The 54,003-nt window shown below is 73.0% G+C and carries 59 protein-coding genes and 1 pseudogene (2 of these 60 running past the window's edge); 32 read left to right on the top strand and 28 right to left on the bottom strand.

What is annotated here, in order from left to right; all coding sequences use genetic code 11:
• Together ABC270_RS14425 and ald are read left to right on the top strand one after the other, a co-directional pair.
• Positions 1 to 1,100, top strand: partial view of an FAD-binding oxidoreductase gene (locus ABC270_RS14425; protein ID WP_412881419.1) — the 3' portion only. It extends 301 nt beyond the left edge of the window; 1,100 of the gene's 1,401 nt are visible here — the last part of the coding sequence; the start codon falls outside the window, past its left edge; its stop codon occupies positions 1,098 to 1,100.
• A gap of 119 nt (positions 1,101 to 1,219) precedes the next feature.
• The gene (gene ald, locus ABC270_RS14420; protein WP_412881418.1) at positions 1,220 to 2,320 is read left to right on the top strand and encodes an alanine dehydrogenase; all 1,101 of its coding nucleotides are present in this window, start codon (positions 1,220 to 1,222) and stop codon (positions 2,318 to 2,320) included.
• 191 nt (positions 2,321 to 2,511) lie between these two features.
• On the opposite strand, the gene ABC270_RS14415 is transcribed toward ald, so the two are convergent.
• Complete coding sequence (locus ABC270_RS14415; RefSeq protein WP_412881417.1) at positions 2,512 to 3,312, bottom strand: TspO/MBR family protein; 801 nt, start codon at positions 3,310 to 3,312, stop codon at positions 2,512 to 2,514.
• A 77-nt stretch (positions 3,313 to 3,389) separates the two neighbouring features.
• Here ABC270_RS14415 and ABC270_RS14410 point away from each other — a divergent pair, with 77 nt between their 5' ends.
• The 6 genes from ABC270_RS14410 to sufU all read left to right on the top strand — a co-directional run bounded on the left by ABC270_RS14410 (position 3,390) and on the right by sufU (position 10,287).
• Entirely contained in the window at positions 3,390 to 4,373 is a 984-nt protein-coding gene (locus ABC270_RS14410) for a magnesium and cobalt transport protein CorA (protein WP_412881416.1), read from the top strand.
• Between the two features lie 136 nt (positions 4,374 to 4,509).
• Positions 4,510 to 6,618, top strand: coding sequence for an alpha-galactosidase (locus ABC270_RS14405; RefSeq protein ID WP_412881415.1), 2,109 nt, complete (start codon positions 4,510 to 4,512; stop codon positions 6,616 to 6,618).
• A 122-nt stretch (positions 6,619 to 6,740) separates the two neighbouring features.
• The gene (locus ABC270_RS14400; protein WP_412881414.1) at positions 6,741 to 8,096 is read left to right on the top strand and encodes a chloride channel protein; all 1,356 of its coding nucleotides are present in this window, start codon (positions 6,741 to 6,743) and stop codon (positions 8,094 to 8,096) included.
• Between the two features lie 126 nt (positions 8,097 to 8,222).
• Positions 8,223 to 8,435 carry an Rv0909 family putative TA system antitoxin gene (locus ABC270_RS14395; RefSeq protein ID WP_412881413.1) on the top strand — a complete coding sequence of 71 codons (213 nt, stop codon included), beginning with the start codon at positions 8,223 to 8,225 and terminating at the stop codon, positions 8,433 to 8,435.
• A 101-nt stretch (positions 8,436 to 8,536) separates the two neighbouring features.
• Positions 8,537 to 9,841 carry an aminotransferase class V-fold PLP-dependent enzyme gene (locus tag ABC270_RS14390; RefSeq protein WP_412882103.1) on the top strand — a complete coding sequence of 435 codons (1,305 nt, stop codon included), beginning with the start codon at positions 8,537 to 8,539 and terminating at the stop codon, positions 9,839 to 9,841.
• Complete coding sequence (gene sufU / locus ABC270_RS14385) at positions 9,838 to 10,287, top strand: Fe-S cluster assembly sulfur transfer protein SufU (RefSeq protein ID WP_412881412.1); 450 nt, start codon at positions 9,838 to 9,840, stop codon at positions 10,285 to 10,287. The genes ABC270_RS14390 and sufU overlap by 4 nt, the downstream gene beginning before the upstream one ends.
• Positions 10,288 to 10,300: 13 nt before the next feature.
• Here the strand turns inward: sufU and ABC270_RS14380 are convergent, their stop codons facing one another.
• The gene (locus ABC270_RS14380; protein ID WP_412881411.1) at positions 10,301 to 11,257 is read right to left on the bottom strand and encodes an AraC family transcriptional regulator; all 957 of its coding nucleotides are present in this window, start codon (positions 11,255 to 11,257) and stop codon (positions 10,301 to 10,303) included.
• Positions 11,258 to 11,500: 243 nt separating this feature from the next.
• Here ABC270_RS14380 and ABC270_RS14375 point away from each other — a divergent pair, with 243 nt between their 5' ends.
• Both ABC270_RS14375 and ABC270_RS14370 read left to right on the top strand, forming a co-directional pair.
• On the top strand, positions 11,501 to 12,904 hold the full coding sequence (locus tag ABC270_RS14375; RefSeq protein WP_412881410.1) for an LLM class flavin-dependent oxidoreductase: 1,404 nt from the start codon (positions 11,501 to 11,503) through the stop codon (positions 12,902 to 12,904).
• Positions 12,905 to 12,908: 4 nt separating this feature from the next.
• Complete coding sequence (locus ABC270_RS14370; protein ID WP_412881409.1) at positions 12,909 to 13,400, top strand: GNAT family N-acetyltransferase; 492 nt, start codon at positions 12,909 to 12,911, stop codon at positions 13,398 to 13,400.
• Here ABC270_RS14370 and ABC270_RS14365 read toward each other — a convergent pair.
• Positions 13,360 to 14,097, bottom strand: coding sequence for a VOC family protein (locus ABC270_RS14365; RefSeq protein WP_412881408.1), 738 nt, complete (start codon positions 14,095 to 14,097; stop codon positions 13,360 to 13,362). The two genes, ABC270_RS14370 and ABC270_RS14365, sit on opposite strands and share 41 nt — an antisense overlap.
• Before the next feature lie 183 nt (positions 14,098 to 14,280).
• On the opposite strand from ABC270_RS14365, the gene ABC270_RS14360 reads away from it, so the two are divergent.
• The gene (locus tag ABC270_RS14360; RefSeq protein ID WP_412881407.1) at positions 14,281 to 15,000 is read left to right on the top strand and encodes a VIT1/CCC1 transporter family protein; all 720 of its coding nucleotides are present in this window, start codon (positions 14,281 to 14,283) and stop codon (positions 14,998 to 15,000) included.
• 63 nt (positions 15,001 to 15,063) lie between these two features.
• On the opposite strand, the gene ABC270_RS14355 is transcribed toward ABC270_RS14360, so the two are convergent.
• Positions 15,064 to 15,525, bottom strand: coding sequence for an SRPBCC family protein (locus ABC270_RS14355; protein WP_412881406.1), 462 nt, complete (start codon positions 15,523 to 15,525; stop codon positions 15,064 to 15,066).
• Positions 15,522 to 16,115: a GNAT family N-acetyltransferase gene (locus ABC270_RS14350; protein ID WP_412881405.1), complete on the bottom strand. Its 594-nt coding sequence runs from the start codon at positions 16,113 to 16,115 to the stop codon at positions 15,522 to 15,524. The genes ABC270_RS14355 and ABC270_RS14350 overlap by 4 nt, the downstream gene beginning before the upstream one ends.
• Before the next feature lie 42 nt (positions 16,116 to 16,157).
• On the opposite strand from ABC270_RS14350, the gene ABC270_RS14345 reads away from it, so the two are divergent.
• The 3 genes from ABC270_RS14345 to epsC all read left to right on the top strand — a co-directional run bounded on the left by ABC270_RS14345 (position 16,158) and on the right by epsC (position 19,019).
• Positions 16,158 to 17,183 carry a dipeptidase gene (locus tag ABC270_RS14345; RefSeq protein ID WP_412881404.1) on the top strand — a complete coding sequence of 342 codons (1,026 nt, stop codon included), beginning with the start codon at positions 16,158 to 16,160 and terminating at the stop codon, positions 17,181 to 17,183.
• A 316-nt stretch (positions 17,184 to 17,499) separates the two neighbouring features.
• A complete protein-coding gene (gene cysK / locus ABC270_RS14340) occupies positions 17,500 to 18,438 on the top strand; it encodes a cysteine synthase A (protein WP_290131111.1) in 939 nt (312 codons plus the stop codon).
• Positions 18,435 to 19,019, top strand: a complete 585-nt coding sequence (gene epsC, locus ABC270_RS14335) for a serine O-acetyltransferase EpsC (RefSeq protein ID WP_412881403.1) — start codon at positions 18,435 to 18,437, stop codon at positions 19,017 to 19,019. The genes cysK and epsC overlap by 4 nt, the downstream gene beginning before the upstream one ends.
• A gap of 93 nt (positions 19,020 to 19,112) precedes the next feature.
• On the opposite strand, the gene ABC270_RS14330 is transcribed toward epsC, so the two are convergent.
• Positions 19,113 to 19,412 carry an excalibur calcium-binding domain-containing protein gene (locus tag ABC270_RS14330; protein ID WP_412881402.1) on the bottom strand — a complete coding sequence of 100 codons (300 nt, stop codon included), beginning with the start codon at positions 19,410 to 19,412 and terminating at the stop codon, positions 19,113 to 19,115.
• A gap of 73 nt (positions 19,413 to 19,485) precedes the next feature.
• On the opposite strand from ABC270_RS14330, the gene ABC270_RS14325 reads away from it, so the two are divergent.
• Positions 19,486 to 19,869 carry an MmcQ/YjbR family DNA-binding protein gene (locus tag ABC270_RS14325; RefSeq protein ID WP_412881401.1) on the top strand — a complete coding sequence of 128 codons (384 nt, stop codon included), beginning with the start codon at positions 19,486 to 19,488 and terminating at the stop codon, positions 19,867 to 19,869.
• Here ABC270_RS14325 and ABC270_RS14320 read toward each other — a convergent pair.
• Positions 19,819 to 20,088, bottom strand: a pseudogene (locus tag ABC270_RS14320) (MOSC domain-containing protein); the annotation flags it as partial. The gene ABC270_RS14325 and the pseudogene ABC270_RS14320 overlap by 51 nt on opposite strands.
• A 249-nt stretch (positions 20,089 to 20,337) precedes the next feature.
• Between ABC270_RS14320 and ABC270_RS14315 the strand changes: the two are divergent.
• From ABC270_RS14315 to ABC270_RS14300, 4 genes are read left to right on the top strand one after another with little or no spacing between them, the layout of a single operon-like run.
• Positions 20,338 to 20,490, top strand: a complete 153-nt coding sequence (locus tag ABC270_RS14315; RefSeq protein WP_412881400.1) for a hypothetical protein — start codon at positions 20,338 to 20,340, stop codon at positions 20,488 to 20,490.
• A gap of 56 nt (positions 20,491 to 20,546) precedes the next feature.
• Positions 20,547 to 21,101 (top strand): RNA polymerase sigma factor, encoded by a 555-nt coding sequence (locus tag ABC270_RS14310; protein WP_412881399.1) that lies wholly within the window; start codon positions 20,547 to 20,549, stop codon positions 21,099 to 21,101.
• The gene (locus tag ABC270_RS14305; RefSeq protein WP_412881398.1) at positions 21,092 to 21,733 is read left to right on the top strand and encodes a hypothetical protein; all 642 of its coding nucleotides are present in this window, start codon (positions 21,092 to 21,094) and stop codon (positions 21,731 to 21,733) included. Before ABC270_RS14310 ends, ABC270_RS14305 begins: the two co-directional genes overlap by 10 nt.
• The gene (locus tag ABC270_RS14300; RefSeq protein ID WP_412881397.1) at positions 21,730 to 22,038 is read left to right on the top strand and encodes a hypothetical protein; all 309 of its coding nucleotides are present in this window, start codon (positions 21,730 to 21,732) and stop codon (positions 22,036 to 22,038) included. The genes ABC270_RS14305 and ABC270_RS14300 overlap by 4 nt, the downstream gene beginning before the upstream one ends.
• Before the next feature lie 49 nt (positions 22,039 to 22,087).
• Here ABC270_RS14300 and ABC270_RS14295 read toward each other — a convergent pair whose 3' ends face one another.
• The 8 genes from ABC270_RS14295 to coaBC form a co-directional block, all read right to left on the bottom strand.
• On the bottom strand, positions 22,088 to 23,233 hold the full coding sequence (locus ABC270_RS14295; RefSeq protein ID WP_412881396.1) for a low temperature requirement protein A: 1,146 nt from the start codon (positions 23,231 to 23,233) through the stop codon (positions 22,088 to 22,090).
• A 94-nt stretch (positions 23,234 to 23,327) separates the two neighbouring features.
• Entirely contained in the window at positions 23,328 to 24,203 is an 876-nt protein-coding gene (locus ABC270_RS14290) for an aggregation-promoting factor C-terminal-like domain-containing protein (protein WP_412881395.1), read from the bottom strand.
• A gap of 281 nt (positions 24,204 to 24,484) precedes the next feature.
• Positions 24,485 to 24,940, bottom strand: coding sequence for a MarR family winged helix-turn-helix transcriptional regulator (locus ABC270_RS14285; RefSeq protein ID WP_412881394.1), 456 nt, complete (start codon positions 24,938 to 24,940; stop codon positions 24,485 to 24,487).
• Positions 24,941 to 25,039: 99 nt separating this feature from the next.
• Positions 25,040 to 25,690: a GntR family transcriptional regulator gene (locus ABC270_RS14280; protein WP_412881393.1), complete on the bottom strand. Its 651-nt coding sequence runs from the start codon at positions 25,688 to 25,690 to the stop codon at positions 25,040 to 25,042.
• A gap of 82 nt (positions 25,691 to 25,772) precedes the next feature.
• Positions 25,773 to 26,234, bottom strand: a complete 462-nt coding sequence (locus ABC270_RS14275) for a DUF1810 domain-containing protein (protein ID WP_412881392.1) — start codon at positions 26,232 to 26,234, stop codon at positions 25,773 to 25,775.
• Positions 26,231 to 27,022, bottom strand: a complete 792-nt coding sequence (locus ABC270_RS14270) for a DUF2071 domain-containing protein (protein WP_412881391.1) — start codon at positions 27,020 to 27,022, stop codon at positions 26,231 to 26,233. The genes ABC270_RS14275 and ABC270_RS14270 overlap by 4 nt, the downstream gene beginning before the upstream one ends.
• Positions 27,019 to 27,411: a DoxX family protein gene (locus tag ABC270_RS14265; protein ID WP_412881390.1), complete on the bottom strand. Its 393-nt coding sequence runs from the start codon at positions 27,409 to 27,411 to the stop codon at positions 27,019 to 27,021. Before ABC270_RS14265 ends, ABC270_RS14270 begins: the two co-directional genes overlap by 4 nt.
• A gap of 74 nt (positions 27,412 to 27,485) precedes the next feature.
• The gene (coaBC, locus tag ABC270_RS14260; RefSeq protein WP_412881389.1) at positions 27,486 to 28,763 is read right to left on the bottom strand and encodes a bifunctional phosphopantothenoylcysteine decarboxylase/phosphopantothenate--cysteine ligase CoaBC; all 1,278 of its coding nucleotides are present in this window, start codon (positions 28,761 to 28,763) and stop codon (positions 27,486 to 27,488) included.
• Positions 28,764 to 28,805: 42 nt separating this feature from the next.
• Here coaBC and ABC270_RS14255 point away from each other — a divergent pair, with 42 nt between their 5' ends.
• From ABC270_RS14255 to ABC270_RS14245, 3 genes are all read left to right on the top strand, one after another.
• The gene (locus ABC270_RS14255) at positions 28,806 to 29,594 is read left to right on the top strand and encodes an NRDE family protein (RefSeq protein WP_412881388.1); all 789 of its coding nucleotides are present in this window, start codon (positions 28,806 to 28,808) and stop codon (positions 29,592 to 29,594) included.
• A gap of 95 nt (positions 29,595 to 29,689) precedes the next feature.
• A complete protein-coding gene (locus tag ABC270_RS14250) occupies positions 29,690 to 30,427 on the top strand; it encodes an SGNH/GDSL hydrolase family protein (RefSeq protein ID WP_412881387.1) in 738 nt (245 codons plus the stop codon).
• A 10-nt stretch (positions 30,428 to 30,437) separates the two neighbouring features.
• Positions 30,438 to 31,124, top strand: coding sequence for an SGNH/GDSL hydrolase family protein (locus tag ABC270_RS14245; protein WP_412881386.1), 687 nt, complete (start codon positions 30,438 to 30,440; stop codon positions 31,122 to 31,124).
• A gap of 147 nt (positions 31,125 to 31,271) precedes the next feature.
• On the opposite strand, the gene ABC270_RS14240 is transcribed toward ABC270_RS14245, so the two are convergent.
• Complete coding sequence (locus ABC270_RS14240; protein WP_412881385.1) at positions 31,272 to 32,180, bottom strand: SDR family oxidoreductase; 909 nt, start codon at positions 32,178 to 32,180, stop codon at positions 31,272 to 31,274.
• Between the two features lie 146 nt (positions 32,181 to 32,326).
• Between ABC270_RS14240 and ABC270_RS14235 the strand changes: the two genes are divergently transcribed.
• The 3 genes from ABC270_RS14235 (at position 32,327) to ABC270_RS14225 (ending at position 34,940) form a co-directional block, all read left to right on the top strand.
• Positions 32,327 to 33,436, top strand: coding sequence for an LLM class flavin-dependent oxidoreductase (locus ABC270_RS14235; protein WP_412881384.1), 1,110 nt, complete (start codon positions 32,327 to 32,329; stop codon positions 33,434 to 33,436).
• A 112-nt stretch (positions 33,437 to 33,548) separates the two neighbouring features.
• On the top strand, positions 33,549 to 34,175 hold the full coding sequence (locus ABC270_RS14230; RefSeq protein ID WP_412881383.1) for a hypothetical protein: 627 nt from the start codon (positions 33,549 to 33,551) through the stop codon (positions 34,173 to 34,175).
• A 273-nt stretch (positions 34,176 to 34,448) separates the two neighbouring features.
• The gene (locus ABC270_RS14225; RefSeq protein ID WP_412881382.1) at positions 34,449 to 34,940 is read left to right on the top strand and encodes a pyridoxamine 5'-phosphate oxidase family protein; all 492 of its coding nucleotides are present in this window, start codon (positions 34,449 to 34,451) and stop codon (positions 34,938 to 34,940) included.
• 121 nt (positions 34,941 to 35,061) lie between these two features.
• Here ABC270_RS14225 and ABC270_RS14220 read toward each other — a convergent pair whose 3' ends face one another.
• Complete coding sequence (locus ABC270_RS14220; protein WP_412881381.1) at positions 35,062 to 36,318, bottom strand: hypothetical protein; 1,257 nt, start codon at positions 36,316 to 36,318, stop codon at positions 35,062 to 35,064.
• Positions 36,319 to 36,466: 148 nt separating this feature from the next.
• Here ABC270_RS14220 and ABC270_RS14215 point away from each other — a divergent pair, with 148 nt between their 5' ends.
• Complete coding sequence (locus ABC270_RS14215) at positions 36,467 to 36,850, top strand: RidA family protein (protein ID WP_412881380.1); 384 nt, start codon at positions 36,467 to 36,469, stop codon at positions 36,848 to 36,850.
• Positions 36,851 to 36,884: 34 nt separating this feature from the next.
• Here the strand turns inward: ABC270_RS14215 and ABC270_RS14210 are convergent, their stop codons facing one another.
• From ABC270_RS14210 to ABC270_RS14190, 5 genes are read right to left on the bottom strand one after another with little or no spacing between them, the layout of a single operon-like run.
• Complete coding sequence (locus ABC270_RS14210; protein WP_412881379.1) at positions 36,885 to 38,534, bottom strand: N-acyl-D-amino-acid deacylase family protein; 1,650 nt, start codon at positions 38,532 to 38,534, stop codon at positions 36,885 to 36,887.
• Entirely contained in the window at positions 38,531 to 39,229 is a 699-nt protein-coding gene (locus ABC270_RS14205) for a bifunctional 4-hydroxy-2-oxoglutarate aldolase/2-dehydro-3-deoxy-phosphogluconate aldolase (RefSeq protein ID WP_412881378.1), read from the bottom strand. The genes ABC270_RS14210 and ABC270_RS14205 overlap by 4 nt, the downstream gene beginning before the upstream one ends.
• Positions 39,230 to 39,258: 29 nt before the next feature.
• The gene (locus ABC270_RS14200) at positions 39,259 to 40,236 is read right to left on the bottom strand and encodes a sugar kinase (RefSeq protein WP_412881377.1); all 978 of its coding nucleotides are present in this window, start codon (positions 40,234 to 40,236) and stop codon (positions 39,259 to 39,261) included.
• Positions 40,233 to 41,069, bottom strand: a complete 837-nt coding sequence (locus ABC270_RS14195; RefSeq protein ID WP_412881376.1) for an IclR family transcriptional regulator — start codon at positions 41,067 to 41,069, stop codon at positions 40,233 to 40,235. Before ABC270_RS14195 ends, ABC270_RS14200 begins: the two co-directional genes overlap by 4 nt.
• On the bottom strand, positions 41,066 to 42,202 hold the full coding sequence (locus ABC270_RS14190) for an alanine racemase (protein ID WP_412881375.1): 1,137 nt from the start codon (positions 42,200 to 42,202) through the stop codon (positions 41,066 to 41,068). The genes ABC270_RS14195 and ABC270_RS14190 overlap by 4 nt, the downstream gene beginning before the upstream one ends.
• Positions 42,203 to 42,401: 199 nt before the next feature.
• On the opposite strand from ABC270_RS14190, the gene ABC270_RS14185 reads away from it, so the two are divergent.
• Together ABC270_RS14185 and ABC270_RS14180 are read left to right on the top strand one after the other, a co-directional pair.
• Positions 42,402 to 43,820 (top strand): MFS transporter, encoded by a 1,419-nt coding sequence (locus tag ABC270_RS14185; protein WP_412881374.1) that lies wholly within the window; start codon positions 42,402 to 42,404, stop codon positions 43,818 to 43,820.
• Positions 43,821 to 44,015: 195 nt separating this feature from the next.
• The gene (locus ABC270_RS14180; RefSeq protein WP_412881373.1) at positions 44,016 to 44,792 is read left to right on the top strand and encodes an endonuclease/exonuclease/phosphatase family protein; all 777 of its coding nucleotides are present in this window, start codon (positions 44,016 to 44,018) and stop codon (positions 44,790 to 44,792) included.
• A gap of 317 nt (positions 44,793 to 45,109) precedes the next feature.
• Here ABC270_RS14180 and ABC270_RS14175 read toward each other — a convergent pair whose 3' ends face one another.
• The 3 genes from ABC270_RS14175 to ABC270_RS14165 are packed head-to-tail and all read right to left on the bottom strand — an operon-like array spanning position 45,110 to position 47,768.
• Positions 45,110 to 45,781 (bottom strand): methionine ABC transporter permease, encoded by a 672-nt coding sequence (locus ABC270_RS14175; RefSeq protein ID WP_412881372.1) that lies wholly within the window; start codon positions 45,779 to 45,781, stop codon positions 45,110 to 45,112.
• The gene (locus ABC270_RS14170) at positions 45,778 to 46,818 is read right to left on the bottom strand and encodes a methionine ABC transporter ATP-binding protein (RefSeq protein WP_412881371.1); all 1,041 of its coding nucleotides are present in this window, start codon (positions 46,816 to 46,818) and stop codon (positions 45,778 to 45,780) included. The genes ABC270_RS14175 and ABC270_RS14170 overlap by 4 nt, the downstream gene beginning before the upstream one ends.
• Complete coding sequence (locus ABC270_RS14165; RefSeq protein WP_412881370.1) at positions 46,818 to 47,768, bottom strand: MetQ/NlpA family ABC transporter substrate-binding protein; 951 nt, start codon at positions 47,766 to 47,768, stop codon at positions 46,818 to 46,820. The genes ABC270_RS14170 and ABC270_RS14165 overlap by 1 nt, the downstream gene beginning before the upstream one ends.
• Before the next feature lie 148 nt (positions 47,769 to 47,916).
• Here ABC270_RS14165 and ABC270_RS14160 point away from each other — a divergent pair, with 148 nt between their 5' ends.
• Complete coding sequence (locus ABC270_RS14160) at positions 47,917 to 48,414, top strand: 2'-5' RNA ligase family protein (protein ID WP_412881369.1); 498 nt, start codon at positions 47,917 to 47,919, stop codon at positions 48,412 to 48,414.
• Between the two features lie 80 nt (positions 48,415 to 48,494).
• On the opposite strand, the gene ABC270_RS14155 is transcribed toward ABC270_RS14160, so the two are convergent.
• The 3 genes from ABC270_RS14155 to ABC270_RS14145 form a co-directional block, all read right to left on the bottom strand.
• Positions 48,495 to 49,742, bottom strand: coding sequence for an FAD-binding protein (locus ABC270_RS14155; protein WP_412882102.1), 1,248 nt, complete (start codon positions 49,740 to 49,742; stop codon positions 48,495 to 48,497).
• Between the two features lie 49 nt (positions 49,743 to 49,791).
• Entirely contained in the window at positions 49,792 to 51,267 is a 1,476-nt protein-coding gene (locus ABC270_RS14150; RefSeq protein WP_412881368.1) for a DHA2 family efflux MFS transporter permease subunit, read from the bottom strand.
• A 150-nt stretch (positions 51,268 to 51,417) separates the two neighbouring features.
• Positions 51,418 to 51,699, bottom strand: a complete 282-nt coding sequence (locus ABC270_RS14145; protein WP_412881367.1) for an acylphosphatase — start codon at positions 51,697 to 51,699, stop codon at positions 51,418 to 51,420.
• Positions 51,700 to 51,802: 103 nt separating this feature from the next.
• On the opposite strand from ABC270_RS14145, the gene ABC270_RS14140 reads away from it, so the two are divergent.
• The 3 genes in view from ABC270_RS14140 to nadB are tightly spaced (at most 31 nt apart) and all read left to right on the top strand, a layout consistent with a single transcriptional unit that may run on beyond the window.
• On the top strand, positions 51,803 to 52,510 hold the full coding sequence (locus tag ABC270_RS14140; RefSeq protein ID WP_412881366.1) for an NUDIX hydrolase: 708 nt from the start codon (positions 51,803 to 51,805) through the stop codon (positions 52,508 to 52,510).
• 8 nt (positions 52,511 to 52,518) lie between these two features.
• The gene (gene nadA / locus ABC270_RS14135) at positions 52,519 to 53,790 is read left to right on the top strand and encodes a quinolinate synthase NadA (protein ID WP_412881365.1); all 1,272 of its coding nucleotides are present in this window, start codon (positions 52,519 to 52,521) and stop codon (positions 53,788 to 53,790) included.
• A 31-nt stretch (positions 53,791 to 53,821) separates the two neighbouring features.
• Positions 53,822 to 54,003, top strand: the beginning of a protein-coding gene (gene nadB, locus ABC270_RS14130) for an L-aspartate oxidase (RefSeq protein WP_412881364.1). 1,438 nt of this gene lie beyond the right edge of the window; only the first 182 of its 1,620 coding nucleotides appear in the window; its start codon is at positions 53,822 to 53,824; its stop codon lies off the right edge, out of view.

The raw sequence follows: 54,003 nt of genomic DNA, 5'->3' as shown, positions 1-54,003 counted from the left end.
AGGTCTCGCCGGAGGACGAGCTCGCGGTCGTCGAGCCGGGCGTGCTGAACGGCGCACTCAACGAGGCCGTCGCACACCACGGACTCCGATTCGCGCCGGCCCCGGCGAGCGCGGCGATCGCGAGCGTCGGCGGCAACATCGCCACGAACGCCGGCGGGCTGCGCTGCGTGAAGTACGGCGTCACGCGCGAAGCCGTGCTCGGACTCGACGTGGTCCTCGCCGACGGCCGACTCGTCTCCACCGGGCACCGGACGGTGAAGGGCGTGACCGGCCTCGACCTCACGTCGCTCATGGTCGGCTCGGAGGGCACCCTCGGGGTCATCGTCGGAGCGACGGTCCGGCTCGTGCCGGTGCCGGCGGGTCAGCCCGCCACCCTCGGTGCGGTCTACCCGACGGTGCACCAGGCGGCCGCGGCGTCGGCGGCGATCGTCGCCGCGTCGGCCGACGGTGCCGCACGCCCGTCGACGGTCGAGCTCCTCGACGCGTCCTCGCTCGGGTACATCGCCGACCACCTCGGGCCGAGCGTGGTGGCGGAGACGGTGGGGAGCGGACAAGAGGGCGGGGTGTTCCTCCTCGTGGAGTACGACGGCCCGGACGCGACGCAGGACGCGCTGGGAGCCGTGCCGCGCCTCCAGGCCGAGGGCGGGACCGTCCGCCTCGCCGGGTCGGCCGCCGAACGCGACCGCCTGCTCACCATCCGCCGTTCGTTCCACGCGGCGATGGCCGCGCGTGGACGGGTGCTCATCGAGGACGTGGCCGTGCCGCGCAGCCGCCTCGCCGAGATGTTCGACAGGGTCGAGGCGATCGGGCGCGAGTTCGACCTGCCGATCCCGACGTGCGCACACGCCGGTGACGGCAACCTGCACCCGAACTTCGTGTTCGACGGCGAGGTCGTGCCTCAGAAGGTGTGGGACGCGGCAGACGCACTCTTCCGGGCGGCGATCGAACTCGGCGGCACGCTCACCGGAGAGCACGGCGTCGGCGTCCTGAAGCGACACCACCTGGGCGACGAGGTCGGTGCGGACGTGCTCGAGATCCAGCGCGGGATCCGACGCGTGTTCGACCCGAAGGGCATCCTCAACCCGGGCAAGGTGTTCTGACGCCGAATCCGGTGACACTGTAGGGCCGGATCGTGCGCAGATGTTCGGCGGAAACCTCCGTATAACGAACCACGGCGCATCGTGGTGTCGAACGAGCACCGCCCACGAAGGAGTCCGTGATGCTGATCGGCGTCCCCACCGAAGTCAAGAACAACGAGTACCGCGTCGCGGCCACCCCCGCGGGTGTCGCCGAGCTGACGTTGCACGGTCACGAGGTCATCGTGCAAGCCGGGGCCGGCGTCGGGTCCGCGTTCCCGGACGACGAGTACGCCGCCGCCGGTGCCACCATCGTCGAGACCGCCGACGAGGTCTGGGCCCGCGCCGAGATGATCCTCAAGGTGAAGGAGCCGATCGCGTCCGAGTACGCGTCGATCCGACCCGGGCAGGTGCTCTTCACCTACCTGCACCTCGCGGCCGACCGTCCGCTGACCACGGCGCTGATGGAGTCCGGCGCGACGGCGATCGCGTACGAGACCGTGCAGCTGCCGGATCGCTCGCTCCCGCTGCTGTCCCCGATGTCGGAGATCGCCGGACGACTCTCCGCGCAGGTCGGTGCCTACCACCTCATGCGCACGAACGGCGGGCGCGGTCTGCTGCTCGGCGGCGTCCCCGGGACGCCGAAGGGCCGTGTCGTCGTGATCGGCGGCGGCGTCGCCGGCGAGCACGCGGCGACGATGGCGCTCGGCCTCGGCGCCGAGGTCACCGTCTTCGACATCAGCCTGCCCCGGTTGCGTGCGCTCGACGCCCGGTTCGACGGCCGCGTCACGACGCTCCGGTCGTCGTCGCACGCGATCGCCTCCGCCCTCGCGTCCGCCGACCTCGTCATCGGTTCCGTCCTGATCCCCGGCGCCTCGGCTCCGAAGCTCGTGACCGACGCCATGGTCGCCGACATGCAGCCCGGGTCGGTGCTCGTCGACATCGCGATCGACCAGGGCGGCTGCTTCGAGGGCTCGCGGCCGACGACGCACGACGACCCGACGTTCCGCGTGCACGACGCGGTGTACTACTGCGTCGCGAACATGCCCGGTGCGGTGCCGCGCACGTCGACGATCTCGCTGACGAACGCGACGCTGCCGTACGCCGTGGCGATCGCGAACCGCGGGTGGGAGCAGGCGCTCGCCGACGACCCCGCCCTCGCACTCGGGTTGAACGTGCACGCCGGGCAGGTCACGAACGAGGCCGTCGCCGCCGCGCACGGCCTTGCGGTGGCCGCGCGCTGACGCGGGCGGCCGGGCGCGAACTGTCGCTTTCGCGAAAGCGACAGTTCACTGGCGTCGAGCCCGGGCGCACTGTCGCTTCCACGAGAGCGACGGCGCGCTTTGCCCTGTGGGTGTCGCTTCCACGATCGCCAAGGGCAGCGCGGCAAGGGGCCGGGAGGCACGGCGGAGGCCCGCCTCGCCCGTCACTCCCGTCAGGCGGTCGCCACCGACGAGCGTCGCCCGGCCCACCCCGCGCGGGTCCGGACCAGGAGCGTGACGAGCACCACGACGACCACGGCGACCACGGCCGTGACGGCGGTCGGCACCGAGACCAGCGGCCCGTCGAGCCGTCCGACCGCCACCCACGTGAGGCCCCAGCACAGCGAGAGCATGGGCGCGATCCGACCACGGCCCCACACCGCGAGCAAGACCCCGACGAGCCCCGCCACCGCGGCGACGAGCACACCCCAGACGTCCTGCCCGAGGCCGAAGCCCCGGAAGCCCGCCGCCGTCAGCACCGCCGCCGTGTTCGCCGCGGTCGCGACGCAGACCCAGCCGAGGTAGAGCCCGAACGTCCCGTCGGTGAGGACCGCCTCGACGACGCCCGACGGCCGGGTGCGCCGGAGGATCGCGAACGTCCACACGAGCACCACGAGCAGCGCGACGATGATCGGCTCGCTCGCCCAGAGGAACCCGAACTGCACGGACAGGATCCACGCGGCGTTGAGCAGGAGCGAGAGCGTCGCCGGCAGGGCCAGTCGCGCGTGCCGCTCGTCGTCGGCGGTGCGGAACAGCTGCCGCACCGCGTACACGATCAGGCCGAGGTAGATCACCGACCAGATGCCGAACGCGGGACCGTCCGGTGCGATGGACGTCGACGAGGCGGAGAGCGCGCCGCCCGCGGCGTCCTGGATCGGGGTACCGCCGGCCGCTCCCGATCCGATGAACGACTCCACCACCGCGATCACCGCGCTCGCGACGACGATGATCCTCCAGGTCCGTGTCCCGGTCATGTCCGTTCCTTTCGTCAGCATGCTGATGACCTGGACGGTACGCGCCCACCCTGCGCGTCCTGCGTACGGTGGGGGACGTGAGCGTGGAGCTGAACACCGTGTACGTCGACAAGATCGCACCGATCGCGTGCCCGTCGCTCCCGGACACCTTCCGGATGCTCGAGGAGCAGGGTGCGAGTGCCTGCATCGTGCTGCACCAGCCCGACGCCGAGGAGCTCGGGGACGTCGCCGTCGCACTCGGCCTGCACGAACTCGCGGTCGAGGACTCCGCCGAAGGACACCAGCGGCCGAAGCTCGAGCGGTACGGCACGACGCTCTTCGTCGTGCTGAAGCCCGCGGTCTACCACGACGCGAGGGAGGAGGTCGAGTTCGGTGAGGTGCACGCCTTCGTCGGCGAGGACTTCTTCCTGGCCGTGGTCCCCGCGGATCCCCGCGGTCCGCAGGCCGTCCCGCGTGCCCTGCAGCGCATGAGTGGCAAGCCCGGGCTCGTCACGGCGGGTCCGCAGGCGCAGCTCTGGGCGCTGATGGACTCGATCGTCGACGGCTACCTTCCGGTCATCGACGGCCTCGAGGAGGACATCAACCAGATCGAGGACCAGCTCTTCGCCGGTGTCCCCGGGGTGTCGAAGCGCATCTACGAGCTCTTCGGGGAGGTCGTCGCGTTCCAGCGGGCCGCCCGCCCCCTCGTGTACATGATCGAGAACCTGCACCGGGGCGCCGAGAAGTACCACCTGCCCGTCGAGATGCAGCGCCGTTTCCGGGACGTCCTCGACCACGCGATCCGCACGGTCGAGCGGCTCGACACCTTCCGGCAGCTCCTGCAGAACGCCCTCACGGTCGACTCGACGCTCGCCGCGCAGAAGCAGAACGACGACACGAAGCGCATCTCCGGCTGGGCGGCGATCCTCTTCGCGCCGACGCTCATCGCGGCGATCTACGGGATGAACTTCACGCACATGCCCGAGCTGTCGTGGACGTGGGGGTACCCGCTGTCGATCCTCGCGATGATCCTGTTCGCCGCGATCCTCTTCGTCGTGTTCAAGGTCAAGCGCTGGTTCTGACGGCCCACGACCGGTGACGGGACGGACGGGAGGCCCGTGGCGGCGCCGCCACGGGCCTCCCGTCCGTCGTCCGGTCGTGTGTGCGACCGCACGCCGCGCTTGCGTGTCGCATGCGATCCCCGCCAAGGTCGTCAGCATGACCGACGTCGTCCACCTCACCGCCGAGGGCGTCTCCCTCGTCCTCGACTGTTCTCCGGGAGCGCTCCCAGCCGTCGTCCACTGGGGCGCCGCCCTCGGCGACGTGTCCCCGGACGACCTCGCCGCGCTGGCGGCCGCCGACGTCGCCGTCGTCGCGCCGAACGAGGCCGACGTCCCGGTCCGCCTCGCCGTCCTGCCGGAGCCGCACCGCGGTTGGAACGGCCGTCCCGGCGTCTCCGGGCACCGCGACGGGCGCGACTGGTCGCCGGCGTTCGCGGTGTCCGCACTGGACGTCAGCGACTCCGCCGTCGTCGCACGCGGCACCGACGAGACCGCCGGGCTCGCGGTCGTCCTCGAGGTCGAGCTGACCTCCTCGGGGCTCGTCCGCACCCGCGCCGAGGTGACGAACACCGGCGAGGGCACCTACACGCTCGACGACGTGCACCTCGCCCTGCCGGTCCCGGACCGTGCCCGCGAGGTGCTCGACCTCGCCGGCCGGTGGGGCGGCGAGCGGACCCCGCAGCGGAGCACGTTGCACGTCGGGACGCACGAGCGCGACAACCGTCGCGGACGCACCGGACCGGACGCCGCGACCGTGCTCTCGGTCGGGGAGCCGGGGTTCGGGTTCGGCCACGGCGAGGTCTGGGGCGTGCACACCGGCTGGAGCGGCAACCACCGGCACCTCGCCGAGCGGCTGTCGACCGGCCGGCAGGTCGTCGGCGGCGGGGAACTGCTGCTGCCCGGCGAGGTCCGGCTCCGGACGGGGGAGTCGTACCGGACGCCGTGGGTGTGGTTCGCGTACGGCGACGGCCTCGACGACCAGGCGCGACGCTTCCACCGCTGGCTCCGCCGACGCCCGCAGCACCCGTCGACCCCGCGGCCGATGACGATCAACGTCTGGGAGGCCGTCTACTTCGACCACGACCTCGACCGGCTCACGGACCTCGCCGAGCGCGCCGCGGCACTCGGTGTCGAGCGGTACGTCCTCGACGACGGCTGGTTCCGACACCGCCGTGACGACCACGCCGGGCTCGGCGACTGGTACGTGGACGAGGACGTCTGGCCGGACGGACTCGGTCCGATCGTCGACCGCGTCCGCGGCCTCGGCATGCAGTTCGGGCTCTGGTTCGAACCGGAGATGGTGAACGAGGACAGCGACCTCGCACGGGCGCACCCCGAGTGGATCATGCAGGCCGACGGCCGGCTGCCCGTGCGCTCCCGTGACCAGCAGGTGCTCGACCTCGCGATCCCCGAGGCGTTCGCGTACGTCCTCGAGCGGATGACCGCGATCATCGGCGAGTACGGCGTCGACTACGTCAAGTGGGACCACAACCGGGACCTGGTCGAGGCGGGCTTCCCCGGCGGAGGAGCGGCCGTGCACGAGCAGACCCTCGCCACCTACCGGTTGATGGCCACGCTCAAGGAGCGTTTCCCGGCGCTCGAGATCGAGTCGTGCTCGTCCGGCGGCGCCCGCGTCGACCTCGGGGTGATCGAGCACACCGACCGCGTGTGGGTGTCCGACTGCATCGACCCGTCGGAGCGGCAGCGGATGCACCGGTGGACGCAGCAGCTCCTCCCGCCGGAGCTCCTCGGCGCGCACATCGCGAGCGGGACGAACCACACGACCGGCCGGTACCACGACCTCGCCTTCCGGGCCGGGACCGCGCTCGTCGGGCACCTCGGCATCGAGTGGGACCTCGCCCGCGCGACCGACGACGAGCTCCGTGACCTCGCCGCGTGGACCGCGCTGTACAAGGAGCTCCGGCCGCTTCTGCACGGCGGCGACCTGGTCCGCATCGACGAGGTCGAGCCGACCCGGCTCGTGTACGGGACCGTCGCACCCGACCGGCGGAGCGCGGCGTTCTTCCTGGCGAGCACAGGATGGGCGGACGTGTCGAACACCGGTCGGCTCCGGTTCCGCGACCTCGACCCGGACACGCGCTACCGGGTCGATCCGGTCGTCGTCGGCGAGCTGCACGGGCTGACGGCACCGGCGTGGTGGTCGGGCGATCGCGAGTTCTCCGGTCGGGTGCTCACGACGGTCGGGGTCCAGCCGCCGCACCTGCCGGCCGACGCCGTCGTGCCGTTCCGCGTCACGGCGGTCTGACGCGTCGGCGGCGCGCGGCGGGCGGGGCGTGCCGGCACCCGGCGTCGAGGTGGTCGGACGTGGCCGATCGTCCAGCGTCACGTCGGTCCGCGGCGCGGCCGGTGCTCGGTAGGCTCCTTGTCATGCCGCGCACCGGTCACGACACCCCTGTCGGCCGAACGACCCCTGCCGGTCGCGCCGCACCGACGGGCGGGGCGGCGCACCGCGGTCACGCCACCCCGGTCTGGGCGTTCCGCATCGCCGTCGTCACCGCGCTCGTCGGCGTCGCGGGCGGGATCGCAGGCATCACGGTGTGGCTCGCGCTCCAGCTGATCCAGTTCGTCGCGTTCGGGTTCCCGTACGGCGGTCACCTCGAGGCGGCGGACGCCGACTCCGGGTGGCGCCGCTTCCTCGCGGTCACCGCTGCCGGCGTGCTGACCGCGGTGGCGTGGTGGGGGCTCCGACGCTGGGCGAAGCCCACGGTGGCGGTGACGGCCGCGGTCGCCGGCAAGCGGATGCCCGCGCTCTCGACCGTGGCGAACGCGGGCGTGCAGATCCTCGCGGTCGGCCTCGGCGGGTCGATCGGGAAGGAGGTCGCGCCGCGGGAGCTCGGTGCCTGGCTCACCCAGCTCGTGACCGTCCGGGCGGGTCTCACGGCCCGCGAGACGCGGATCCTCGTCGCGTGCGGTGCCGCGGCCGGTCTCGCCGCCGTGTACGACGTGCCGCTCGGCGGAGCTCTCTTCGCGGTCGAGGTGCTCCTCGGCGAGCTCACCTTCGCGACCGCGTTGCCGGCGTTCGCCACGAGTGCGATCGCCGCCTTCACCGCGCGGCTCGTGATCCCCGACGAGGTGCTCTACCACGTGCCCGCGATGCCGATGTCGGAGTCGCTCCTCGTCTGGTCGGTGATCGTCGGGCCGGTGCTGGGCTTCGCCGGGGTCGGCTTCGTCAAGCTGACGAACCGGCTGCAGGGCACCGCTCCGAAGGGGTGGCTCCTGCTCGTCGTGCTCCCCGTGGCGTTCGCGCTCGTCGGGCTGATCGCGGTGCCGTTCCCGGAGGTCCTCGGCAACGGCCGGGCACTGGGCGTCGTGGCGATGAACGCCTCGCTCGACGACGCGTCGGTGGTCGGACTCGTGCCGGTCCTGCTCCTGCTCGTCCTCGGCATCGCGAAGACCGCCACCACGGCGGTCACGATCGGGGCCGGCGCGGTCGGGGGCACCCTCACGCCGTCGATCGCCATCGGGTCGTCGATCGGTGGTGGCCTGGGCGGACTGTGGCTGCTGCTCTGGCCGGTCGACTCGACGTCGCTCGCGGCGTTCGCGTTCGTCGGGGCGGCGGCGTTCCTCGCGACGACGATGCGGGCGCCCTTCACGGCACTCGTGCTCGTCGTGGAGTTCACCCAGCAGGGCACCGACATCCTCGTGCCGTCCCTGCTCGCGGTCGCCGGTTCCGTCGCGGTCTCCTACGTGCTCGCCCGGCGTCGCAGCGCGCAGATGGCCTGACGCAGCCCGTCACCGCCGTCGTGCCGGTGCTCCCGCCTCCACCCGTGGCCCGGACACCGCCGTCCCGACCGCCTACCATCGGCCGCACGCGGGGCGCACGGCTCCGCCCGAGTGGAGGAGCCGGTCATGGCGGGGTTCGACGACATCACCAAGAAGGCGCAGCAGTTCCTGCAGGACGGCAAGGTGCAGGACGCCCTGAAGAGCGAGAAGGCCGAGGGCGTCAGCGACAAGATCCTCGACGGTGTCGCCGACGCGGTGAAGAAGGCCACCGGCGGGAAGTTCGACGACAAGATCGACAGCGCGCGCGACACGGCCGACAAGCACGTCGGCAACGAGTAGCAGCGGGTCCACGGCGGTCCGACTGGACGTCGATGGGAACAACGACCACGATTGACGGGTTGTCCGAACCGGCGACACCAGGAGGACCGACCGTGACCATCGTGGGACCGAGCACACCGCTCACCGAGGACAAGGTGCTCCGCATCCGGGCGGACTTCCCGATCCTGCAGCAGGAGGTGAACGGCCAGCCGCTCGCCTACCTCGACTCCGGGGCGACCGCGCAGCGCCCGGTGCAGGTCCTCGACGCCGAGCGCGTCTTCCTCGAGCGGGACAACGCTGCGGTCCACCGGGGTGCGCACACGCTCGCGGCGCTGAGCACCGACGCCTACGGGGACGCCCGCGCCACGGTCGCGCGCTTCGTGGGTGCCGCTGCGCCGCGCGAGGTCGTCTGGACGGCGAACGCCACCGACGCCCTCAACCTGGTGGCGTACGGCTTCGCGAACGCCAGCCACGGCCGTGGCGGGGCCGCTGCCGAACGCTTCCGACTCGTCCCCGGTGACGAGGTCCTGGTCACCGAGGCCGAGCACCACGCGAACCTCGTCCCCTGGCAGGAACTCGCCGCGACCACCGGCGCGACGCTGCGCTGGATCCCCGTCGCCGACGACGGCACCTGGTCCGCCGCGGACGCCGCGGAGCGCATCGGCGACCGCACGAAGGTCGTCGCCTTCGCCCACGTGTCGAACGTCACCGGGATGGTGGCCCCGGTCGCCGAGGTCGTTGCGCTCGCCCACGCGAAGGGTGCGCTCGTCGTCCTCGACGCCTGCCAGTCGGCACCGCACCGGGCACTCGACCTCGGGCGGCTCGGCGTCGACTTCGCCGCGTTCTCCGGGCACAAGATGCTCGGGCCGAACGGCATCGGCGTGCTCTGGGGCCGCGCAGAGCTCCTCGACGCGCTGCCGCCGTTCCGCACCGGCGGCTCGATGATCACCACCGTGACCATGGAGTCCAGCGAGTACATGCCCGCCCCCGAGCGGTTCGAGGCGGGCACGCAGCCGGTCTCGCAGGCGGTCGCGCTGGCCGAGGCCGTGCGGTACCTCGAACGGATCGGCCCGGACCAGGTCCGCGCGCACGAGGAGCACCTCGCGCAGCGCATGCTCGACGGCCTCGCAGCCGTCCCGGGGATCCGCGTCGTCGGGCCGCCGCCCGGGGTGCCCCGCTCGGGACTCGTGTCGTTCGACGTCGACGGCGTGCACGCGCACGACGTCGCCCAGTACCTCGACGCGCAGGGCATCGCCGTCCGGAGCGGGCACCACTGTGCCCAGCCGCTGCACCGCCGCCTCGGGCTCGTCGCGACGACCCGGGCGAGCACGTACGTGTACACGACCGAGTCGGACGTCGACCGCTTCGTGCGGGCGGTCAGCGAGATCCGCGGGTACTTCGGAGCCGACGGGACGGACGCCCGGTGAACGCGCTCGATTCGCTGTACCAGCAGGTCATCCTCGACCACGCCAAGGCGCGCCACGGGGACGGCCCGCTCGAGCACGCGGACGCGGAGCACTTCGAGCGCAACCCGACCTGCGGGGACGAGATCACCGTGCGCGTCCGGCTCGACCCGGGTACCGACCGCATCGCCGAGCTCGCGTGGCAGGGCGACGGCTGCTCGATCTCGATGGCGTCCGCGTCGGTCCTGACCGACATGGCCCCCGGGCGGACCGTTCCCGACTTCCTCGCACTCACGGAGACCTTCCGCGAGATGATGCGTTCCCGTGGCGCCGGGGAACCCGACGAGGACGTCCTCGAGGACCTCGTGGCGTTCCACGGTGTCTCGAAGTTCGTGATGCGGGTCAAGTGCGGCATGCTCGCGTGGGTCGCCGCCGAGGCAGCGGCCCGCGAAGCGTCCGACGCGACCTGACGCGTCGTCGCGCTCAGCGCCCCCGCCGCGAGGCGGACCAGGTCTCGCGCGGAAGCTCCCCGAACTCCGCCCGGTAGCTGCTCGCGAAGCGGCCGAGGTGGCCGAACCCGACTGCGCGTGCCACGTCCCCGACGCTGTCCGCCTCGCCTGACTCGAGCTGCTCGCGGGCCAGCAGCAGGCGGATGCGGCGGAGGTACGTCGTCGGCGTGATGCCGTGGTGCCGCCGGAACGCCTCCTGCAGGCCGCGGATGCTCAGTCCGGCGGCGTCGGCGACGTCCTCGACCGAGATCTGCTCGGAGGCGTGGTCGAGCAGGAACCCCTCGGCACGGGCGAAGCGGGCGGCGGCGGCGGTCGGCGGCGGCCCCTGCTCACCGATCGGCCAGTGCGGGATCGCGGTGAGGAGCCCGCCGGCGGCGAAGCGCGTCAGTTCCCGCTCACGGGCCTCCGGGACGACGGACGGGCCGCGGAGCACCTCGGCGGCCACCGTACGGACCATGAGCCACCACGCGGCGAGCGCCGGTCCCTCCGGGATGTGGTGGGGCTGGAAGCGCAGGGGCCCTGGTCGCCAGGCGCCCCGCTCGGCGGCGACCTCCTCGACGGTCCGGCGGTCGATGCGGATGAGGTCGAGTTCGTACCCGGTCCACCGGACGTGCTGCGGGTCGTGGCGGAACAGCGACGGCCGGCCGGTCGGCACGTCGTGGTCGTCGTCGACGGCGCCGCTGCCGGACTTCAGCCAGAACAGGACCATCGCGGAGTCGGCCACCACCTCGCCGTGCACGTCGCCCGAGGACGCGGAGGACCACAGGGAGAGCAGGTCGGTCCCGCGCCGACGCACGTCGAACGAGAACTCGCCGGCGCCGGGATCGACGTCGACGCGACGCAGGTCGGGGAGCGTCCGGAGCTGCTCCGACGCCTGGGCCGGGTCCCGGGTCGTCGCGGACCACCGGGTGCGCTGCATGGTCTGGGGCACCCCTGCATCCTGCCGTGGCGAGCGCGCTCGCGCTCAGCAACCGTTCGGCGGGCGGACAGCGCACCGGTGCTCGCAGGTCGGCGCGCGGATCCGCTGGACGCACCGGACGCGACCGGTGGGGCGGGCAGCACCCGCGCCTCCCGGCCGGTCGTTCCACGGGCAGTACCCGTCCCTCCCCGCCGGGCGTGTCACACGACGCAACGTCCGTGGCGGACGCGCCCGCCGTTCCGTAGCGTCGCCACCGTGACGACCGACAGCGCAGCCCGGCAGATCCGCTTCAACGCGTTCGACATGAACTGCGTCGCGCACCAGTCCTCCGGGCTGTGGCGCCACCCCCGTGACCGCTCGCGGCACTACAACGACCTGTCGTACTGGACGGACCTGGCGAAGATCCTCGAGGGTGGCGCGTTCGACGGCATCTTCATCGCGGACGTCCTCGGGACCTACGACGTCTACGGCGGCTCGAACGAGTCGGCGCTCCGCACCGGGTCGCAGGTCCCGGTGAACGACCCGGTCCTGCTCGTCTCCGCGATGGCCGCCGTCACCGAGCACCTCGGGTTCGGCATCACCGCCGGCACCGCCTACGAGCACCCGTACCCGTTCGCCCGACGCATGTCGACGCTCGACCACCTCACGAAGGGCCGCATCGGCTGGAACGTCGTGACCGGGTACCTGCCGAGCGCCGCACGGAACATGGGCCAGACGGACCAGCTGTCCCACGACGACCGCTACGACGTCGCCGACGAGTACCTCGAGGTCCTCTACAAGCTGTGGGAGGGCTCGTGGGAGGACGACGCGGTCGTCGAGGACCGCGAGACCGGCGTCTTCACCGACCCGGCCAAGGTGCACCCGATCGAGCACCACGGGAAGCACTTCGACGTCCCGGGCATCCACCTCTCCGAGCCGTCCGTGCAGCGCACGCCCGTCATCTACCAGGCAGGGGCGTCGCCGCGGGGCGTCCGCTTCGCGGCCGAGAACGCCGAGGCCGTGTTCGTCGGGGCACCGACGCTGCCGCAGTTGGCCGCGACGGTCACGAAGATCCGGGACGCCCTGGAGGCAGCTGGTCGCGACCGGTACGCTGCGCGCGTCTACTCGCTGCTCACCGTCATCACCGACGCCACCGACGAGGCGGCGCAGGCGAAGTACGAGGACTACCTGTCGTACGCGTCGGAGGAGGGCGCGCTCGTGCTCAACTCCGGCTGGATGGGCGTCGACCTCGCGCAGTGGGAACTCGACGAGCCGCTCGGCGACGTCGAGTCGAACGCGATCCAGTCGGCGGCGGCGAACATCTCGGCGGCCGAGGGCACGGACGGGTCGAAGTGGACCATCCGCGACCTGGCACGGCACACGGCGATCGGCGGACTGGGACCGGTCGCGGTCGGCTCCGGTGCCACCATCGCGGACACCCTGCAGCGGATCCAGGAGCAGACCGACGTCGACGGGTTCAACCTCGCCTACGCCGTGACGCCGGGCACCTGGGAGGACGTCATCGAGTTCGTCGTGCCCGAGCTCCGAGCGCGTGGCGTCTACCCGTCCGGGTACCAGGACGGGTCGCTGCGGCACAAGCTGCACGGCCGCGGGGACCGGCTGCCCGAGGAGCACCGCGGCGCCGGCTACCGGATCGGCGAGCGGTCGGTCGTAGGCTGACCGGGTGACCGTCCCGTCCTTCGTCCTCCGTGTGGCCTCGGAGGACGAGGACGCTGCCTGCACGGACCTCTGGGTGTCCGCCGTCGCCGTCCGGGACGGCCTGCCCGAGTCCGACGCGGTGCGCCGACGCGCGACCGCGAAGTTCGGTGCGGACCGCGTCGCGCTCGTCGTCGCCGAGGACGTCGACGGCATCGCGGGCTTCGTGCTGGTGACGGCCCCGGGCACCGGTGGTGCCGGCGACCCGGCCGACGCGGCGTACCTGTCGCTGTTGGCCGTGGCACCCCGGGCACAGGGGCGGGGTGTCGGCCGGGAGCTGCTCGCGGCCGCCGTCACCGCGGCAGGCCGATCGGGGCACCCGCGCGTGGTCCTCCACGCACTCGAGGACAACGCCCCCGCCGTCCGGCTCTACCGCGGTGCCGGGTTCCGGCCGTCGGGCGAGCCCTTCGCGCACCCGCTCAGCGGTCGATCGACGCGCGCCTGGGTCGCCGGGTCGTGACGGCGGTCCCGAACTGGACCGCTGCTCGCCACGCACCGACGACGGCGGCCGTCCAGTGCGGCGTCGGCTCGGGGCGCAGGGCGTCGACGCCGCCGCGGCGGAACGGGGACTCGCCCGCCCACGTCGTGACCGCCGTCCGGAGTGCCGCGACGGGCTCGCGCTGCGCGTCCTCGGGAACGGGCCACGGCTCCCACTTCGCGCGGGGTGCGGTGAGGAGGTACGGCTGCGGGGTCGGGTAGCTCACGAGTTCGAGCGTCGAGCCCCACGGGGTCCGGGTGTACACGAAACGGTTGCCCTCGCCGGCCTCGACGCCGCGGAGCGCTCGCGGGTCGGAGTTCCGCACACCGCCCGCACGTTCGACCTTCTCGAGCGCCGCGTCGATGTCGTCCACGTACACCGCGACGTGCTGCCACCCGAGGTCCGACGGGGTCGCGGGGGCGTGCTGGTCCGGCCCGAGGTACTCGAACAGCTCGAGTCCGGGCCCCTCCGGCAGCGCGAGCATCCGGATGGCCCCCTGCGCCATGGTCGAGGGGATCCCGAGGTAGCCGTGCACCTCCGGGGTGCTCCGCGGTTCCTCGGTCCGGCACCGGACGTCGTAGAGGAAGACGGCGTCGAGCGCCGCCGCGAAGAACGCCGTGGCTGCGTCGATGTCCGGCACCGTGACGCCCACGTGGTCGATCCTGAATCCCCTGCCCATTGCTCGAGTCTGACAGCGCGGGGTTTCCACGCCCCGCCGCGTCCGGCTCCGGTGCGGAGAAGGATGCGGTTTGCCGCACACGTTGCAGGCCTGCTCAGGTAAGGGTGTCCTCACCGCAAAACCCCAGGTCAGGGCAGCCTCACCTTGCTGGCGCGACGCGCTGGACGGTGGCATCCTCGTCGCATGTCGACCGCTACCGACCTCGTGCTCCCCGCCACCGATCACGACGCCACCAGTGCCGCGAAGCTCAACTGGCTGCGCGCCGGACTGCTCGGCGCGAACGACGGCATCGTGTCCGTCGCCGCGGTGCTCGTCGGGGTCGCCGGGGCGGGTGCCGGCACCGGTCCGGTCATCGCCGCCGGGACCGCGGCGCTCGTCGGCGGAGCCGTGTCGATGGCCCTCGGCGAGTACGTCTCCGTGAGCGGTGCCCGCGACGCCCAGCGCACCGGTCAGGCTGCACAGCAGGCGCAGCTCGAGGCCGAGTCCGAGGACGCCGACACGATCGCCGCGCACTACCGGGAGCTCGGTGTCGCACCCGAGGTCGCGTCCTCCGTCGCCGCCGAGCTGGTCCGACCCGAGGTCCGGCAGCGACGGGCCGCCGCCGCGCTCCGCGACGCCGAGGACGAGGTCGTCAGCCCGTGGCGTGCGGCCTGGGTGTCCGCGGCGACCTTCACCACGGGGGCGGCGCTGCCCTTCCTCGCGATGCTCCTCGCGCCCGAGGCCGTCCGGGTGGCGGTCACGGTCGTGGCCGTCCTCGTCGCGCTCGCCGTCACCGGGGCGACCGGGGCCACACTCGGCGGGGCTCCGCGGGGTCGAGCGACGATCCGCGTCGTCGTGGGTGGAGCACTGGCACTCGCCGCGACCTACGCGGCAGGAGCGCTGCTGGGGGCGCACGCGGTCTGACGGGCGCCTCGACCCGGCCCGGGGGCCAGCGCCTTCGCCAGGCACCGGAGGCGGCCGCCTCGGTCAGGACCCGGAGGCGGCCGCCTCGGCCGCGAGCGCGGTGTTGCGCGTCGACAGGAGCCGTCGCAGGTAGCCGTCCAGGACGAGGACCTCGGCGAGCCGCCCGAGCGGCCCGAGGGGTGCCGTGACGACGACGTCGTCGACCATCCGCGTGCCGGTGCCCGCGCGCTCGAAGCGGTGCTCGTGCCGGAACCGCGCGAACGGCCCGCGCACCTGTTCGTCGACGAACCGGTGGGGTGCCTCCAGGGCGGTGATGCGGCTCGTGAGCCGCCAGACGGACCCGAGGTGGCGGGCGCGGAACGTGACGGTCTCGCCGAGGCCGATCGCACCGCTCGTCACGCCGCCGACGGCGCGCTCGCCCGTCCCGGCGAGGGAGCGTTCGTGCGCACCGATGTCGAGCGACAGCGCGAACGCACGCTCGGGCGGGCAGTCGAGGTGCGTGTCGAGCCGGAACCGGACCGTCACGTGGCGGGCCGGTCGTCCGGGGCGGCGTGCCAACCCTGCGGGGCGGACCGGTCGTCATCGCGGAGGACCGCGGCGAGCGCCTCGTCGTGCCGCCGGCCGCGGTGGACGCTCCCCGAGCGGCGCAGGCCCTCGAACGACATGCCGACGCGTCGGGCGACCGCGGCGGATGCGCGGTTCGTCGCGATCGCACGCCACTGCACCCGGACGAGTGCGAGACCGTGCGGCGGTTCGGCGAAGGCCCAGTCGACGACGCGGGCGACCGCCTCGGTCGTGAAGCCGTGCCCGCGACCGTCGGGGTGCACGGCGTAACCGACCTCGGCGGAGCCGTCCGCGATGCCGAACAGCTCGACGGTGCCGAGCAGACGCGGGTCTTCCGGGCGACGGATCGCCCAGGCGAGGCGGGTGCCGGACTCCCACCCGGCGCGGCACCGCTCGAGCCATTCCACGAACTCGGCGTGGCCGTACGGGACGGGCACCGGGGTGTACGCGATGACGTCGGGGTCCGTGGCGTACGCGATGACGGCGTCGGCGTCGGAGCGCTCCGGCGGCGAGAGCACCAGGCGGTCCGTCCTGAGCGTCACGGGATCCATGCGGCGAGCCTAGCGAGGGGCCGGCTGCGGTACCGTCGCCGGATGACTGCGTTCCCGGTGATCGACGGCCACAACGACCTGCCCTGGGAGCGGCGCGACGGCCACGGTTCCGGGGTCGACGGGATCGACACCGAGCAGGGGTCGCTGCACACCGACGTACCGAAGCTCCGCGCGGGCGGGGTCGTCGGACAGTTCTGGTCGGTGTTCGTGCCGTGCTCCGAGCCCGACCCCGTCCGGACGACGCTGCAGCAGATCGACCTCGCACTCCGGATCGTCGAGCGCTACCCGGAGGCGTTCGCGCTCGCCCGGACCGCGGCCGAGGTGCGGTCGGCGGTGGACGCCGGCCGGATCGCGTCGCTGCTCGGTGCCGAGGGCGGCCACTCGATCGGCGACGACCTCGCCGTCCTGCGGTCGTTCGCGCGCCTCGGGGTCCGGTACATGACGCTGACGCACAACGACGACACCCCCTGGGCGGACTCGGCGACCGGCTCGCACCCGCACGGCGGACTCACCGACCGCGGGCGCGAGGTCGTGGCGGAGATGGAGCGGCTCGGCATGCTCGTCGACCTCTCGCACACCGCGGCGGCGACGATGCACGACGCGCTCGACGTCGCGACCTGCCCGGTCATCTTCAGCCACTCGTCCACCCGGGCGGTGTGCGACCACCCGCGGAACGTGCCGGACGACGTCCTGGAGCGGCTGCCGGCGAACGGCGGCGTCGTGATGATCACGTTCGTGCCGGCCTTCGTGTCGCGGGCGTACGCCGACTGGGAGGCCGACGGGTCGGTGGGGGAGGCGCCCCTCGTCACCGTGGCGGAGGTCGCGGACCACGTGGAGCACGCCCGGGACGTCGCCGGCGTCGCGCACGTGGGGATCGGAGGCGACTACGACGGGACGCCGGTGCTGCCGCCGGACCTGCGGGACGTGTCGCGGTACCCGGTCCTGGCGGAGGAACTCGTCCGCCGCGGGTGGGGCGAGCAGGACCTCCGGGCGCTGGCCGGAGGGAACGTGCTCCGTGCGCTCGAAGCGACGGACGAGGCGTTCGGACGGACCGTGGGCGTGCGCTGACGAGCAGCGGCGTCGGCCCGTCGGATGCCTTAGCCCGCGGCGGCGACACGTCTCCGCGGCGGCGACACGTCTCCGCGGCGGCGACACGTCTCCGCGGCGGCGACACGTCTCCGCGGCGGCGACACGTCTCCGCGGCGGCGACACGTCTCCGCGGCCGGGGTCCGCGGGCCGCGGCCGGCGGCGCCTCGCGACCAGCGTCACGGAACGGCGGAGGTCCGGGGCCCCTCGGTAGGCTCGTCCTGCACGCGCGCAGGAGCGCCACGCACGCCCGACCGCCATCGACGGCGGCGCGGCCCGACCCGGAGGAAGAGCCCAGATGAGCGGCACCATCCACGACAACATCTCGCAGGCGTTCGGGAACACCCCGCTCGTCCGGCTCAACCGGCTGCCGCGCGAGGGCAGCGCCGAGATCCTCGCGAAGCTCGAGTTCTACAACCCCGGCGCGAGCGTCAAGGACCGACTCGGTGTCGCGATCATCGACGCAGCCGAGGAGTCCGGCGAGCTGCAGGCGGGCGGCACGATCGTCGAGGGGTCGTCGGGCAACACCGGCATCGCGCTCGCCCTCGTCGGCGCAGCCCGTGGGTACCGGGTCGTCATCACGATGCCCGAGACGATGAGCGTCGAGCGTCGGGCACTCATCCGCGCGTACGGCGCCGAGGTCGTCCTGACCCCGGGCCCCGAGGGCATGAAGGGTGCCGTCGCCCGCGCCGAGCAGATCGTCGAGGAGACGCCGGGAGCGATCCTGGCGCACCAGTTCGAGACGCCCGCCAACGCCGCGATCCACCGGAGGACCACCGCGGAGGAGATCCTCCGCGACACCGAGGGCCACGTGGACGTGTTCATCGCGGGCGTCGGTACCGGCGGGACGATCACGGGCGTCGGCCAGGTCCTGAAGGAACGGGTGCCGGGCGTCCAGGTGATCGCCGTCGAGCCGAAGGACTCGCCGCTCCTCACCGAGGGCAAGGCCGGCCCGCACAAGATCCAGGGCATCGGCGCGAACTTCGTGCCCGAGGTCCTCGACCGCAGCGTCATCGACGAGGTCTTCGACGTCGAGCTCGACGACGCCCTGCGCGTGGCGCGCGACCTCGGGACGCAGGAGGGCATCCTCTCCGGCATCTCGTCCGGCGCGATCATCCACGCCGCGATCGAGGTCGGCGCGCGCCCCGAGAACGCCGGCAAGCGCATCGTCGCGATCGTCTGCGACACCGGTGAGCGCTACCTGTCGACGGTGCTCTTCGAGGGGCTCACTGCGTGACGTCAGTCCGACGGCGCGGCGTGTTGCGGACCGTCCGGGAGGACCTGGCCGCAGCACGCCGCGGTGACCCCGCGGCGCGTGGAGACCTCGAGAACGCGGTGGTCTACTCCGGTCTGCACGCGATCTGGACCTACCGGCTGACGCACCGGCTGTGGCTCGCCCGCGGGTTGCCGGGGTCGCGGTTCGCCGCTCGGGTCGTGGCGCAGGTCGCCCGGTCCGTCACCGGCATCGAGATCCACCCGGGTGCGCGCATCGGTCGCCGGTTCTTCATCGACCACGGCATGGGGGTCGTCATCGGGGAGACCGCCGTGGTCGGCGACGACGTGGTGGTGTTCCACGGCGTCACGCTCGGTGGGCGCGGCGGCGAACACGGTCCCGGCGCTCGGCGGCACCCGCGGGTGGGGGACCGCGTGGTGCTCGGTGCGGGCTCGTCCCTGATCGGTGCGATCACGATCGGCGCCGACTCCGTCGTCGGTGCGAACACGGTCGTCACGAAGGACGTGCCGCCGGGATCGGTGGTCACCGGCGTGGCCGGGACGGCCAGACCACGCTCCGGGCACGAGGGCGTGCCCCCGCTCTGACGTCCTGCCGGATCCCGGCCACCCCGGTCGTCGTCCCGGACGGGAGGCACGGCGCGCTCCGTGCGCGCCGGCCCCGTCCGGTGGGTGGTGGGGTCAGCTCTTCTCGCAGGCGATGCCGTCGGCGTCGCGGTCGAGCTTCTTGTTGGCCGCGTAGAGCTTGTCGTCCTTCTTGACGGTGCCCTTGAGCGCGCGGTACGTCACCTTGCCGGCCGAGGTCACCTTGTTCTTCGTGACGGACTTCTTCGCGATCCCGCCGGAGTACACGCGGTGGACGGCGTCGCAGTTCTTGTAGACGGTCGGGGCGGCCTGCGCGGCCGTGGCGCCGCCGACGACGGCGGTGGCGGCGAGGACGACGCTCGCGGCCGCCATGCTGAGGGTTCGGGTCATCTGCATCCGCTCAGGATAGGCCCAGCACGAGGATCACTCACACCCCCGATCGGGGTTCAGTGTCGGGCATGCTGGGGGCATGGACGGAGCAACGCTGCACGAGGTCGCCGCGCGGACCGCGATGGCGCTCCCCGCCGCCGAGGAGACGCAGCCGTTCGGCGAGGGTGCCGTCGTCTACAAGGTGGTCGGGAAGATGTTCGTCATGACGTCCGAGCTGCGGGGCGTCCCGATCGTCAACCTGAAGTGCGCCCCGCCGCACGGAGCCGCACTCGTCCGTGACCTCGCCGAGGTGACGCCGGGCTGGCACATGGACAAGCGGCACTGGATCACCCTCGCGCCGGGGGACGGCATCGACGAGACCCTTGTCGAGGACCTCGTCGCGAACGCCTACGACCTCGTGGTCGCCGGGCTGCCGCGCGCGAAGCGGCCGATCGACCCGGTCCGTCGCACGCTCGCGGACTGACGCGCACGGGATGCGCGGGATCGTGACCTCGAGGACGAGGGTGTCACCGACGTGCCAGCGCTCGCCGGTGACGTCGAGGCCGCTCGTGCGCAGGTCCTCGCCGAAGCGTCCGGGTGGGACGTCGCGACCGAGCGCGTCGGCGAAGGACGCGGCGTCCTCGTCCGCGGAGGCGGAGACCGCCTGGTCCTCGCCGCCGTGGTGCTTGCGATCGGCCTGCACGTCCGCGTACAGGCCGCGGGGGCGGACCGGACCGGACCCTCGACGGGACGGTCGTCGATGGCGGTGACCCCGATCGTGCCGGAGTCGGGCAGGAGCCGATCGACGCTGCAGACGGCGGTCACCAGCGGCACCGCACCAGCATGCCGCACCGCACCTCACCGGCAGGAGTCGGGCACCGCGCGTGACGAAGTGTCGTGACGGTCCGTCCCATCCGTGGAGGCCGTCACCACGGCCCGAGGAGGAACGACCATGACCGACACCCGGAACCCGCCCACCGCCCCGCAGCACCGCACCCCGCGGACGCACCTGCTCGCCCAGGCACGGGTCCGTTCGCTCACCGCACGCCCGGTCGGTCCGTTCCGGGTGACCTCGGCGCACGCGTTCCGTGCAGGTGACCGGTGAGCGGTGCGGTCGCACGTGTTCAGGAAGACCCCACCCGACCCCGGTAGAAGGATCCCGTGCCCCACCAGCTCCTCACCGACCTCGACGACGCCGTCCTCGCGGGCCGGTCGTCCGACGGTGACGTCCGGGCGTTCGAGGTCCTCATCCGCCGCTACACGCCCCTGCTCCGTGCCTACGCACGCCGCACGCTCGGGTCGACCGACGAGCTCGACGACGTCGTGCAGGAGACGTTCATCACCGCCTGGGACCGGCTCGACCGCCTCGAGGACCAGACCAAGGTCAAGTCCTGGCTCATGCGGATCCTCAGCCGGAAGTGCATCGACCGCATCCGCGCCCGGCGGTTCCACGACGACGTCACCGAGATCGAGGTCGAGGCGCCGTCCGACGACGCTCCCGAGCGGGTCGCCGAAGCACGCTCCCGCGAGGAAGCCGTCGAGACCGCGCTCGCCGAGCTGCCCGAGGCCCAGCGGAGGTGCTGGCTCATGAAGGAAGTGCTCGAGTACTCCTACGACCAGATCGCCGAGGAGCTCGACCTGCCCGTGTCGACCGTCCGCGGGTTGTTGTCCCGGGCCCGGAAGAACATGATCCGTCTCATGGAGGGATGGCGATGACCGACCCCGAGCACGTCCGGCTCGAGTCCCTCGAACCCGACGACCTCGACGGCCACTCGATCGACGAGCTGGCCGACTACCTCGACGCGGGCATGCAGCCCGCCGACCCGACCATCGACGACTCCCCGGCGTGCCAGAACGCGCTCGCTGCGCTGGTCCGACTCCGGCAGACGTCCCTCGGGTCGCTCGAGGCCGCGGCCGCCGAGGAGGCCCCGGCCGACGAGTCGTGGGTGAGCGGGGTGCTCGCGAACATCTCGCTCGAGGCCCGGGCCGGTCGCGACGTCCCGCTCCGTCCCGCAGCACCGACCGAGCGTCCGGTGATGACCGAGGGCGCCATCCGCTCCCTCGTGCGCAGCGCCGGTGACGGCGTCGACGATGCGCTCATCGCACGCTGCACGCTCGAGGGCGACGTGACCGAGCTCGGCGCACCGGTCCGGGTCGTCGTCGAGATCGCGGTGCGGTCCGGCGCGACCATCCGCACGGTCGCGTCCGAGGTGCGCGAGACCGTCGCTCGGGTCCTCGCCGACCAGACCGACCTCGTGGTCGACTCGGTCGACGTCGTCGTCCGTGACCTGCTGCCTCGCACACAGGACGCCGACGACCCCGCCGCCGACCCCGAGGAGGACGCATGAGCCCCGCCGACGACACCCTGGCCGCCGTCGAGGCCGCCGTGCTCGAGGTCCCCGGGGTCGCCGACCTCTACCGCGCTCGGCCCACCCTCGGCAGCGCCGTGTCCGCGGTGAAGAGCATCGCGGCCAGGACCGCCCCGAGCCGGGTCGTGCTCGACGGCGACGTGCTCCGGATCGTCATCGGCACCGACCTGTCCCGACCGGCGCCCGAGACCGCGCACGAGGCCCACGTCGCCGCGCTCGCGGTCGCCACCGCGCACGGCCTGGCCCTCAGCCGGGTCGACGTCCGCGTGGCCCGGATCGGCTGACACGGTCCGGATCGCCGCGCCGGACGTCGAGCGGGTCGGGCGAACTGGCTCAGCGCCGGTCCGCGACCTCCAGCACGACGACGATCACCGCCACGAGGACCGCGGTCACGACGGCCGACACCTCGGGGACGAGGACCGACGCCGCGATCCCGAGCGCCAGCACCACCACGAGGACGTTCCTGCCGACGGACAGCGACGGCCGGAGTGCGAGTCCCCAGATCGCCAGCACGAACAGCGCAACCGGGACGGTGATCGTCGCCGCGACGGCGCGGTGTGACAAGTCCGCGTGGCCGGCGTCGGCGCTCACGGCCACCTCGATCCCGGCCGGCAGCGCTCCGGCGGCGGCGAACACGACGGAGTGGCCGTACCCGAACACGAGCGCCGTCCGGAGCGACCGGATGTGCGCGTGCTGCTCGCGGGAGAAGTAGATCCACCACATGCCGACGACGATCACGAGGCCGGCGGCGGCGAGGACGAGCAGGGGCCCGAGGTGGTCGGTGTGGGCGATGCCGTCGATGACCGCGTTCGCGGAGGCGACGAGGCCCTCGCCGAGCACGATGAGCGTGAAGAGCGAGTACCGCTCCGCGATGTGCCGCGTGTGCCACGGCGTCGTGCGCGTCCCCTGCTCGGCGAACGGCGGCACGAGCACCTCGAGCAGGACCAGCACCGGGACCACCCACGGACGCGCGGTCTCGGGCACGGCCAGGGTGAGCACCCAGAGCACCTGGACGACGACGATCCCGACGGCGTACCGGAGCGCGGTCCGGCGGTACCCGGGCGCGGACACCGCGGCGCGGAGCCACTGGGCGACGAGCGCGAGTCGCATGACGACGTACCCGACGACGACGATCGAGGAGTCGCCGTCCACCATGAGCGTGTGCACCCCGGCGGCGAGGACGAGCACGCCGGCCATCTGCACGACCGTCGTGACGCGGTAGAGCCAGTCGTCGGTGTCGAACGACGTGGCGAACCAGGTGAAGTTGATCCACGCCCACCAGATCGCGAAGAACACGAACGCGTAGGCGACGATCGCGGAGGTGACGTTTCCCTCGGCCTCGATCTCGTGCAGGTTCGTCGCTGCGAACCCGACCGCGACGACGAAGACGAGGTCGAACAGCAGCTCGAGCGGGCTCGCCGCGCGGTGCGCCTCTGTGGGGTCACGGGGCGCCATGCGGCGCAGTCCGATGGTGGTCACGGGGACATGCCTACCGCACCCGGGCCGCGGTGAAGACGGCCTGGAGGCCCGTGGCGGGTCCGCCACGGGCCTCCAGGCCGTCACATCCGCAGGATCAGTAGAAGTTCGACGCCTGCGAGTGCCCCCACGCGGCGCACGGCGTGCCGTAGGCGTCCGCGATGTACTGCAGGCCCCACTTGATCTGCGTGGTGGCGTTGGTCTGCCAGTCCGAGCCCATCGTCGCCATCTTCGACCCGGGGAGCGCCTGCGGGATGCCGGTCGCGCCGCCGTTGCTGTTCACGGCGCGGTAGTCCCACCCGGACTCCTTCGTCCAGAGGTTGTCGAGGCACTGGAACTGGTCCGAGCCCCAGCCGTACCGGGAGGACGCGAGCGAGCTGGCGGTCGCCTTCGCACCCGCGACGGTGTTGCCCGCAGCGAGCTGCCGCGCCCGCTCGGCGGCTTCGGCTGCGGCCTTCGCTGCTGCCGCCTTCGCGGCTGCGGCCTCCTCGGCCGCGGCACGCTGCGCGTCGACGTCGGACTTGTCCTGTGCGGCGCTCGCCTCCGCCACCTGCTGGGTGGCGGCGACGGTGGACGCGATCCGGTTGGTCAGCGCCGCGCCGGAGAGCTTCCGGTAGTCGTCCAGTGCGTCGACGCGCCGCTCGAGCGTCGCCGTGTCGGTCTTGTGGTTCGCGTCGGCGAGCACGACCTGGGCGCTGGAGATCGTCGCCTGCGCCTGGGCACGGTCCAGCGCGGTTCCGTCGAGCGCGGGAGCGGGCGTCGCGCTCGCGGTCGGGACACCCAGGGCCTCGCCGAGTGCGGGCTGTGTCCCGACCAGCACACCGCTGCCGGCGACCGCGAGCACGGCGGCGCCCGCGGCGATGACGGTCGTCCGGTTGCGGAGTGCACGTCGGACACGGCGGGAGGGGGAGTCGAGGGCCTCGCGTCGGGTGGAGGCGGTGGTCGTGGGGAGTTCGGTGGTGCGTCGCTTCATCGGTTCCGGTGGTCGGCCGACTCGGGCGCGGACCGTTCCCGGCACGCCGGGGTGGGGGAGGCGTGGGAGTCGGGGACGGAGGAACCGTCGGAGGTCCGCGAGTCGGGTGAGGCCCGGACGGTGGTGTGGGGCCCGTCCGCCCGCCCTCCGGTGACCGTGGGGAGGTCACGCCGTGGCGGAGCCGACACGATGACGCGTCACGCTGGGCAGCGCGTCCAGGAACACTGGCAGAACCGTCCGTCCACCCGTTGGTAACGGTTCGGTAACGGACCGATCCGCCGTCAGGAGGTGGGAGATTCCTGGGTGCGCTCACCCTGTGCGATGCGTTCGAGGACGTCGAGCGCGTTCGCGATCGCGTCGACGTCCGCGGCGGGGAGGTCGTGGATGAGCTCGGCGACGATCCCCGTGCGCTGGGAGCGGGCTTCCTCGACCGCCGCGACACCTGCCGGGGTGGCGCTCACCATGAACGCCCGGCCGTCCCGCGGATCGGCTTCGCGCTCGATGAACCCGCGCTGCTCGAGCTCGGTCAGGATCCGCGTCATGGTGGGCTTCGTGACCACCTCGAGGCGGGACAGGTCGCCCGGTCGCAAGGGTCCCTCGCGCTCGATCGTCGCGAGCGCGGACACGATGCCGTACCCGAGCGATGCGGAGTCGGTGCGGGCGCGTCGGTTGATGCGTCCGACCGCTGCCGCGAGTCGGGCCGCGATGGCGGTCCGGTCGGGCTCGCGAGCGCTCATGGGTGGCCTCCGGGTTCGGCTCTCAGGGGGTCGTCCAGATGCTACCGGGCAGGCTGGGAGCGACCGGTGCGGGCGTTCCTGTCCGGGTGCACAGGATCCTCAGCGCTTCTCGCCCGGGAGGAGGTGGATCGCCTCGGTCGCGAGCTCTGCCGCGACGTTGTCACCCGCCTCGGTCGCCGCCCGGAGCCGCTTGAACTCCTCGGTCATCCGGTCCCAGTCGACGAGTTCGTCGAGGTTCGGCAGACGGAGGCGGAACCCGAGTCCGTCCGTGGTGTCGCGGCACACGCGCTGCAGGTCGGCGTTGCCGCACTCGGCGACGTACCGGCCGAACACGTCGAGCGCGTCGTGGTTCACCGCGGCGACGTCGTGGGCCTCGAACTCGGCGATCGTCTTGTCGAGCGCGGCGAGGATCGTCTTCCGCGAAGCGGCTCCGAGGCGGGGGACCGCGAGCCGCACCACACCGCCGAACAGCACGCCGAGGGTCTGCAGGGCCTCGACCACCTCGTCCGGCTTGGGTGTGGTGACCCGCGTGTACCGGTTCGGCGCCATCTCGATGAGTCCGGCGCGCGCGAGCTGGCTGAGGGCTTCGCGGATGGGTGTGCGGGAGACGCCGAGCCAGGCGATGAGCTCGTCGTCGTTGAGCCGCTCACCCGGTTCCAGCGTGCCGTCCATGATCGCGTCGTGGATCTTCGCGCGGACGGTGTCACGGAGCAGCTGGTGCTCGGTCGGTGCACTGGTGGGGACCGGCATCGGGGGACCCTCCTCGAGGTCTGCTCGTCGTGCGACCGACACTCCGGGTACGGCCGTACGGATCACCGTACCTGATATACGGTCAGCGGTCGCCGGACGAACGGAGTACCGGTCCCGCGTCGGCGAGCAGGCGCAGGGTGACCGGGTCCTCCGCACCGCCGTACCAGCGGTCGAGCGCGGCGCGGAACGGTCCGGCGTCCGCCGCTGCCCGGGCGAAGAGCGTCAGCGACGACCGGGCCTTGACGGCGTCGATGCCGCCCAGCAGCGCCTCGGCCGACGGTGCCGGAGCCTCCGTCAGCGCCGCCACGGCCTCGAGCAGCCTCGGGCCGAGCACCGGGTCCGCCAGGTACCGCGTCGCCTGCTCGACACCCGTGACGCCGAAGTGCTGTGCGGTCGGGCTGCGACCGAGCCCGGCGAGCTGCGGGAACACGAACCACATCCAGTGCGAGCGCTTGCGGCCGGCGCGGAGCTCGGCGAGCGCGGTCTCGTGCACGCCCTCCTGCGCGGTCACGAACCGGACGAGGTCGTGGTCGTGGTCGGTCACCGCAGAACGTCCCCCCAGGCGTACCGGACCGTCGTCGCGTCCACGACGAGCGCCGAGTCAGGAGCGCGGTCGAACAGTCCCGGGATCCCCACGGCCGCGGGCAGGTCACCGGACAGCTCCTCGACCTGCGCCGACCGGATCGTGAGCGGCGGGTGCTGCCGCTGCCAGAAGACCGTCTGCGCGAGGTGCCGCGCGTGGATGCCCGCACGTGTCGTGAGCTCGACGGCGAGCGGCGCCGTCGTGACCGGACCGGCCACGACGCGGACCGCGGCGGCGTGCCGGGGGCGGGGCGTGCCTCCCGGCCGGTCCGGCGGTGTGAGCCGCGACGCCCGAGCCGCGCGGAACGGGTGGAGCGCCCGGTTCGTGTGCCGGACCGACCGGTGCGCGACGGTGTCGCCGCGACGTCGTGAGCCGGCGTGCGCGAACGTGTACGGGACGCCGAGGAGCGCGTGCGCCGCGACGATCGCGGGCACGTTGGCCGTGTCGACGGTCCGGTAGGCGACGCCGTGCCGCCCGTGGACGTCGATCGTCAGGACCTCGATCGTGACCTCCGTCATGGAACCGAGCCGCCCCGACGGCGGGAACGGCGGGACCCGCGTCTCGCGGAACACGTAGGCGGAGAGCCCGACCCAGGCGCTGCCGTCCACGACGTCCGGCCGGACCCCGCGGGGGAGCATGCGCGCGAGGACCTGCGGTTCGTGCCGCCAGTGCGCGAACACGACGTCCTCCCACGCGTGCACGGTCACCGGCCGGTGCAGCAGCGGGACCGCCGCGCGCTCCTCGCTCATCCGCCGTGCCGGCCCACTCGGGCCGCCCACCACACCAGGGGCGCCTGCAGCGGCAGCCGGAGCACCGACAGGAGCCGCATCGCCCGGGTCGACCGCGGCGAGTCGAGGAGGTCCTTCGCCATCGTGACGTTGGCGGGGAAGACCGCGAGGAACAGGGCGGCCGCTGCCCACCCCGCGGCACGACGCGTCCGGGGCACCGCGAGTCCCGCCGCGACGCCGAGTTCGGCGACGCCGGAGAGCAGGGTCGTCAGGCGGGGCGGGAGCGCGTCGGGGACGATCCGGTCGTACGTGCGGGGGCGGAGGAAGTGCGTGACACCGGCGCCACCGAGCACGACGGCGAGGGCGGCAGCGGTACGGTTGGCGCGTCTGGTGCGTTCACGTCGTCGCATGGCCCCATCGTGCTCGTCGCTCCCTCGGAGCGAGCAGCGAGCGCTCGGGCACTCCACGCCGGCGGCGCACCGCGTCAGGCCAGCGCGGTCGCGACCAGGTCGAGGACGGCAGCCGCGACCTCGGCCTTCGTCCCGGAGGTCTCCCGCACGACCTCGCCCCCGGGGGTGAGGACCTCGATCGCGTTCTCCTCGCGCTCGAAGCCCGACGACCACCCGACGTGGTTCACGACCAGGAGGTCCGCCGGCTTCCGCGCGATCTTCGCCCGCCCGAGCTCGACCCGGGCCGCACGGTCGGGCTCCGTCTCGGCGGCGAACCCCACGATGATCTGCCCCGTGCGCCGGTTCGCGACGAGCTCGGCGAGCACGTCGGGGTTGCGCACGAGCTCGAGGGTGAGGTGGTCGCCCTGCGCGTCCTTCTTGAGCTTCTCGGCGTGCACCTCGGCCGGTCGGTAGTCCGCCACCGCCGCCGTCATCACGACCACGTCCGCGTCGTTGGCCGCGGCGCGCACGGCGTCGGCGAGCTCGAGGGCCGAGCCGACGGGCACCACCTCGACGCCGAGGTCGTGGGTGAGCCCGGCGTCCACGTTCGCCGCGACGAGGGTGACCGCGGCGCCGCGGCGGGCCGCGTCCGCCGCGAACGCGACGCCCTGCCGACCGCTCGAGCGGTTGCCGACGAACCGGACGGGGTCGACGGGTTCGCGGGTGCCCCCTGCGGTCACCAGGACGCGCACCCCGCGCAGGTCACCGGCCTTGAGGGACGGTGCGGCCCCGGTGGACGGGCTCCCGTCCTCGGGGTGGTCGGCCTGGTCCAGCACGGCCAGTGCGGCCGTGACGATTTCCTCGGGCTCGGCCATCCGGCCGATGCCCGCGTCGTCGCCGGTGAGGGCGCCGACGACCGGCCCGACGAAACGGACACCGCGGGCCCGGAGGGTCTCGACGTTCGCCCGGGTGGCCGGGTGCTCCCACATCTGCGGGTGCATCGCGGGCGCCACGACGACGGGTGCCTCGGTGGCGAGGAGCGTCGTGCCGAGCAGGTCGCCCGCGATGCCCGCCGCCATCCTCGCCAGCGCGTCCGCGGTCGCGGGGGCGATGACCACGAGGTCGGCGCGGCGGCCGAGCGCGACGTGCCGGACCTCGGCGACGTCGTCCCAGACGCTCGTCGTGACCGGGTTCCGGCTCAGGGCCTCGAGCGTCGGGAGCCCGACGAACCGCAGGGCGCCCTCCGTCGGGACGACGTGGACCTCGTGTCCGCGCTTGACGAGGTCGCGGACGACCCCGACGGCCTTGTACGCGGCGATGCCCCCGGTGATGCCGACGACGACCGTGCGGGGGTGCTCTGCTGCTGCGCTCACACCCGTCACGCTACCGGCGGCGACCGTGCGAGGATCGGACGCATGTGCACCGTCGTCGTCCGCGTCGCGCCCGGTTCCGAGTGGCCCGTCACGGTGCTCGCCCTCCGCGACGAATCGCCCGAGCGCCCGTGGGACCCGCCGGCCGCCTGGTGGCCGGACCGGGACCCCGGCGTCCGCGGCGTGCGCGACCGCTCGGCCGGCGGTGCCTGGCTCGCCGCGTCCGACGCCGCCGGGCTCGCGGTCGTGCTGAACCGCGGCGAGCCGGTCCCGAGCGCGGACGGCACGTGGACCACCCGCGGTGTGGTCCCCCTCGACGCCGTCACCGGCGTCCTGCCCGGCCACGACGGCACGCTGCCGACCACCAGGGCGTTCAACCTCGTGCGCGCCACCGCGGACGGCGCCGAGGTCGACACCTGGGACGGCACGGCGGTCCGCACGACCGTGCTCGAGCCCGGCGTGCACATGATCACCCACGGGGAGCCGGACGACCCGGCCGCACCCCGCATCGGGCGGTGGCTCGAGGCCTTCCGGGCCGTCGACGCCCCGGTGGCGCCCCCGGTGCTCGGACCCTTCGACGAACTGCGCACCGCGGACGCCGGCGAGGACGCGGGCGACGGCTGGAGCGGCTGGTTCGGCGTGCTCGCCGCCTCCGCCGACCTGCCGACGGACCACCCGGACGCCATCCTGCGCGACACCCACGAGGCCGAGGGGCACATGACGACGCTGTCGATCGTCGCCGCGGCGGTCGGCCCGCAGCGGACGGTGCTGCAGCACGCACGCCTGACCGAGCCCGGACGCCTCGACGGCTCGGTCGAGCTGCACCGCGCCTGACCCCGCCGAGGACGCCTGGCCGGTCCCCGCGCCTGAGCGCACCCGCAGCGCCACGCACGGCCGGGCCATGGCCGACGAGCGTAGCTTCGCGCTCCGTGACCACCCGGACCCGGAGCGCGCTCGTCGTCGGCGTCGCGGCGCTCGCCGTGATCGCCCTCGGCGCGTGCAGCGAGCAGCCGTCCGCCGCCGCCGGCGCGGAGCCGTCGACGAGCGCCAGCGCCCGCGCGACGCCCACACCGGGCCCCGCCATCCCCTGGGACCAGGCCGACGGCGTCCGTGTGGTGGCGATCGGCGACTCGATCACCGGCGGGCACGGCCTCACCACCGCGGAGGCCTGGCCCGCGCTGATGGCGGACACGGACGGCTGGTCCCTCACGAACCTCTCCTGCGACGGTGCCGGCGTGGCCGCACTCGGGGACGACGACGACTGTGCGAGCGCGTACGCGACGCTCGTCAAGCGCGCGGTGGAACTCCGACCACAGGTGGTCCTGCTGCAGGCGAGCTCGAACGACCTCGGGCTCGACACCGCCGAGATCCGGAGCGCCACCGACCAGGTCGTCGACGACGTGCACCGCCGGATGCCGCGCGCGCGGGTGATCGGGCTCAGCGCGATCTGGAACCAGGACGCCCCGCCCGCCCAGCTCGCGAAGATCTCGAAGGCGATGCGCGTGGCGCTCCGGCGCGAGGGCGGCACCTACGTGGACATCGGCGAACCGTTGCGGGGACACGGGAACTGGATGCAGTCCGACGACGTCCACCCGACGGTCCGCGGGCAGCAGGCGATCGCGGCCGCGGTCACGGCGGCGTTCACCCGCGACGACGTGCAGTTCTGACGGGCACGTCGTGCGTCGCCGCTCCCGAGCCGCCCTCGTCGCCCTCGTCGGTGCCGTCGCCCTGGCGCTCTGCGGTGCGCTCGCGGGGTGCTCGTCGGACGTGACGGCGGTGCTGCCGCTCGGCCCTGTGCCGACCGGGGCCCGCGTGGTCGTCATCGGCGACTCGATCACGATCGGACACGGACTCCGCCCCGACCTGGCGTGGCCGGAGCTGCTCGCCGCCCGTGACCACCTCCGGCTGACGGACCTCGGTTGCGACGGCGCGGGGGTGCTCGCGGAGGGGGACGACCAGTGCTCGGCGACCTACGAGGAACTCGCCGAGCAGGCTGCCGCGCTGCACCCGGCCGTGGTCGTGCTGCAGGCCAGCTCGAACGACCTCGGGCAGGACGACGACGAGCTCGACGGTGCGACGCAGCAACTCGTCGCGGCCGTGCACCGACTCCTGCCGCGGGCCCGCGTCGTCGGCCTCGGCGCGGTCTGGGACCAGGACCCCCCGCCGGCCCAGCTCGCCGTGATCTCGGCGGCGATGCGCACCGCGGTGGACGGTGTGGGCGGCTCCTGGCTCGACCTCGGGCAGCCGCTCCGCGGACACCCGGGCTGGATGCAGCGCGACGACGTGCACCCCACCGCCCGCGGCCAGCGGGCGCTGCTCGCGGCGGTGACCGGCGCCCTGGACCGCGACCACCTGCGCTGGTGAGCCGAGCCGTCGGGGGTGCACCGCGCCTCCAGGCCGGGCCGGGCACCCGACGCGGGGCCGGGCTGCGGAACCGCCACCCGGCCGGGCTGCGGAACCGCCACCCGGTGAGCGCGCGGGGGCGGGTGTGCCCACCGTGCCGACGCCCGGTCAGGCGGGCGGCGCCGTCCCGGTGAGGTCCTCGGCGACCGCCCACAGCGAGCGGGCGAGGTCCGCGCTCCGGGCAGACCGGGGGATCGACGCCACCGTGGTCGGACCGGTGAGGCCACCGAAACCCGCGGGTCCGTAGTAGGCGCCGCCGACGGCGTTCGGACCGACGGCGGCGTACAGCAGCGGTTCCGACCCCTGCTCGACGTCCTGCGTGAACGGCAGCGCACGGTCGTGGGACCGCACGGGCTTCGAACGGCCGAGCGACCGCCCCGCGGACTGCAGGTTCGTCCGCGTGTAGCCGGGGTGCGCTGCCGTGCTGACGAGGTCCCAGTCCCGCTCGACCGCGAGCCGGTGCAGGTGCAGCGCGAGGAGCAGGTCGGCGAGCTTCGACTGGCCGTACGCCCGCCAGCCGTTGTAGCCGCGCTCCCACTGCAGGTCGGGGAACCGGATGCTGCCGAAGAGTGCCGCGAGGCTCGACATGGTCGCGACACGGGGCGCCTCGGCGCGGAGCAGGGTCGGCAGCAGCAGGTTCGTCAACGCGAACGGGCCGAGGAAGTTCGTGCCGAACTGGAGCTCGAAGCCGTCGACGGTCTCGAACCGCTTCGGCGGCGCCATGACCCCGGCGTTGTTCACGAGGACGTCCAGGGGGCGGTCGTCGGCGGCGATGCCGTCCGTGAACCGGCGGACGCTCGCGAGGTCGGCGAGGTCGAGCTCGCGCACCTCGACGTCCGCGCCGGGGTGTGCAGCGCGGATGTCCCGGACGGCGTCCTCGCCCTTGGAGGGGGTGCGGACGGCGAGGACCACGGACGCACCGGCGGCGGCGAGGCGGCTGGCGGTCTCCTTGCCGGTCCCGCTGTTCGCGCCGGTGACGACGATGCGGCGGCCGGACTGGTCGGGGATCTTCGGCATGGGCGTGACGGTACTCCGACCGGGTGCGGGGCTGCTGCGCGCGCGGCGGACGCGGGTGCTGCGCGCGGGGCGGCGGGTGCTGCGCGCGCGGCGGATGCGTGGTAGATTCATGCAAACGCATTGAACGGGACGTCGCAGGAGGACGCATGAGCAACGCATTCGGCACCGACCGACCCTCGGACGTGCCACCGCCCGCACCCGACCGCGTCGGCCCGGTCCAGCTCGGCCTCGACACCTTCGGCGACGTCACCGAGCTCCCCGACGGCTCGGTCAAGTCCGACGCCCAGAGCATCCGCGACGTGGTCGCGCAGGCCGTGCTCGCCGACCAGCTCGGCATCGACTTCATCGGCGTCGGCGAACACCACCGTGCCGACTTCATCGTCAGCGCGCCCGAGGTCGTCCTCGCCGCGATCGCCGCATCGACGAAGGACATCCGCCTCGGGTCCGCCGTCACGGTGCTCTCCTCGGACGACCCGGTCCGCGTGTACGAGCGCTTCGCCACCGTCGACGCGATCTCCGGCGGGCGCGCCGAGGTCATCCTCGGCCGCGGGTCATTCACCGAGTCCTTCCCGCTGTTCGGGTACGAGCTGAGCGACTACGAGGTCCTCTTCGAGGAAAAGGTGCAGCTCTGGGCGGCCCTCCGCGGTGGCGACAAGGTGACCTGGTCCGGCACGAAGCGCGCACCGCTCGTCGACCAGGACGTCTACCCGAAGCTCGAGCACGGCCCGATCCCGACCTGGATCGGCGTCGGCGGCTCACCCCAGTCCGTGATCCGCGCCGCGAGCTACGGCATGCCGCTGTTCCTCGCGATCATCGGCGGGCAGCCCGCGCAGTTCGCCCCGTTCTCGCGGCTCTACCGCCAGGCGCTCACCCAGCTCGAGCTGCCGCAGCAGCCGATCGCGATGCACTCGCCCGGGTTCGTCGCCGCCACCGACGAGGAGGCCGCGGAGCGCTACTGGCCCTACCACAAGGCCGTCACCGACCAGCTCGGCCGGGAGCGCGGCTGGCCGCCCCTGGACGTCGCCGGGTACCGTGCCGGGCTCTCGGCGGGCGGCTCGCTCTACGTCGGCTCACCCGAGACGGTCGCGCGGAAGATCGCACGGAACATGCGGATCCTCGGGGTCTCGCGGTTCGACATGCGGTACGCGACGGGTCGCCTGCCCCACGACGACATGATGCGGTCGATCGAGCTCTACGGCACGCAGGTCGCACCCCGGGTGCGCGAGCTCCTCGCGGAGCCGGTGCCGGTGCCCTGAGCCGGCGGTCCGGTTGCGCCGGTCGCGTCGGTCGCGCCGCGTCCCGTCCGGCCTGGAGGCACGGAGCGCGCCCGTCACGCCGCTCTCGGCGGGCGCGGGTAGCGTCCGGCGCATGTCCCGGAACCCCGAGCCCACCGAACGACGCTTCCGCGGCAAGATCCTCGGCGTCGGCAGCACCTCCGGCGTCCGGATCGTCGTCGGGATGTGGGAGCGGTCGCCGTTCGGTCCGTTCACGGACGTGTTCCTCGAACAGGCCGACGGCAGCTCGGTGCTCCTCGCCCCCGACGAGCTCGTCGCGGCGTACGTCTCCGGCACCTACCGCTTCGACACCGTCTCGGTCGTCGACGTCCGGACGCGCCGCACCGCGCGCGGCCTCGAGCTCGACGCCGGCCCGTTGCAAGCCTCGATCGACGTCGGCGGGATCTCGCCCCTCGGCAGGGTGCTACGCATCGTCCCGAAGCCGATCGCCCGGGACTGGCGGTGGCTCACCGTGATCGACCCGGTCGCCCGGCTCCTCGCACCCGGCGCGGGCACGGCGGGGACTGCCGGGAACGGTCGGCGTGAGTACTACGGCGTGACCGGGGCGCACGACGTGACGGGTGTGCGGGGGACGTGGGCGGGCACGCCCCTCGGGTCGATCACCCCGCTCGACCCGCCGGTCGCGTTCGGGTTCGCGTCGATGCCGCGGATCCCGCAGGTGGTCGACGTCGAGACCACGATCCGGGAGCCCGCCGTCTGAGGGTTCCCGCCCGCCCCGACTGTCCCCGCGCACGTTCTTTCCCATCGCCGGCGCGATGGCTCGTCGATCCGGGCATGACCGGCGCCGCCGGACGGCCAGGTACCCCCGGTTCCGCCAGGTACCCCCGGTTCCGCCCGGCGTTGCGGACGCGCGTCGTGCCTCCAGGCAGACGCATCACAGCGTCCCGGAGCACACTGGTCCGAACGGAACGCGCCCCGGGGAGACCCGGCCGCACGTCGGGCACAACGGGGCGCACGACGAGGAGGACCAACCATGACCGACACCCAAGCCGACCAGCGAGCAGCCATCTCGGACATCGTCCACGGAGCCCGCACGGCGCTCCTCACCACGGTCAACGCCGACGGAGCGCTGCACGCGAGGCCGCTGGCGGTGCAGGACAAGGCGTTCAACGGGACGCTCCGCTTCCTGGTGCAGGACGGCAGCGAGAAGGTCGAGGACATCGCCCGCAACCCGCACGTGAACGTCGCGATCGAGTCGCAGGGCGGCTACCTGTCGATCGCCGGCACCGCCACCGTGACCAAGGACGAGACCGTCATCGACGAGCTGTGGTCGCCGTTCGCGGAGGCCTGGTTCCCCGAGGGGCGTCAGGACCCGTCGATCCGGCTCCTCACGGTCGAGGGGGACTCGGTCGAGTACTGGACCCAGGACACCGGCCCCGTGGGGAGCCTCGTGCAGACCCTCAAGGCCGCGCTCGGCAAGCAGAGCCAACCGGACACGGGCGACCACGGGACGGTCGAGCTCTAGCTGAACGGGCACACGGGGGCCCGCCTTCGAGCTGGCCGCTGTGGTACGACGAAGCCGCTGTCGCACGACAGCGGCTTCGTCGTTCCACAGCGACACCCGGACCGGCGGCGGCGACGATCGCTCACGGCGGGCCGAGCAGCCACAGCACCGCCACCAGCACCGGCTGCCCGAGGAGTGCACAGGTCACGAAGGTCCACCGCATCCACGGCTTCGCGACGAGCTCCGGCGACCCGAACAGCGGCGCCAGCGGCATGAGCAGCCGCGGCGTCGACGCCATCGGGAGCGACACCGCGAAGATGTACAGCGCGTACGCGGCCGAGTAGAGCACGGTCGTCTGCCCGAGCTGCCGGGTCGAGCGCCGGAGCAGCCAGACGGGGTAGGCGACGAGCAGGAACACGACGATGAACACCCCGCCCACACCGAGCCACCGCAGCGCGATGAGGAACCACGGGGTCATCGGCGCGAAGTCGACCCGCCCGATGAAGTTCACCCACCAGGACATCTCGGTCTCGAGGTAGGCGTTCGGCGTCCCGGTCACGTGCGACGCGACGAGCGGCCAGGCGACCCCCGCGGCCGCCATCACGAGCCCGGACGCGACGGCCGCGACGCGCTCCCGCAGCGGGAAGTCGTCCAGGGTGCGGTCGGCCGCGCCGGAGGCCCGGTCCGCGCGACGGGCCCGGACCCAGCGGACGAGCACGACCACGCCGAGCACGAGCGGGACGGCGAGGGCACCGGGACGCGTGAACGCCGCCACCACGCCGAGCAGGGTCAGCAGCCCGTAGCGCCGACGCTCCAGGGCGAGGAGCGCACCGAACGTCAGTGCGAGGAACGTGCTCTCCGCGTACCCGACCTGCAGCAGGAACGACAGCGGACCGCACGTGAAGAAGAACACCGCCCACATCCCCGCGCCGTGGCCCGCGTGGTCGCTGACGAGCCGGTACAGCAGGAAGGTGGCGACGAGTCCGGCGCCGAGGGCGATCAACGGCGCACCGACCTCGAAGGTGATCCCGGTGGACGCCGTGAGCATGCGGATCGCGAACGGGAAGGCCGGCAGGAAGGCCCAGGCGTTCTGCGTCACGTGTCCGGCCGCGTCCGTCGGGAGGGTCGTCGGGTAGCCGTGCAGCGAGATCTGCTGGTAGTACTGCCCGTCCCACGCCGTCAGGAAGGTCAGGAAGCCGTGGTCGTTGCCCCAGATCGCGTTGGCGGGGAGCGCGCGGCCGATCAGCGGGTAGGCGAGCGCCAGCCAGAACGTCGACACGGCGCGCCCGCCGAACCACACCAGGAGCACGGCCGACCAGGCCGGCAGGCTGGTCGCGAGGTCGGTGAACCGCCGTCGGCCGGTCGCGAGCGATCCGGAGAGCGTCGATTCGGGCGGCACGGGTCGAGGGTAGTCGTCCGCTCCCTGGGAGACCCAGCCGGGAGGCCCGCCCGACGTTCTGCAGGACGGAAAGCGGCCGTCAGGTGGCCGGTCTGCGCAGCGCGCCGCCGCCTACGGTGGACGGAACGATCCGACCGACAGGAGCACCATGCCGAAGACCGCCGTCGTCACCGACAACGCCCCGCAGCCCGCAGGACCCTACAGCCAGGGCATCGTCGCGAACGGCTTCCTCTACACCGCCGGCTTCGGTCCGCAGGACCCCGCGACCGGGGCGATGGCCGACGACGTGGCGGGTCAGACCGCGCAGGTTCTGGCGAACGTCGCCGCGGTGCTCGCTGAGCACGGCGCCACGCTCGACGACGTCGTGAAGTCCACCGTGCACCTCGAGCACTCCGACCGGGACTTCGCCGCGTTCAACGAGGAGTACGCGAAGCACTTCTCCCAGCCGTACCCGGTCCGGACGACGGTGCAGTCGCACCTCGCCGGCATCCTCGTCGAGATCGACGTCGTCGCGGTCCTGCCCTCCGCCTGAACGGCTCTTCACCCGGCCCGTGGCGCACCGCGTGTCACGGGCCGGGTGGCTGCCGTCGAGACCCGGTCGGCCGACCGGCGTGCCCGGACGGTGCCCGTCTGAGCCCCGCACCGGGGGTCGCCCCCGTGAGCGCGCCGTCCCGGAGCACGGGGACGCCGGCGACCAGGACGTCGTCGATGCCGTCGGCGAGGAGCATCGGCTCGGCGTACGTCGACCGGGCGGCGACCCGCTCGGGGTCCACGACCACGAGGTCCGCGGTCCACCCAGGGGCGACGGCACCGCGGTGACCCAGCCGGAACAGGTCCGCGGGCAGCGTCGACAGGTGCTCCTGGATCTCCGACCAGCCGAGCAGGCCGGTCCGCGCGTACTCGGCGAGGTACCGCGCGAACGTGCCGTACGCGCGCGGGTGCGGGTGCGTGCCGACGAAGATGCCGTCCGAGCCGCCGGCGTGCCCGCCGTACCGGTAGAGCTCTGCCAGTTCGGTCGGCGTCCGCGGGCGGGGTACCCGCATGACGGCGGTCACCTGCAGTGCGGAGTCGACGAGCACGTCGAGCGCGAGGTCGACCGGGTCGGTGCCGGTGGCCTCGGCCGCGTCCGCGAGCGTCCGGCCCTGCAGCGCGTGGAACTCGGCGGCCGGCACGTGCGAGAGCGTGACCTGCTCCGCCCAGTCCGTCCCGAGATCCGCGCGGCTGAGCACCCGGTCGAGCACCGCGCCGCGGACCCGTGCACGACCGCCCTCGGCCGTCAACGCGCGCGCGAGGTCGTCGGTGCCGGGCCGGGCGAGCTCCGCCGGCAGGAGCAGCATCGACAGGATCGTGCACCCCCGTGAATACGGGTAGGCGTCGAACGACAGGGGCGCGCCGACCGCCGCGGCCCGGTCGAGTTCGTCGAGGGCGAGCCGGACGGGGGCGTGCAGGTGCGAGACGTGCGCGGACCCGCCACCCGCGCGGCAGATCCGGACGATCTCGTCGACGCCCGCAGCGAGGTTCGTCTCGTAGCCACCGCGCATGTGCGTCACGTACCGGCCCCCGACCGCTGCGGACTCGGCGGCGAGGGCAGCGATCTCCTCGGTCGAGGCGTACAGCCCCGGCACGTAGTCGAGTCCGGTCGCGAGTCCGACCGCGCCGTCCGCCATGCCCTGCCGCACGAGGGCCCGCATCGCGTCGATCTGGGCGCCGTCGGCCGGGCCGTCGTCGTCGCCCATGACCTCGTGTCGGACGGTGCCGGCGGGCACGAGCGTCGCGACGTTCACCGGCGTCGTGCCGTCGTAGGTGGCGAGCAACCCGGCGATCCCGCCCCCGCGGTAGGTCGGGTGCGCGCCGTCGATGGCGGCGAAGTACCGGGCCGCGTACGAGCCGTCGCCCGGTGCCGGTCCGACGCCGTCCTGACCGGTGATGATCGTGGTCACCCCCTGCCGCAGGAGCGCGAGCTGGACACGTTCGTCGAACACGAGCGATCCGGCGTGGGAGTGCGCGTCGACGAAGCCGGGCATGACGACCCGGTCGCCACAGTCGACGACCTGGGCATCGGCGGGGGCGCGGAGTCGATCGCCGACCTCGACCACGCGGCCGTCGGCGACCAGGACGTCCCGTCGGTGGAACCGGCCGTCGTCACCGACGATCGACCCGCCGACGAGGAGCACCGGCGTGGTCGTCGGGCTCAGCGCCGGGCTCGGCGTCGTCATCGGCCGAGCGCCGCGACGAGCCGCAGGGCACGCGCGCGGAGTCCGTCGAGGTCCCCGTCCCGCAGGGCGTCCCCGACGAGCGGCGAGCCGAGGCCGACCGCGACCGCACCCGCCGCGAGGTAGTCGGCCGCGTCGTCCACGCCGATGCCGCCCGTGGGGATGACGTCGACGAAGTCGAGCGGCGCGAGGACCTGCTTCAGGAACGCCGGCCCGCCGAGCTGCGCTGCCGGGAAGACCTTCACCGCCCGCGCTCCGTGCCGCCACGCCGTGACGATCTCCGTCGGGGTGGCCGCACCCGGGTACCAGCCGAGGCCCCGCTCGTGGGCGCGCTCGCCGATGGCGGGGTCGGTGTGCGGACTGACCGCGAAGGTCGCGCCGAGGGCGGCGGCCTCGTCGAGCTGCCGGGGGTCGAGCACGGTCCCGACGCCGACCGCGGCGGAGGTGCCGTACCGATCCACCGCCCAGGCGATGCCGTCCTGCCAGCGTGGGGTGTTCGTGGTGAGCTCGATCGCCCGGACCCCGGAGTCGACGAGCACCCGGATGACGTCCTCGACGTGCTCGCCGGTGCCGCCGCGGAGGATGGCGACCGCGGGTCCGGCCTCGTGGCGGTGTCGGGGCGCGCTCGTCGGCGCCGCCGGGCTCGTCGATGCTGCCGGGCCGGGTGCGACCGGGCTCTGCGCCGTGGTGTCGGTCATCGGGGGAGTCTCCTGTCGTGGGGCGACCATCAGCGGTCCACCCGGTCGTGCACGGTGTGGTCGACCTCCGGGGCATCGGTCACGGTGACCACCGCGTCGGGGTCAGGCAGCCGCCAGTCACTCGCCACCGTGCAGGCGAGCGCCCCGGCGTCCGCCGCGCGGTCGAGCGCAACGGCCGGGGTAGCACCGGCGAGGACCGCGGCGAGCCACCCGGCCACGAAGGCGTCCCCGGCACCCACCGGGTCCACCACGCGGACGGGCGTCGCGGCCCGACGGTGCAGGGTGCCGTCCGCCGCGGCAACGGCGCCGCGGGAGCCGAGCTTCACTACCGCGGTGCCGCGCGCGAGTCCGGCGAGCCCGCGAGCGAGGTCGGCCTCGTCGTCCGGCCGCTCCTCGCGCGCGAGCACCAGGCGGGCCTCGTCGTCGCTCGCGAACACCACGGCCGAGCGTTCGACCACCGCACGGTAGCGCTCGCGCGCGGTGTCCGGGTCGATGAGCTTCGGGCGGTGGTTCACGTCGAAGGAGACCGGGACCCCGGCGGCCTCGGCCCGGTCGAGCACGGCGTCGACGGTCGCACGGGAACGGTCCGAGAGCGCGAGGGTGATCCCGCTGAGGTGCACGAGCGCGGCGCGCTCGACGAGTCCGGCGGGGACGTCCTCGGGCCCGATCGCCGAACCGGCGGACCCTCGACGGTGGTAGGTCACGCGGGTCCGGCCGTCGGCCAGCCGTTCCTTCATCATCAGCCCGGTGGAGCGGTCGGGGTCGGCCACCGCGACGACGTCGACGCCTGCCCCGGCGACGTCCGCCACGACGCGGTCGCCGGCCGGGTCCGTCCCGACGCGACCGACCCACGTCGTCGGCACGCCGGCCCGGACCAGTCCGATCGCGACGTTGCTCTCCGCTCCGCCGGTGTCGACCCGCATGGTGTCGAGGTCCGGGACGGCTCCGACCGACTGCCCGCTGAGCAGGAGCATCGTCTCGCCGACGGTGACCACGCGCCCGGTCACCGCGCGCTCCGGTCCGCTGCCGTCCGGTGGAGCGCCAGCTGGGCCGAGGACGACCCGAGCGCCACCGAGATCTCGTGCGCCGTCCGGACCACCCCGGTTCCGAGCTCGCGGACCGCGGCCGCGGGGAACCGCGACGCGAGCCCGGAGATGCTCATCGCCCCGACGACCTGGTTCGCGTGGTCGAACACCGGGGCAGCCACGCACCGGATGTCCGGCTCGTTCTCGCGGTCGTCGATGCCGTAGCCGCGCTGGTGTGTCCGTTCGACCTCGCGACGCCACCGCACGTCGTCCGTGATCGTGCGGTCCGTCATCGCCCGGACGGGCTCGGCGAGCACCCGGGCGAGCAGGTCCGGCTCGCCGAACGCCACGATCGCCTTGCCGGAGGCGGTGTTGCGCATCGGGAGGCGGTTGCCGATGCGCGAGCCCATCCGAGCCGTCCCACGCGTCTCGACCTTGTCGACGTAGACGATGTCGGTGCCGTCCGGCACCACGAGGTGGCAGGTGAGCCCGGTCCGTTCGGCGGTCCGGCGGAGGAACGGTGCCGCGGCCGCCCGCAGGTCGATGCCCTCGAGGTAGCTCTGCCCGAGGAGCAGCGCCCCGAGCCCGAGCGTGAACCCGGCGTCGGCGGTCCGGCGGAGCAGGTCGGTCTCGACCATCGGGGCCGTCAGACGGAGGACGGTCGACTTCGACGTCCCGAGCTCCGCGGCCAGGGTGCCGAGGCTGACCGACACCTCGCCGTTCCGGGTGCGCTCGGCGACGTGGTCGAGCAGCCGGAGTCCTCGTCGGAGCGACAGCGCGGCGTTGCGGGCGGGGATGTCGGGCGGGGTGGTCACCGGAACTCCGTCTCGATCGTGTCGAGCACGGTGTCGTCGTCGGCGAGCACGAGGACCCGGCGCCACTTGTCGAACACCGTGCAGGGGTGGGAGATGCCGAACACCACGACGTCCCCCGGGGCGAGGGCGGGCGCCTCGTCGGTGGTCCGCAGGTAGCAGTGCTGGTCATCGAGGCGGGTGACGGTGACCGACCCCGGAGCGGGAGCGACGGGGCGGGCCTGCGCCGTCCCTCCAGGCCGGACCTCGCGCACGACCGGGAGCCCTTCGTCGAAGCTGATGTCCCGCTTGCCGACGGCCACGAGCACGAGACCGGGCTCCGGGGCGGAGGTGACCCGACCCCACACCCGGATGGCGGCCTCGAGCCGGCCCTCCTCGGGGTGGCGACCGAAGGGCGTCCGCTCGGCGTAGAAACCGTCGTCGTGCGTCAGCGATGCTCCCGACCGCAGCAGGACGTCGACGTCGGCGGGGCGGGCTTCCACGACCTCGACCACGGCGTCGAACCAGGCGCTGCCGCCCACGCTGAGGAGCGTCCGGCGTGCGGTGACGAGCGGGCGGACCGCCTCCGTCACCGCGAGGACCCCGCGGACGTAGTCTCGCGCCTCGTCGGGGCCGGGCAGGCCGCCCTCGTAGCCGGTCACCCCGCGGAGCTCGAGCCCTGCTCCGTGTGCGGTGCGCGCGAGGGCGATGCCGTCCTCGGGGGACCGGACGCCCGTGCGGCCGCCGGGGAACCCGACCTCGACGAGCACCGGGAGCGGTCCGTGCGCCGCCGCTGCGCTGACGCCGGCGGGCGAGTCGACCTGGAACAGGACGTCGGCGTCCGCGTCCTCGGCGTGCCGGCCCGCGATCCACGCGAGGCCGGCCGGGTCGAGCACCTCGTTCGCGATGAAGATCCGGTGGATGCCGTGCCGCCACGCCACGACGGCCTGCTGGACGGAGGCGACCGTGACGCCCCAGGCGCCGAGGTCGAGCTGCCGGCGGGCCAGCGCCGGCGCCATGTGGGTCTTCATGTGGGGCGCGAAGCGCAGCCCGTGGCGGTCGACGTACGCCTGCATGACGGCGGCGTTCGCGGCGAGGGCTGACTCGCGGAGCGTCATCGCCGGCAGCAGGACGTCGTCGAGCACGTGCGTCGTCATCGGGCCTCCTCGTCGAGTGGTGGTGCTCCGGGTGCGGTGCCGCGGATGTGGTGCTGCGGGTGCGGTGCTGCGGGTGTGCTGCCACGTTCGTCCGTCCGGCGCGGTCCGGACAACGGCGGCACCCGTTCCATTGTGCAGCGCAGAACGTCCCGAGCTGCGGGCGGTCTGGAACCCGAGCGGGCATAGCATCTCGTTCGAAATGACGACGACGACATCGACGCCCTCCCCGCGGCGCACCCGCAGCACCGCGGTGGCCGTGCTCGTGGCCGGCACCTTCTTCATGGAGCTGCTCGACGGCACGATCCTGGCGACCGCCGCGCCCGCGATGGGCCGTGACCTCGGTGTCGACTCGGCCGCCGTCGGCGTCGCCATCACCGCCTACCTCGTGACGTTGGCGGTGTTCATCCCGGTGAGCGGCTGGGTGACCGACCGGGTGGGCTCCCGGACCGTGTTCGCCGCGGCGATCGCGCTGTTCACGATCGCGTCGGCACTCTGCGCCGCGTCGACCGGACTCGTCGACCTCACGCTCTGGCGCATCCTGCAGGGCCTCGGCGGGGCGATGATGGTGCCCGTCGGTCGGCTCGTCGTGCTGCGGAGCGCCGGACGCGACCAGCTCGTCACGGCGATCGCGATCCTGACCTGGCCGGCGCTCGCCGCACCGATCATCGCCCCGTTCGTCGGCGGCGTGCTCGTCGACACCCTCTCGTGGCACTGGATCTTCCTGATCAACATCCCGCTCGGGGTGGTCGCGTTCGTCGCCGCGCTGGTGCTCGTCCCGCAGGAGCGTGCGCCGGAGCGGGTGCCCTTCGACTGGCTCGGGTCGCTGCTCGCGTGTTTCGGGCTCGGCGCGCTCGTCGTGATGGCGTCGCTGCTCGCGCTCGACGTCATCCCGGTCGTCGCGGTCGTGGTCTCCGGGGTCCTCGGCGCGGTGTGCTGCTGGCTCGCGATCCGGCACTTCCGGCGTGCCCCGCACCCGATCATGGGACTCGAGTCGTTCCGGCTCGAGACCTTCCGGGTGTCGCACGCCGGCGGCAGCCTCTTCCGCCTGGCCGTCTCGGCGGTGCCGTTCGTGCTCCCGCTGCTCTTCCAGGACGCGTGGGGGTGGAGCGCGGTGCTCGCCGGGTCCGCGGTCCTCTGGGTCTTCGTCGGCAACCTCGGCATCAAGCCCATGACGACGCCCTTCCTCCGCTGGTTCGGGTACCGGCCCGTCATCGTCGTGTCGTCCGCCGTCGCCGCGCTCAGCGTCGTCGCGATGGCGTTCACGACGCCGGACACGCCGTTCTGGCTGCTCGCGGTGCTGCTCGTCGTGAGCGGTGCCGCACGGTCGGTCGGCTTCACCGCGTACAACACGATCGCGTTCGCCGACGTGGAGCAGGCGGACATGACCCCGGCGAACACGCTCTCCTCGACGCTGCAGCAGACCGCGGCCGGGTTCGGCGTCGCCGTCGCCGCGGTGGTCATCCGAGCAGCGGCGGGCCTGGGCGGGTCGGGGCCGTACGTCGTGGCGTTCTGGGTGATCGCAGCGCTCCTGGTCGTCGCGTGCGTCGAGGGCGTGCTCATGAGCCGGACCGCGGGGGACACCGTGCGACCCGCCCGGCGGGTGCGGGTCGGCGCCTGACCGTGTGCGCTCCCGGCCGGAGCGGGTGCGCGCCTGAGCGTGCCGCGCGGCCGCTGTCCGTTCGCGACACGGTCACACGCCGGGGACCCGTCCCGCGCTACAGTCTCAGCAACCTGCCGCGGAGGCCGAGTAGTTTCGCTCCGGCAGGGTGACCCGGTACCCCGGACAGGACGCCACCCGGAACAGGAAGGCAGCATGGCCGCTCCACAGCAGCACGGGACGCTCGGCCCCGACGCCGACGTGCAGCCGACCGCACTGCGCGTCGTCAGCTACAACCTCCGCGAGCACACCGCGAACGGCGAACTCGCGTCCCTGGCCGAGGCATCACAGGCCGACGTCCTCTGCGTGCAGGAGTGCGACTCGAACGACCTCGCCCAGTCCGTCGGTGGGCTGTCGCTCGCCGCGTCGACCAAGGCGAACCGGCTCGGTCTCGCGATCTACAAGCGCGACGACCGCTTCGAACTCCAGGACTTCAGCATCCACTCGCTGCAGAAGTCGCTGCACGACCGCGTGCTCGCGCCGGCCCACGAGCGGCTCATCGCGATGCACCTCCGCGACCGTGAGGCCGATGCCGAGGTCATCGTCGCGTCGTTCCACGCGTCGCCCCTGACCGCGACGAACTCCCTCCGCCGCAAGCAGATCGAGGCCGCGCACCAGTTCGTCCGCGACCTCTCGAGCGAGGCCCCGGCGATCATGGTCGGCGACTTCAACTACCCGTGGTTCCAGACGAACCTGCGGCGGAAGATCGAGCAGCACGGGTTCGCGCTGTCGCTCTCCGACCAGCCGACGTACCTCCGCTACCGGAAGTTCACGGGGCACTTCGACTTCGCGACGAGCGTCGGGCTGCACATCGCCGGCGTCGAGACCCTGCCCGCGGGAGTCTCCGACCACCGCCCGATCCTCGTGCGGGCGCACTACGAGCACCCCGGCGACACCGCCGGGTACCCGACGATCGACGCTCCCGCCGCCTGACGCCCCCGCCGCAAGTCGGTCGCGGCTCGGTCGGCGAGCGCGTCCGCCTGGGCGGCGTGCGCCGTCGCGCTCCGGCGAGGTTCCGAAAGTACGGCATCTCGGCAGTCGATCCGTCGGTTCGTGGAACCTCGATGAACTGAGAACGGCGAGTCGTGGAACCTCGACGGACCGCGAGCCGCGAGCCGCGGAACCCGACGCGGGCGCGACGACCGCTCGACGTACGCGGGCGCGACGACCGGACGACGGACGGGAGGCGCGGTGCCAGCCGGCACCGCGCCTCCCGTCCGTCCCCGGTCGCGTCCGCGACCCCCGTCGCGTCAGCGACGCAGGGTCGCCCGTGCCAGCCGGTTCCCGAGGAACTGGCCGAGCTGGACGATGACCACGATCGCCGCGACCGACACGTAGACGATCCACCAGTCGTAGCGCTGCGAGCCGTAGTTGATCGCGTACTCGCCGAGACCACCGCCGCCGACGATCGCGCCCTGTGCCGTCATGTCGACGATGCCCACGTAGATGAACGTGTAGCCGAGGATGAGCGGCCCGAGCCCCTCCGGGATGAGCACCGTGAGGAGGATCGACACCGGGTGCGCACCCGAGGCACGAGCGGCCTCCACCACGCCGGGGTCCACCGCGAGGAGGTTCTGCTCCACGATCCGGGCGACCGCGAACGACGCCGCGAACGAGATCGCGAACGTCACCGCCGGGACGCCGATCGTGGTCCCGACCACCTCGCGCTGGAGCGGCCCGATCGCGGCCAGGAGGATCACGAAGGGGATCGGGCGGACGATGTTCACGACCACGTTGACGACCGTGTGGACCGTCCGGTTGCCGAGCAGGTTGCCCGGTCGGGTCGCGTAGAGCGTGAGCCCGAGGGCGAGGCCGATGACCCCGGCGACGACGAGCGAGATGATCGTCATCACGAGGGTGTCGCGGACCGAGGCGACGAAGACGTCGAACGTGTCGACCACGCTCTGGAAGGTGTTGTTCACGCCGCTGCCTCCTCGTCCACGGTGGTGCCACCGTCGCGCAGCGCAGCGACCGCTCGGTCGACCGCGGACGGGTCGTCGCTCGTCAACTCGTAGGTGAGCGAGCCGATGCGACGCTCCCGGATCTCCCCGACGCCGCCGAAGACGAGCTCGGCCGTGACACCGTGCGACCGCCACGCGGCGTCGATGCGGTTCTGCAGGCCGACCTCGTCGGAGATCTGCACGGTGACCAGACGACCGGTGTGGTGCTCGCGGAGCCGCACGAGCTGCTCCGCCGAGGGACGGTCGTGCAGCGCGGTCCGGACGAAGCGCTGCGCCGCCGGGGTCTGCGGCGCCGAGAACACGTCGTACACGTCGCCGACCTCGACCACGCGCCCGTGCTCCATCACGGCGACGCGGTCCGCGATCTGCCGCACGGCGTCCATCTCGTGCGTGATGACGATGATCGTGACGCCGAGCTCCCGGTTCACCCGGCGGAGCAGCCCGAGGACCTCGGACGTGGTGTCCGGGTCGAGGGCGCTCGTGGCCTCGTCGGCGAGCAGGAGCTCGGGGTTCGACGCCAGCGCCCGGGCGATGCCGACGCGCTGCTTCTGCCCGCCGGAGAGCTGCTCCGGGTAGGCGTACGCGCGGTCGAGCAGCCCGACGAAGTCGAGCAGCTCCGCCACCCGACGGTCACGCTCCTGCTTGCCGACGCCGGCGACCTTGAGCGGGTACGCGACGTTGCCCGCGATCGTCCGGGACCGGAAGAGGTTGAACTGCTGGAAGATCATCCCGATGCGCCGACGCGCCTGACGGCGATCCCGCTCGGGGATCGCCGTCAGGTCCTGTCCGGCGACCGTCACCGACCCGGAGCTCGGCAGCTCCAGGGCGTTGACGAGCCGGACGAGCGTCGACTTGCCGGCGCCGGAGTACCCGATCACCCCGAGGACCTCGCCCTGGTGCACGTCCAGGGAGACGTCCTCGACCGCGGTGACGGTCTCGCCGGTGTCGGCGCGGCGGTAGTGCTTCGAGACGCCGCGGAGTTCGACGAGCGCGGGCACTACTGCTTGGCCGCCTTCGCGTCCTGCTCGACGGCCGCGAGCTCGCTCTGCAGCTTCGTCGCGCTCACGTCGCGCGCGACGGCCTGCGGGTAGTCCTCCTTGAACGCCTTCTGCACCGCGCTGTCCTGGAACAGCTTCGCGAGGGCCAGGTAGGTCGTGTTGTCCTCGTCGGCCTTCCGGACGGCGAACACGTTGACGTACGGGGCCGCGCTGGCGCTCGACGGGTCGTCCTTCGAGATGACGTCCTTGACCGGCAGGCCGGCAGCGGTCGCGAAGTTGTTGTTCACGACGGCCGCGGCGACGGAGCCCTGCTGCAGTGCGTTCGCGGTCTGCGAGGCGTCGAGGGTCTGCACGTCGACCTTGTGGGTCTCGATGTCACCGGTGGTCGAGAAGGCGGTGCCGCCGTTCTTCAGCGTGAGGAGCTTCGCGTCCTGCAGCACGAGGAGCGCGCGTGCCTGGTTGATGGCGTCGTTCGGGATCGCGACCTTCGCGTTCGCCGGCAGGGCCGAGGCGCTGTCGTACTTCGTGGCGTAGAGCGGCAGCGGGTAGACGGCCGTCGAGCCGATCGGCTGGAGGTCGTCGTTCGACGTGGTGTTGTAGTCCGCGAGGTACTGGATGTGCTGGAACTGGTTGATGTCGACCTGGCCGTCCTTGAGCGCCGGGTTCGGCAGCGAGTAGTCGGAGAAGTTCACGAGCTGCACGGTGACGTTCAGCTTCTCCTTCGCGAGCTTCGTGTAGGTCTTCCAGTACGGCAGCGCCTTGTCCGCGACACCGATCTTCACGGTCTTGGCCGCACCGCCGTCGGCAGCGTTCGACCCGTCGTTCCCGCCCGCGCGGACGGCACCGACGATCACGGCGACGACGATCGCGACGACGACGACGGCGGCCGCGACGATCCATCCGATCGGACGCTTGCCCTTCGGCTTCTCGGGCAGTGCAGGTGCGGACATGGTGCTCCTCGTGGGGTGAGCGGTGCGGTGGTCGACGCCGCGGTGGTCCGCGGCGTCCGTCGAGTGTGACCGGTGACCCGCGGGGGTCGCGAGTTGCGTTCCGCCGTGTTACAGCCGTGTGACAGCGCGGTCCGGTTCACTCGGACGGGTGCGGAGCATCGAACTCGTCCTGTCCCCGGCGTCGGACGCGGCGGTCCGTGCCGTGTGGGAGGAGCTGATCGCCGACGACCTGCCGAGCCTCGGCCGGCACGTCTCGGAGTCGAACGCGCCGCACGTCACCCTCGCTGCGGGGCCGGACCTGCCCGTCCCGTCCGGGTTCGACGCGCCCGTGCCCGCGATGCTCCGGCTCGGCGGCGTCCTGCTCTTCCCGGCCGGTCCGGAGCGGTCCGTGCTCGTCCGGGCCGTCGTCGTCGATCCCGAGCTCGCAACGTTCCACGCTGCCGTCCACCGGGCCGCTCCCGGCGGCGTCGACACCTCGCTGCCGGGCACGTGGTCGCCGCACGTGTCGTTCGCCCGCCGCGTGCGCGACGTCGACCTCCCGCGGGCGCTCGCTGCGCTCCGTCGGGCGCCGCTGCCCGAGGTGCTCGAGGTCGGCGGCGTGCGGTCCTGGGACGGCGAGACGAAGACGGTGACGCCGCTGTCGTGAGGAGCGGGTCGGCGCCGGGACGGGCCTCCCGGCTGCGCCGGCCGATCGGCGTCCCGCCTGCGGCCGTCAGCGTGTCGCCGTCAGATCCCGAGGACGCGCTCGGCGAAGGCGGACCCGAAGACGCGGTCCGGGTCCGCTGCGCGGACGAGGTCGCGGACGGCCGGGAGGCGCTGGTACAGCCCGGCGATGGTCTCGCCGTCCAGGGAGCTCATCTTCCCCCAGTGCGGCCGGCCGTCGAAGGGCGCGAGCAACCCCTCGAGGTCCGGCAGCAGCGCGGCGACCTCGGCCGGGTGCTTCTTCCACGTGAAGGCGATGCAGAGCACGTCCTCGCCCTGGGTCGGGCTCAGCCAGAACGGGTCGGCCGCCATCGTCCGGAGTTCGCAGACGTGCAGGTGCGGCTGGATGCGGTCCGCCATCGTCCGGACGGCGTCGAGGGCGTCCGCCGCGTGCCGGAGCGGGACGAAGTGCTCGCTCTGCACCTCGGAGCCGACGCTCGGGACGGACTCGATGGGAAAGTGCGGGAGGCGGTCCCACCACGGACCGACCGAGCCGTCACGGGCCGTGTGGTGGCCGTCACCGGGCGTCCCCGGCCGCTTCGGCGCACCGAGGAGGTGCTCCGGCACGGCGACGTCGACGGCGCCGTCAGGGACGCGGGACTTCACGAGCACGTCGCTGATCTCGTCGCCGAAGACGGTGTACGAGCAGACCGAGTAGCCGGCGGCGTGCACCTCGGCGACGTGCGCGGTGAACACCTCCCACGGGATCGGGCCGTACGAGTCCTGTCTCATGTCGTACGTGGGCTGGAGGTCGAGCGTCACCCGGGTCACGATGCCGAACAGGCCGAGGTGGAGGACCGTGCCCGCGAACCCCGGGTCGTCACGGTGCACGGTGCGGAGACCGCCGTCGGGGCCGATCAGCTCGAACGAGCGGACGGCGGTGCTCAGCGAACCGAGCGTCGTACCGGAGCCGTGCGTGCCCGTGGCCACCGCCCCACCGATCGAGATGTGGGGCAGGGAACCCATGTTGTGCAGGGCGAACCCCGCGCGGTCGATCTCCGGGGCGACGAGTCCGTAGCGGGTCCCCGCGCCTATCGTCGCCGTGCGGGCCTCGGCGTCGACGACGAGGTCGGTCGGGACGCCGGTCAGGTCGAGGAGCACGCCGGGGGTGTCCGCCACGTCGTTGAACGAGTGCCGGGTGCCGAGGCCGTGCACCCGCGGGGAGCGGGCGACGACCTCGGCGGCCTCGGCGACGGACCCGGGCCGGACGACGCGCTCCGCCGTGTAGGTGACCGTGCCGGACCAGTTCAGCTCGCTCGTCGTCGACCGCATGGCGCCCACGATGCCATGCTCCGCCGACAGCCGCGGGCGTGCGCGGCCGTCAGTGCATCGACGGTGCCGGTGCGCCCTCCGGGGTGGCCGGGCGACGGACGAGCGACGCGGTGACGATGCCGGCCAGCGAGATGACCGCCCCGACGAGGAAGGCCGTCCGGACACCGGTCGCCGTGGCGGCCGCGACGTCGGCCGCGCCCGAGCTCGCCGCACCGGCCGCCCCGATGGTGAGCAGGGTCACGAAGAGTGCCGTGCCCGCGGCACCGGCGAGCTGCTGCGCCGTGCCGAGCACCGCGCTGCCGTGCGAGTAGAGCTTCGGCGGCAGACCGCCGAGCGCCGAGGTGAAGAGCGGCGTGAAGGTGAGCGCCAGCCCGATGCTCAGCACGACGTGCGCGCCGAGGACGAACCACACGCTCGTGCCGGAGTCGACCGTGGCGAGTGCCCAGAGCACGGCGCTCACGATGATCGAGCCGGGGATCAGCAGCACCCGCGGGCCGCGGCGGTCGTACAGGCGACCGACCACCGGTGAGAGCAGCCCCATGATGAGACCGCCGGGCAGCAGGAGCAGCCCGACCTGCAGGACCTCGAGCCCGAGGACGCGCTCCAGGTAGATGGGCAGCAGGATGAGCGTGCCGAACATCGCCATGAAGCTGACGACCATCGCGACGATCGGGATGGTGAACCCGGTGGTGCGGAACGTGCGGAGGTCGAGCAGCGCCGAGTCGCTGCGCTGCAGACGGGTCTGTCGGAGCACGAACACCGCGAGGGCGGCCACGCCGACCGCGAGCGACACGATCGGCACGAGCGGCCCGGTCGACCCGGCCTCGCCGATGCTCGACAGCCCGTACACGAGCCCGCCGAACGCGAACGCGGACAGGACGACGGAGAGCACGTCGATCGGGGCCTTCCGCGGTGTGGAGACGTTGCGGACCTTGACCATGCCGAGGATCAGCGCGGCGAGCGCGATCGGGAGCACGAAGCCGAAGAGCCAGCGCCACGAGAACGCGTTGAGGATCAGCCCGGAGATCGTCGGTCCGACCGCCGGGGCGACGGAGATGACGATCGAGATGTTGCCCATGACGCGGCCGCGGTGGGCCGGCTCGATCAGTGTGAGCACCGTCGTCATGAGGAGCGGCATCATGATGGCCGTCCCGCTGGCCTGCACGATCCGCCCGACGAGCAGCATCGGGAAGCCCGGCGCGAGGAGCGCGATCAGCGTGCCGGCGGAGAACAGGCTCATCGCCCAGACGAACACCGGTCGGGTGTTGAAGCGCTGCAGCAGGAAGCCGGTGATCGGGATGACGACCGCCATCGTGAGGAGGAAGCCGGTCGTCAGCCACTGGCCCGTGGCCGCGCTGATGCCGAGGTCGTCCATGAGACGGGGGAGCGCGACGCCCATGATCGTCTCGTTGAGGATGACCACGAACGCGGAGACGAGCAGGAGCCCGATGACGAGGCGGGTCTCACCGGGGGACGGCTGCGTCACGCTCCCGGTGCGGGGTGCGGAATCGACGGCCTGGGTCATGCGGGGCTCCTGGTGGATCGCGACGTACGGGACGAGGGGCGCCGGAGCGCAGACAGGGCAACCGCCTGAACGGATTCGATTATTCCGCTTCCGTCCGACACGCGGCAGGTCCCTGTCGACGACACCCCGCCGTCCCTCCGTGCGCCGCGTTCAGTGGAGGATCGAGAACCCCTCGGTGTCGCCGTGCGGGATGACCGGGCGGAGCGACACCTCGGTCACCTCGGCGGACGGCGGCCCGCTGTGCAGCAGCTCCATGAGCCGGTCGACCGCTGCCGACGGTCCCTCCGCCTCCACCTCGACCGTCCCGTCGAACAGGTTGCGCGCGTACCCGACGAGGTCGAGCCCGTCGGCCTTCCGTGCCGTCCAGTACCGGAAACCGACCCCCTGCACCGTGCCCGAAACCACCGCGTGCATCCTCGTCACCGTCGTCATGCCCTCACCGTAGGCGTGCGCTCACCGGACGAGTTTTCGGCGGTGTTACCGACTCGTGAAACCCGGTGATAGAGTCATCGCAACCCGAACACTTCGAGTCAACATGACACTATCTCCTGTAGCCCCCATCCGCGTCGCGGTGTCCACCGTGATCGTGGCGCTGCGTCCGCACCCGGACACCGGCGCGCCGGCGCTCTGGATGCCGCTCGTCCGTCGCGTCGCCGAGCCGTACGAGGGCTCGTGGGCGCTCCCGGGCGGATGGGTGCAGCCGGACGAGGGCCTCGAGGACTCCGCCGCGGCACGCCTGCGTGAGACCACGAACGTGCAGCCGCGCTACCTCGAGCAGCTCTACGCCTTCGGGGACGTCGACCGGTCCCCGAGCCGGGTCGTGTCGATCGTGTACTGGGCCCTGGTGCACCCGGACGAGGCGAACGTCGTGCCCGACGACTGGAACGTCCGCTGGTTCCTCGCCGACGAGCACCCGCCGCTCGCCTTCGACCACGACCGCATCGTCGCGTACGCGCTGTGGCGGCTGCGGAACAAGATGTCGTACTCCCGGATCGCGCAGGCGTTCCTCGGCGACCGCTTCACCCTCGCCGAGCTGCGGGGCGTGTACGAGGCGGTGCTCGGGCGGGCGCTCGACCCCGCGAACTTCCGGCGGCAGGTCGAGAAGACCGACGCGGTCCTGCCCACCGACGAGACCACGAGCGGGGGGCGGCACCGTCCGGCCCGGCTCTACCGTTCCAACCCCGACCTCGCCTACGCGGACAACGGCCCGCTCCAGCGGGCCGAGCAGCCAACGAACCGATAGGAACCACCGTGTCCATCGCGACCACGATCGAGCTCATCTCCAACGGCGGCGCCGCCGGCAGCACGTGCACGCCGGACCTCGCGGTGCCCACGTGGGACTTCGACTCCCGCCCCGGCTACGGTCCGGGGTCGTCGATGTCCGACGTCATCCCGACCGGGGCGCCCCGGCAGGGCGGGATCCCCGAGGAGTACAAGACCGCGAGCGACGAGGAACTGCACGAGCGGATCGAGCGGGCGAAGGCGACCCTCGGCGACCGCGTCGTGGTGCTCGGGCACTTCTACCAGCGTGACGAGGTCGTCCGGCACGCGGACTTCCTCGGCGACTCGTTCCAGCTCGCCAACGCCGCGCTGACGAAGCCGGACGCCGAGGCCATCGTGTTCTGCGGGGTCCACTTCATGGCGGAGACGGCGGACGTCCTCGCGCGGGACGACCAGCGCGTCATCCTGCCGAACCTCGCCGCCGGGTGCTCGATGGCAGACATGGCGGACATCGACAGCGTCGAGCAGGCGTGGGCCGAGCTCACGGCGGTCTACGGCACCGAGCCGGACGCCGACGGGCGCGTCCCGGTCATCCCCGTCACCTACATGAACTCCGCGGCGGACCTCAAGGCGTTCTGCGGTCGGAACGGCGGGATCGTCTGCACGAGCTCGAACGCCGCGACCGTCCTCGAGTGGGCGTTCGAGCGCGGGCAGCGCGTCCTGTTCTTCCCCGACCAGCACCTCGGCCGCAACACGGCGAAGGCGATGGGCATCAGCACCGACCTCATGCCGATGTGGAACCCGCGGAAGGCGCTCGGGGGCAACGACGAGCAGACGTTGCAGGACGCACGGGTCATCCTCTGGCACGGGTTCTGCTCGGTGCACCGCCGCTTCACCGTCGACCAGATCGACCAGGCCCGTCGCGACCACCCCGGCGTGCAGGTCATCGTCCACCCGGAGTGCCCGATGGCGGTCGTCGACGCCGCGGACCACGCGGGCAGCACCGACCTCATCCGGAAGACCGTGGCGGCGGCGACCGAACCGACGACCTTCGCGATCGGCACCGAGATCAACATGGTGAACCGGCTCGCGGCGGAGTACCCGCAGCACACGATCTTCTGCCTCGACCCGGTCGTCTGCCCGTGCTCGACCATGTACCGGATCCACCCCGGCTACCTCGCCTGGGTGCTCGAGGCGCTCGTCCGCGGCAAGGTCCTCAACGAGATCGTCGTTCCCGCCGACGTGCAGGCCGACGCCAAGGTCGCGCTCGAGCGCATGCTCGCGGCCAAGCCCCGCGGCTGACGCCCGGCTGCCGGGACGGAAGGAGCACACCGTGCACGTCGTCATCGTCGGGTCCGGGATCGCCGGGCTCACCGCCGCGATCCGCGCGAGCAGCCGCCACGACGTCACGCTCGTGACGAAGGGCACGCTGACCGACGGCGCCACCCGGTACGCGCAGGGCGGGGTCGCCGTGGCGCTGGGAGCGGACGACTCCGCCGCCCTGCACCAGGCCGA

Origin of the sequence: Curtobacterium phoenicis (assembly GCF_047238015.1) — a bacterium.
Classification (GTDB): domain Bacteria; phylum Actinomycetota; class Actinomycetes; order Actinomycetales; family Microbacteriaceae; genus Curtobacterium.
Note: the sequence above shows the minus strand (reverse complement) of the source record. Positions and strands in the feature narration are given on the sequence as shown.

What these genes read in the sequence shown, in the direction of transcription:
- ald (WP_412881418.1), top strand. Translation starts at nt 1,220, where the DNA reads ATGCTGATCGGCGTCCCCACCGAAGTCAAGAACAACGAGTACCGCGTC.
- ABC270_RS14415 (WP_412881417.1), bottom strand. Translation starts at nt 3,312, where the DNA reads ATGACCGGGACACGGACCTGGAGGATCATCGTCGTCGCGAGCGCGGTG.
- ABC270_RS14405 (WP_412881415.1), top strand. Translation starts at nt 4,510, where the DNA reads ATGACCGACGTCGTCCACCTCACCGCCGAGGGCGTCTCCCTCGTCCTC.
- ABC270_RS14400 (WP_412881414.1), top strand. Translation starts at nt 6,741, where the DNA reads ATGCCGCGCACCGGTCACGACACCCCTGTCGGCCGAACGACCCCTGCC.
- ABC270_RS14395 (WP_412881413.1), top strand. Translation starts at nt 8,223, where the DNA reads ATGGCGGGGTTCGACGACATCACCAAGAAGGCGCAGCAGTTCCTGCAG.
- ABC270_RS14365 (WP_412881408.1), bottom strand. Translation starts at nt 14,097, where the DNA reads ATGGGCAGGGGATTCAGGATCGACCACGTGGGCGTCACGGTGCCGGAC.
- ABC270_RS14360 (WP_412881407.1), top strand. Translation starts at nt 14,281, where the DNA reads ATGTCGACCGCTACCGACCTCGTGCTCCCCGCCACCGATCACGACGCC.
- ABC270_RS14350 (WP_412881405.1), bottom strand. Translation starts at nt 16,115, where the DNA reads ATGGATCCCGTGACGCTCAGGACGGACCGCCTGGTGCTCTCGCCGCCG.
- ABC270_RS14345 (WP_412881404.1), top strand. Translation starts at nt 16,158, where the DNA reads ATGACTGCGTTCCCGGTGATCGACGGCCACAACGACCTGCCCTGGGAG.
- cysK (WP_290131111.1), top strand. Translation starts at nt 17,500, where the DNA reads ATGAGCGGCACCATCCACGACAACATCTCGCAGGCGTTCGGGAACACC.
- ABC270_RS14330 (WP_412881402.1), bottom strand. Translation starts at nt 19,412, where the DNA reads ATGCAGATGACCCGAACCCTCAGCATGGCGGCCGCGAGCGTCGTCCTC.
- ABC270_RS14325 (WP_412881401.1), top strand. Translation starts at nt 19,486, where the DNA reads ATGGACGGAGCAACGCTGCACGAGGTCGCCGCGCGGACCGCGATGGCG.
- ABC270_RS14315 (WP_412881400.1), top strand. Translation starts at nt 20,338, where the DNA reads ATGACCGACACCCGGAACCCGCCCACCGCCCCGCAGCACCGCACCCCG.
- ABC270_RS14305 (WP_412881398.1), top strand. Translation starts at nt 21,092, where the DNA reads ATGGCGATGACCGACCCCGAGCACGTCCGGCTCGAGTCCCTCGAACCC.
- ABC270_RS14300 (WP_412881397.1), top strand. Translation starts at nt 21,730, where the DNA reads ATGAGCCCCGCCGACGACACCCTGGCCGCCGTCGAGGCCGCCGTGCTC.
- ABC270_RS14290 (WP_412881395.1), bottom strand. Translation starts at nt 24,203, where the DNA reads ATGAAGCGACGCACCACCGAACTCCCCACGACCACCGCCTCCACCCGA.
- ABC270_RS14285 (WP_412881394.1), bottom strand. Translation starts at nt 24,940, where the DNA reads ATGAGCGCTCGCGAGCCCGACCGGACCGCCATCGCGGCCCGACTCGCG.
- ABC270_RS14280 (WP_412881393.1), bottom strand. Translation starts at nt 25,690, where the DNA reads ATGCCGGTCCCCACCAGTGCACCGACCGAGCACCAGCTGCTCCGTGAC.
- ABC270_RS14270 (WP_412881391.1), bottom strand. Translation starts at nt 27,022, where the DNA reads ATGAGCGAGGAGCGCGCGGCGGTCCCGCTGCTGCACCGGCCGGTGACC.
- ABC270_RS14265 (WP_412881390.1), bottom strand. Translation starts at nt 27,411, where the DNA reads ATGCGACGACGTGAACGCACCAGACGCGCCAACCGTACCGCTGCCGCC.
- ABC270_RS14255 (WP_412881388.1), top strand. Translation starts at nt 28,806, where the DNA reads ATGTGCACCGTCGTCGTCCGCGTCGCGCCCGGTTCCGAGTGGCCCGTC.
- ABC270_RS14240 (WP_412881385.1), bottom strand. Translation starts at nt 32,180, where the DNA reads ATGCCGAAGATCCCCGACCAGTCCGGCCGCCGCATCGTCGTCACCGGC.
- ABC270_RS14235 (WP_412881384.1), top strand. Translation starts at nt 32,327, where the DNA reads ATGAGCAACGCATTCGGCACCGACCGACCCTCGGACGTGCCACCGCCC.
- ABC270_RS14230 (WP_412881383.1), top strand. Translation starts at nt 33,549, where the DNA reads ATGTCCCGGAACCCCGAGCCCACCGAACGACGCTTCCGCGGCAAGATC.
- ABC270_RS14225 (WP_412881382.1), top strand. Translation starts at nt 34,449, where the DNA reads ATGACCGACACCCAAGCCGACCAGCGAGCAGCCATCTCGGACATCGTC.
- ABC270_RS14215 (WP_412881380.1), top strand. Translation starts at nt 36,467, where the DNA reads ATGCCGAAGACCGCCGTCGTCACCGACAACGCCCCGCAGCCCGCAGGA.
- ABC270_RS14210 (WP_412881379.1), bottom strand. Translation starts at nt 38,534, where the DNA reads ATGACGACGCCGAGCCCGGCGCTGAGCCCGACGACCACGCCGGTGCTC.
- ABC270_RS14205 (WP_412881378.1), bottom strand. Translation starts at nt 39,229, where the DNA reads ATGACCGACACCACGGCGCAGAGCCCGGTCGCACCCGGCCCGGCAGCA.
- ABC270_RS14190 (WP_412881375.1), bottom strand. Translation starts at nt 42,202, where the DNA reads ATGACGACGCACGTGCTCGACGACGTCCTGCTGCCGGCGATGACGCTC.
- ABC270_RS14185 (WP_412881374.1), top strand. Translation starts at nt 42,402, where the DNA reads ATGACGACGACGACATCGACGCCCTCCCCGCGGCGCACCCGCAGCACC.
- ABC270_RS14180 (WP_412881373.1), top strand. Translation starts at nt 44,016, where the DNA reads ATGGCCGCTCCACAGCAGCACGGGACGCTCGGCCCCGACGCCGACGTG.
- ABC270_RS14165 (WP_412881370.1), bottom strand. Translation starts at nt 47,768, where the DNA reads ATGTCCGCACCTGCACTGCCCGAGAAGCCGAAGGGCAAGCGTCCGATC.
- ABC270_RS14155 (WP_412882102.1), bottom strand. Translation starts at nt 49,742, where the DNA reads ATGCGGTCGACGACGAGCGAGCTGAACTGGTCCGGCACGGTCACCTAC.
- ABC270_RS14150 (WP_412881368.1), bottom strand. Translation starts at nt 51,267, where the DNA reads ATGACCCAGGCCGTCGATTCCGCACCCCGCACCGGGAGCGTGACGCAG.
- ABC270_RS14145 (WP_412881367.1), bottom strand. Translation starts at nt 51,699, where the DNA reads ATGACGACGGTGACGAGGATGCACGCGGTGGTTTCGGGCACGGTGCAG.
- ABC270_RS14140 (WP_412881366.1), top strand. Translation starts at nt 51,803, where the DNA reads ATGACACTATCTCCTGTAGCCCCCATCCGCGTCGCGGTGTCCACCGTG.